Origin of the sequence: Klebsiella sp. GB_Kp047, from assembly GCF_040065235.1 — a bacterium.
Taxonomy (GTDB): Bacteria; Pseudomonadota; Gammaproteobacteria; order Enterobacterales; family Enterobacteriaceae; genus Klebsiella; species Klebsiella quasipneumoniae.
This window is the reverse complement of record NZ_JBEAJG010000011.1, coordinates 1-56,573: the sequence shown is the minus strand read 5'-3', so window position 1 is coordinate 56,573 and position 56,573 is coordinate 1. Positions and strand designations below refer to the sequence as shown.

The following is a 56,573-nucleotide window of genomic DNA, read 5'->3' as shown; positions in this document are numbered from 1 at the left end:
ACAACATAATTTTTTTCATAAGTACCGCTCCTGATGAGGTTGGATGTGCGGACTATAGTCAAAATGGATGCATTACGGAAAGCGCTTTCCATTTATGGATTTATTTATTGTGACCATGATCACCTATGGCAGGCTTTCACTTTCCGGTGTTGTGGGCGATCATCCCGGCGAGACAATCATTCGCAAAGGTAGGAGTATGAACATTCAGTTAATGAATGTGGCCGTGGACATCATCGAGCAGCGGCTGGCGCCGTTGGCGAATGTTCTGACGCGCAACAACCACATTACGGCGATGCGCGATAGCTTTGCGCTGGCGATGCCATTTGTGATTGTTGGCAGCCTGTTGGTTCCCATTTTGTTTCCGCCCGTTTCCATCGACGGCGCCTCGCGTTTCGGCCAGGTCTATTTGCTGCTGCGGCCTATCCTGCTGCCGACCTTTCAGCTAACCATTGGCCTGGTGGCGCTGATCGTCGCTTTCGGTGCCAGCGCCAGTCTCGCCAAGCAGTACCGTCTGCCGGAACGGCTCTGTGGTTTAACCGGGTGTCTGGCTTTTCTGCTGTTTATTGGCTTTCGCGAGACTGCGGTGAGCAACGTTTATCTCGGCGGCATGGGGATATTTACCGCCCTGATATCCAGTACCTATTCCATTGAGATAATTCGTTTTTTCTACAAAAAAGGCTGGTGTATCCGCCTGCCTGATGAAGTACCGCTGATGACTCGCAATGGCTTTCAACTGCTGATCCCGCTGCTGGTGGTGATGCTGTCGATAAGCGTGATGAATGCCATACTGCTGCAGACCACCGGGCGCATCGTACCGGAGCTAATCAGCGAAGCGGTGCGGCCGCTGGTGCTGGCGTCCGACACGTTGATGGCGGTACTTATCTCTTTGTTTATCTGTAACTTACTCTGGTTTATCGGTATCCACGGCGCGCTGATTATCACCGGGATTATGAACCCCTTCTGGATGACCTATCTGTTTGAAAATCAGCAGGCTTTGGCGGCGGGTTCGCCAACGCTGCCGCATATTTATCTGCAGGGATTCTGGGATTTTTACCTGCTGATCGGCGGTATCGGCTCCACTCTGCCGCTGGTATTGATGGCGATGCGCAGCCGCTCACGGCAGCTGAAAAGCGTGGCCAAAATTGGCCTGCTGCCGTCGCTGTTTAATATCAACGAGCCGATACTGTTTGGTTTTCCGGTGATCATGAACCCGGTTTTTTTACTGCCGTTTCTCTTTGTTCCGCTGATAAATGCCTGTATTGCATGGTATTTGACTCAGCTGGGCATCCTCGATCGCGCGGTGGCGATGCTACCCTGGTCGATGCCTTCTCCGCTGGGGGCGGCATGGTCGGCGAACGGCAGCTGGAAAAATTTGTGCATGAGCCTGTTCGCGATGTTTAACGCCTGGATGCTTTATCGCCCCTTCTTCAAAGTTTACGAACGCCAGCTCGCGGAAACCGAGCGCTGATCCCCTCGCCGTCGGCGGCTTATCCCCCGACGGCACCTGTTCACTTTCTCTTTCTTCCGCTCTGCTGCCGGCTTCCGGCGGTATTCTTGTTATTTTATGTGATCAGTCTCACGAATATATTCGTCGCAGAGCGAATTTTGTGAACCAGACAGGCAATTATGGAAAGCGCTTTCCATTGGTGGATGTACATTTCCATTTTTGATCCGTAAATTTCCCCTCCGTTATCGGTTCGTGTTAACAAACATAACGTGGGAAAAAAATAATGATAAAGCTGAAACACTCAATACCTCTGGCTCTCCTCTCGCTGGCCGGGACCAGCAGCCTGGCCTGCGCCGATCCGAAGTATGATTTTGCGCTGCATGGCTATATTCGCTCCGGGATCCTTGCCAATTCTGATGGCAACCGCGCGGACTCCGTCGGCCTGATGCCGGACGGCAAGTGGCGACTGGGCAACGAAGAAGACACCAAGATCGAACTGATCCCCACCGTAACGCTGACGGCGGACAGCGGCGTGGTGGCGAAAGTGCAGGCCAACCTCACTCACCAGTCGAAATGCACCTCCGACTGGAACTGTCAGGATGACGATGGCCATGATGTGCAGTTTCGTGAAGGGTTCGCCGAGCTGAGCAATCTGGATTTTGCGCCGGAAATGACTTTCTGGGCCGGTAAGCGCTACAGCAGCTCCAACACTTCCAGCCATCAGTTTGACTGGGAGTACATTCAATACAATGGCACCGGCGGCGGCTTCGATAACATGGATCTGGGCTTCGCCCGCTTCGACGCCGGGGTCTACGCCTTTTCGCCCACCGATGAAACCAAAGCCTACCCGGTGGATAAGGGAGATCAGGGCTACCCGGATGATTACTCCCTCAACCTGTGGCTGAAAAAGATCGCCGGGACAGGCTTCGATCTGGAGCTGATCGGCCACCACATGAACCGTAACGAAAAACATCCGACTTCCGCCGAAAAGGGCTATGGCGTGACCGGTATTTATAACTTTGACGGTTTTTATGGCCTCACCGGGGGGTACTCCCGCCTCGCATTGCAGTATGGCAAAGGGCTGGCGGCGGGCGATTCGCTGGGTAAAAACGGCTGGGGCTGGGCCAATCTGGAAAACACCCAGTCCTGGCGGGTGGTGCTGGATAGCGTGGCCTCGATGGGCGATCTGGAAATCTCCACCTTCGCCTTCTGGCAGAAGGATAAAAACTACCGCTGGTGGACGGAAGATGACAATGGCTGGGGACGCTCGATGTGGGTCGCCGGTATCCGCCCCTATCATCAGATCACCCGCAACTTTGCCATGCAGTACGAGCTGGGCTACGAATACCTGGATGACAAAAACTACAAAGGGGTTAACGGCAAAGGCAAAGGCGGCCTGACCAAAGTCACCGTTGCGCCAACGCTGACCTTTGACTCCGGCTTCTGGGCGCGCCCGCAGCTGCGTTTCTTCGTCACCTACGCGAAGTGGGACAAAGGTGTCTCCGATGCGCTGGACGGCAACTACAACTGGGATACCAATACCATCACCGCCGGCGGTTATTCCCGCAGTGGCTCAACCGACACCGTTAACTTCGGCGTACAGGCCGAAGTCTGGTTCTAAGGAGAGACAGCGATGAAGCCGATGAAAAACCTGCTGCTAATGGGGCTGCTGTCCGCGCTGGGGGCCGGCGGGGCGCTGGCCGCCGAGCGCTCGCATTTTGAACACTTTATCACTCGCGACGGCGCCGCTCTCAAGGATGGCGATAAGGTGTTTCGCTTCGCCGGGATCCACGCGCCGGAGCTGCACCGCATTGAAGACGACGCCCGCGGCCCCTGCAGGGCAGACCCGCGCGGCTGGGGGCAATACTTTAAATGGCCGACGGCCCAGGAACAGCAAAACTGGATCCAGGCGATGGTGCAAACCGGGGCGAAAGCCCAGCGCGTCTACGTGCTGTCGGTGCAGCAGGAGTTTGACAAGGCCTGCGGCCGCGAGACCCATATTCTCGCGCCGGAAACGGCGGACGGCATGCCGCGGCTGAATGAGAAAGCCATGCGGGTGTATGACAACATGATTGCCGAAGCGGATAAACAGGGATTGCGACTGATCCTGCCCTTTATCGACCACTGGTGGTGGTGGGGCGGGCGCGAGCAGCTGGCGGCGTTCTACCACGAAAAAGCGGAAGACTTTTATCGTACCGATAGCAAGACCTTCAAAGCCTATCTGGATGTGATCCGTCAGGTCATCACCCGGACAAATACCGTCACCGGCCGCGCCTATTTTGATGAGAAGGCGATCATGGCCTGGGAGACCGGTAACGAGCTGGAGGATACCAATGCCGATTTTCTGCAGCAGACCGCGGCGTGGATTAAAAAGTGGGCTCCCAACCAGCTGGTGATGGATGGCACCTATAAGAAAATCAATTCTTTTGCGTTGACTGACCCCAATGTGGATATCGTCAGCAATCACTATTACACCAACGCCGATAATAACCATCCCGGGCAGGTGACGCAGGATCTACGCGCCGTCGGCGGGCAAAAAGTCTATCTCGTCGGCGAGTTTGGCTTGCTGCCGGCGGATCAGCTGAACGCCATTATGCAGTCGATTGTTCACAGCGAGGTCAACGGGGCGCAAGCCGCCGGGGGGCTTATCTGGGGCTTCCGCGGCCATCGTCACGACGGCGGCTTCTACTGGCATAAGGAGTCGACCGGACACTACAGCTACCACCTGCCGGGGTTTGCAAAAGAAGGCGAAGCGAACCAGGAGCAGGCGGTGGTCGATCTGGTGCGCACCGCCGCAGCGCAGATGGCCGGACAGCAGAGGATGGCGCCGCTGCCGAAGCCGGACGCGCCTCTGCTGCGCGAGACCACCTCGCCCTTCGCGATCAACTGGATGGGTGCCGCGGTAGGACGTAGCTACGATGTCGAACGCGCTGGCTCGCCGACCGGGCCGTGGACGGTGGTGGGCCGGGATATATCCGATGGCGTTAACGAATGGAACCCGGAAACCATGGTTCTGTTCCGCGACGATTATCGTCAGCTTCAGCTCGGGCGGACGTACTACTACCGGGTGACGGCGAAAAACGAGAGCGGTCGTTCTGCCCCTTCCAATGTGATTAGCGTGAAGCATAGTGAGGTGAATCAGCCGCCGGCTATCACGCTGGAACCCGCCTTAACTACCACTCAGGACCAGGGCGTCGAGCTTACGGCCAACTGGCAGGACGATGGCCTGCCGTCGCGAGAGGTGAAAGTGGGCTGGCAGCACGCCGGCGACGGACAGGTACATTTCTGCCATGCCGATCGGCCGCAAACCCGGGCCTGGTTCACGGCGCCAGGCACCTATGCGCTGACGTTCACTGCCGACGATGGGCTGCTGAAAAGCAGCAAAACCGTGACCGTGACGGTGGGCGAGGCGACGGGGAAGGCGCCGGCGGATTTCTGTCGTTATCACGGCAAAGTCTATGGCGTGGCTGAGGGGCGCCTGACGGTAATGAAGAGTGATAAAGACGCGCTGGCAGTTGGCGAGGACGGTTTTCTCGGCCCATTTGCCAGCGAGGGGGATAAGATCAGCTGGCAGGTGCAGGCGCCGTGGAGCGGTCAGTTCCAGCTCAACGTAACCTTCAACGGCAAATGGGGCGGCAAGCAGAACTCCTTTGTCGTCAACGGGGGCGCTCCGCAGGCCGTGGCCTTCCCGCAGACGGATGAGCAGGGCCAGCAGCTGCGGATACCCGTAACGCTGAAAGCGGGGAGCAATCAGGTTGACTTCGGCCGCTTCGCCGGCGACTGGGGCTATATGTTTATTAAATCGATCGAAGTGGTCGCGGAGTAGTACGCTCAGGCTGCGCCAGACGGGCGCAGCCTTTTTTCGAAAGGAGAGGTTATGCAGCAGTATCAGTTTCCGCAAGGGTTTCTGTGGGGGGCGGCGGCGTCCGGCCCGCAAACGGAAGGGGTCACCAATAAACGCCATCGTTCCATCTGGGACAGCTGGTTTGCTGAACAGCCGGAGCGATTTTATCAACAGGTAGGGCCGCAAACCGTGTGTGATACTTATCATCAGTATCCGCAGGACGTGGCGCTGATGAAACAGACCGGCTTCAACTCGTTTCGAACCTCGATTCAGTGGTCACGACTGATCGCGGATTTTGAAACCGGCGCGCCGGACCCGGACGCGGTGCGTTTTTATCACGCCTATCTTGATGAGATGATCGCCAACGGCATTGAGCCGATGATCAATCTCTACCATTTTGATATGCCGGAGGTGCTGCAGAAACAGTACGGTGGCTTTGAATCGGCGCACGTAGCAGAGCTGTTTGCCCGCTTTGCCCGCACCGCCTTTAACCTGTTTGGCCATAAGGTTAAATACTGGATAACCTTCAACGAGCCGATTGTACCGGTTGAGGGAGGCTACCTGTACGACTTCCACTATCCGTGTAAGAAAGATGGCCGGCTGGCGGCGCAGGTGGCGTTTAACATTATGCTGGCGCATGCCAAAGCGGTAACGGCTTATCGTGAACTGGCGCTGGCGGGCGAGATCGGCGTGGTGCTCAACCTGACTCCGAGCTATACGCTCACCGACAGCGACGCGGATAAAAAGGCCGCCTGGTATGCCGACCTGTTTTTTAACCGCAGCTTCCTTGACCCGCTGGTAAAACATGAATTCCCTAAAGCGCTGTGCGAGATCCTCGCCGCCCACGACTGCCTGCCGACGACCAGCAAAGACGACGTGGCGTTGATCCTCAGCGCGGAGATCGATTTTCTTGGGGTGAACTATTACGTGCCGCGGCGGGTAAAAGCGCGTGAGAGCGAATATAACCTCGATTATTTCACCCCGGAATACTATTTCGAAAACGCGGTGAACCCGCAGGGCCGCTTTAACCCCTATCGTGATAACAACGAGATCCTGCCGCAGGCTATTTACGACATTGCCGCCAATATTCGTGAAAACTACGGCAATATTAAGTGGTATCTCGCGGAAATCGGTATCGCGATGGATCGACAATCAGAGGGAGAGCCCGGGGCGGACGGGGTCATAGACGATACTTTCCGCATTCAACTGATGGAAGAGCATCTGGTGCAGCTGCACCGCGCTATTGCCGACGGCGCGAACTGCTTTGGCGTGCATCAGTGGACGTTTATCGACAACTGGTCGTGGATCAATGCCTTCAAACGGCGCTACGGCTTTTGGCGACTGGATCTGGAGACTGGCGAGCGACAGATAAAACGCAATGCGCTGTGGTTTGCCGAACTGGCGACCAGCAACGGTTTTACCCGCGACAAATAGCGCGCTGCGCCAGCGCTCCCTCCTGGCGGCGCGCAAAGAGGGAGCGTGCGAGGCTACACCAGTTCGTCTTTATTAATGCCCAGCCGCTTCATGCGCGACAGGAGCGTGGTGCGCTTCAGCCCCAGCCGCTGGGCGGCGCCCTTCGGCCCGGCCACCACGCCGTTGCTCTCCTTCAGCACCCGGACGATCAGTTGATATTCATCTTCGCCTTCCTCAGGCAGGACCTCTGGCGACCGCGGAGGCTCGACGATATCCCGCTCCGGCAGGGAGAGCTGCAGCACGTTGCCGCGGGTCAGCAGGACCGCCCGTTCGATGACGTTTTCCAGTTCGCGCACGTTGCCCGGCCACTCCATGCGCGTCAGGGTGCGCAGGGTTTCCGCCGGGATGCTGTCGATATTGCGTCCCATGCGGCGGGCGATTTTGAAGGTAAACGCCTTCACCAGCAGCGGGATGTCGTCGGGACGCTCGCGCAGCGGCGGCAGGTGGATCGGGAACACGTTGAGCCGGTAGTAGAGATCGCTGCGGAATTCCCTGTCGATAACCATTTGCTTGAGATCGCGGTTGGTGGCGGCGATCAGTCGGACGTCGGTCTGGATCAGCTTGTTGCTCCCCAGGCGTTCGAACTCCTGCTCCTGGAGGACGCGCAGCAGCTTGGGCTGCAGCTCCAGCGGCATATCGCCCACTTCATCAAGGAACAGGGAGCTTTTGTCCGCCAGTTCGAAGCGGCCGATACGCTGGGCGCTGGCCCCGGTAAACGCGCCGCGTTCGTGGCCGAACAGATCGCTCTCCAGCAGCCCGGCGGGCATCGCGGCGCAGTTCATCTTCACCATCCGCCGACTGTTTCGTCCGCTGAGGTTATGAATGGCGCGGGCGATAAGCTCTTTACCGGTGCCGGTTTCGCCGAGGATCAGCACGGTGCTGTCGCTGTGGGCCACCATCTCGACCTGCTTGAGCACATTGTTCATCGCCTCGCTGCGGCCGATGATCTCCCCGAATTCGCTCTCGACATTGTTGAGCTGCTCGGTGAGGGCGAGGTTCTCATCCACCAGTCGCTCTTTCAGGCGCTGAATTTCGCGGTAGGCGAGGGCGTTATCGATAGCGATCGACACCCGCTCGGCGATCTGCCGCAGCAGCTTGAGATTGGTGGTGGTAAACACCTGTTCGTCGCACTGCGCCAGCTTCAGCACGCCGAGCAGGGTGTTGCCGGACATCAGCGGCAGCAGGCACAGGGTCTGGATCTTGTTGCCCCACATCTCGAAGAGCATTTTCTCGTACGGCGCGAGAGTGTCATGCTCGTGCAGGTTAAGCAGCAGCATCTCTTTGCTTTTGAACACCCGCTCGGTGAGGGTGCCGGCTTCATCCACCTCGCTCTGGTCGTGAACCGGATGGCTGGCGTCAAGATAGTGGGTGGAATAGATGTTGAGCTTCCCTTTGCGGTTGCTGCGCAGCACTACGCTGATGGCATCGATCCGGAAGTAGCGATGGATCTCTTTCGCCACCTCGCTGACCAGCTCGTCGATATCCAGACGCGAGAGGACCGCGTTGGTGATCGCCACCAGGATGCGAAAGTTGTCGCGCTCGTGGCACAGCAGATCGTAATCGACGTTGTTGCTGACCCGGTTCTGAATCTGCTCGGTGACCACGGCGACGATCTGCGCAAAGGTATGCAGCCGCTGGAACTCTTTCTCGCTCCATGGCCGGTTGTCACGACGCAGAAATTCGCAACCGCCGAAGATCCGCCCGTCGGCCGCCAGCGGCAGCAGCGAGTAGTACCCGAACGGGCGATAGATCCCGCTGCGGATAAGCTGCGGCCAGGTGTCGGCAAAGGTCTCATGATCGCAATGCAGGGCATCCGGCCGGGAGAGTAAGCGGCGCACCGGACCGTGGGCGAGCACGGTTTCATCTTCGTAGCTCACCGGCTGGCCTGCCTCATCGCAGGCGTATCTGGCCGCGCGGTGGTTGCCTGCGTTCCACAGGATAATGGCCGCTTCGTCGGCCAGCGCGGACTGTTGCACCAGGCGGGTCAGGGTTTCGCTCAGCGCAGCCAGATCGGGCTGCTGTAATAAAAGCCGGGTGATATCAAACAGACCCTGCTGGCCGAGATCGCTCATCGGTGTATACGACATGGCTTACATCCAAAACGCGCCGGCAACGCGGCGCATAAGAAAATGATGGTACAAATAATAGTATGTTAATAAGGCGGTTGTGACCGCCGTTAACCCATCCGTGGGCGCCCGCTGGTTTGGGCTTGATACTCATGCTGGCTTTTCCCGGCTTACGCTGCGCTTAGCCGGGCTACAAGTGCGCGGAGTTTTGTAGCCGGATAAGGCGCCAGCCGCTAACCGGGCCCCGACGCCGTCGTTAACAAATTCTCGGCAGCGGCTCGGCGTGGGGAAGATCGAGCGTCCGCTTCACGCCGTACAGCCCGACGGAACGCACCCCCGGGCGGGCGACCACCTCGCCGATTATCGCCGCCTCGCATCCCAGGGCGTGAGACCGTAGATGCGTCAGCACATTTTCCGCTTCTTCGCGGGCGACGGCGATCACCAGCTTGCCTTCATTGGCGAAGTTCAGGGCGTCCAGTCCGAGTAGCTCGCAGACCCCGCGCACGGTGTCGTTGACCGGCAGCTTTGCCTCGTGCAGTTCAATGCCGCAGCCGCTGGCGACGGCGAACTCATGGGCGACGGCGTTGACGCCGCCGCGGGTGGCGTCGCGCAGGGCTTTTACGCCGCGCAGCGGCCGCAGGGTTTGGATCAGCGGCGTCAGCACCGCGCAGTCGCTGGACAGCGCGCCGTCGAGCCCCATCTGCTCACGCAGATTAAGGATGGTGGCGCCATGATCCCCCAGCGTGCCGCTGACCAGCAGCACATCGCCGGCGCTGATCTGCTGCGTCCCCCAGCGAACGTCCGCCGGGATGGCGCCGATGCCGGCGGTGTTGATAAACAGCTTATCCGCCGCGCCGCGCGGCACCACTTTGGTATCGCCGGTGACGATGGCGATCCCTGCCGCCCGAGCGGTATCGGCCATGCTGGCGACCACCGCTTCCAGGGTAGTGATCTCCAGCCCCTCTTCGAGAATAAACCCGCAGGAGAGATAGCGCGGGATGGCGCCGCTGACCGCCACGTCGTTGGCGGTACCGCAGACGGCCAGCTTGCCGATATTGCCGCCGGGAAAGAACAGCGGGTCAATCACATAGCTGTCGGTGGAGAAGGCGAGGCGATCCCCCTGAGCGGCAAGCGCCGCCAGATCGAGGCGCGCCTGATCCTCCTGCTCCGCCAGCCAGGGGTTGGCGAAAGCCTGCATAAACAGGTCGCCGATCAGCTGCTGCATTGCCTGACCGCCGCTACCGTGGGCTAACTGGACGCTTTTCATGCTTCATATTCCTGACTGCGATATTGATACCAGGCGGCGCAGGCCCCTTCCGAGGAGACCATCAGCGCGCCAAAGGCGCTTTGCGGATTGCAGGTGCTGGCGAAGAGCGGGCACTGGTGCGGTTTACAGCGACCGGTCAACACCTCGCCGCAGCGGGCGCGCGGGTCGTCGCACACGCGCTGCGGCGCCGGGCGGAAATGGGCCTCGGCATCGAAGCGCTGATAGGCCGGCGTGAGGTGCACGCCGGAGTCGCTGATGACCCCCAGACCGCGCCATTCGCTGTCGCCATCAAGGCAAAACACGTCGGCCATCGCCGCCTGCGCCAGCGGGTTGCCGGCATCCGGCACCACGCGACGGTACTGATTTTCCACTTCGCTACGCTGCGCTATTGTCTGCTCAACCAGCATCACCGCGCCTTGCAGTAGATCAAGCGGTTCGAAACCGGCGACCACTAACGGGCGATGATAGTTGCTGGCGATAAAGCCGTAGGCTTCGGTGCCGATCACCATACTGACGTGGCCGGGGGCGAGAAAGGCGTCGATACCGTTGTCCGGCTGATCCAGCAGACTGCGCAGGGTCGGCAGCAGGGTGATGTGCTGACAGAAAAAGAAGAAGTTTTCGACGTTGCGCTCCCGCGCCTGACGCAGGGTGAGGGCGGTGGCGGGCATGGTGGTTTCGAAACCGAGACCGAAAAAGACCACCTCACGCTGCGGGTTTTGCTGCGCCAGCCGCAGGGCGTCCATCGGCGAGTAAACGATGCGAACATCGGCGCCGCTGGCTTTCGCCTGCAGCAGTGAGCCGTTTTTGCCCGGCACGCGCATGGCGTCGCCGAAGGTACAGAAGATCACCCCCGGGCGGCTGGCAATCTCAATGCAGGCGTCGATGCGCCCCATCGGCAGGACGCACACTGGGCAGCCGGGCCCATGAATAAATTCAATATTCTCCGGCAACAGCTGGTCGAGACCGAACTTAAATATGGCATGGGTATGGCCGCCGCAGACCTCCATAATGCGCAGCGGACGCTGCGCGGTGTGCGGCAGCAGATGGGCACGCTGCTGAAGATGGGCCACCAGCTGCATGACCTGCTCGGGGGCGCGGTATTCGTCAACGTAACGCATTATCGCTCCTCGCCGTACAGCAGGGCGCCGACGTCCGGCTCCACGTCAAACATATTTTGCAGCGCCTCGAGAGTATCGCGCGCTTCGTCTTCATTAATCACGCTCATGGCGAACCCGACGTGCACCAGCACCCACTGGCCGAGACGCGGCTGACCCTGGTCGTCAACGGCGCCCACCAGCGTCAGGTCAACGTCGCGCTGAATGCCACAGACTTCCACCTTCGCCAGCACGCCGTCGATGGCGCAAATTTGTCCCGGAATGCCTATGCACATCGTTGCGTCTCCAGCCAGGTGAGCCACTGGTCCATGCCTTCGCCGCTGGTGGCGGAGAGGAGGATAATTTCAATATGCGGATTGACCTCGCGGGCGCAGGCCAGGCATTTATCCACGTCAAAGTTGAGATACGGCAGCAGGTCGACTTTGTTGAGCAGCATCAGGCTGGCGGCGGCGAACATATGCGGATACTTCAGTGGCTTGTCTTCGCCTTCGGTGACCGACAGTACCGCCACCTTATGGCGTTCGCCGAGATCAAAGCTCGCCGGGCAGACCAGGTTGCCGACGTTTTCAATAAACAGAATGCCGTGGTCAGCCAGCGGCAGTCGCGGGGCGGCATCGGCGATCATCTGGGCGTCGAGATGGCAGCCTTTCCCGGTGTTGACCTGGATCGCTGGAGTGCCGGTGGCGCGAATGCGGGCGGCGTCATTGACCGTTTGCTGGTCGCCTTCGATCACCGCGCAGTCGGCACGCCCTTTCAGCCGGGTGAGGGTTTCGGTGAGCAGGGTGGTTTTGCCGGAGCCGGGGCTGGAAACCAGATTCAGCACCAGCTGCTGCTTTGCCGCAAAGCGCGCGCGGTTGCGCGCCGCCAGGCGGTTGTTTTTATCCAGCACGTCGATTTCCACTTCCAGCATCCGCCGCTGGCTCTGGCCCGGGGCGTGAGTCCCCGCTTCGCCATGGCCGTAATGCAGATCGCCCTCTGTCGTGCGGGTGGGGGCGAAGTGGTCAGTTTTGACGCCGGTGATGGTCATCGTCTGGCGTGGGGCGGGCGCGAAGGGGGCGCTGCGGAACGCGGAATGCGGGTTTCGTTCGTCTCCTTCAATATAGAGGTTGCCTTCGCCACAGCCGCATGTCGTACACATAATTTACTCCAATTCTAAACGCTGAATCTGTAAGCCGTCATCCGCCACGATCTGTAGCTGGTCGTTATTGCAGTGCGGGCAGCGGCGGACGTGCTGCGAGACAAGATGGACGTACTGCTGACAGCGTTCGCACCAGCATTCAGCCTGTTGTTCGGCGATATGCAGTTCACACCCCTCCGCCAGCGTGCCGCGGCAGACCAGCTCAAAGCAGAAGGTCAGGGCGCTGGCTTCGACGCAGGAAAATGCCCCGACCTTAAGCCACACGCCGGTCACCCGTCGCGCGCCGGCCTGCTGCGCCTGTTGTTCAATAATTTCCAGCGCCCGCTGGCTGAGGGTGATTTCGTGCATAGTCGCCTCCGTATCGCGATGCGCCTTTTATGCAATAACGATGCCAGAACAGACTCATGGCGGTGGGAAATGTCGATGACGACGCGCCGGGGCTGTCATCGACATGTCGCGTCGGCAGGAGATAAATATAAAAACATAATTAAATCAAATAAATAAAATGTGGCACGGAAAATGCTTAAACGGTGCATCTCATGCTACGGAGAAACCGATATGACTATTTGGGAAATAAGTGAAAAGGCGGATTACATCGCCGACCGTCACCGGCAGCAGCAGGAGCAGTGGCATATCTACTGTAACTCGCTGGTTCAGGGGATCACCCTGTCGAAAGCCCGCCTGCATCACGCGATGAGCTGCGCGCCGGACAAAGAGCTGTGCTTCGTGCTGTTCGGCCATTTTCAGGTGTTCGTCGCCCTGGCGGAAGGCTTCAACAGCCACACCATCGAATACTACGTCGAAAACAAAGGCGGCGGTGATAAGTATCTGATTGCTCAGGCCACGCTCGCCGCGGATGGCACGGTGGACGGGCGGATCAGCAACCGCTCCCGCGATCAGGTGCTGGAGCACTATCTGGCGATTATCGCCACCGTCTATGACCGTCTGTACGACGCCATGGAGCAAGACCAACCGGTGGACTTAAGCCATCTGGCCCTGACCCACTGATCGCAAGGTGTCGACATGTGTCGAAAATGACACCTGCGCAACCTGATTTCGTCAAAAGTGACTTTCACCCGAGGATGACCCGGTGAACCGTTTTGTAATTGCTGACTCCACTGTCTGTATCGGCTGCCGCACCTGCGAAGCCGCCTGCTCTGAAACGCATCGCCAGCATGGCCTGCAGGCGATGCCGCGGCTGCAGGTGATGCGTAATGAAAAAGAATCGGCACCGCAGATGTGCCACCACTGCGAAGACGCCCCCTGCGCCGCTGTCTGTCCGGTTAACGCCATCCAGCGCGTCGATGGCGCTGTCCAGCTCAACGAGAGCCTGTGCGTAAGCTGCAAACTGTGCGGCATCGCCTGCCCGTTTGGCGCGATCGAATTTTCCGGCAGCCGTCCGCTGGATATTCCGGCCAATGCCAATACCCGACTGGCGCCCCCCGCGCCGCCGGCGCCGGCCCGCGTTAGCTCGCTGCTCGACTGGGTGCCTGGGGTGCGCGCCATTGCCGTGAAATGCGACCTCTGCCACTTCGATGACCAGGGCCCGGCCTGCGTGCGGACCTGTCCGACCAAAGCGCTGATGCTGGTGGATAGCCGTGATATCGCCCTGGCCAGCAAGCGTAAACGCCAGCTGACCTTTAATACCGACCTTGGCGACTTGTCGCTGTTCCAGGCGCAACAGGGGGAGAGGGAATGAGTTTAATTGGATTAGTCAATCAGGCGGTGACCTGGTACGCCGCCAGCGCCGTGCTGGCCTTCGTGTTTGCCATGCGTAAACCGCTCAGCGGCGCCATTGCCGGGATCGGCGGCGCGGTGGCCAGCGCCATGCTGGTGGTTGCCGGCGGCGCCGCGCTGTTGATGCCGGATCGGATCCACGGCGGCATGCTGCAGTTTCTCCATCTGACGATGCGGGTGGGCGGCGTGAACGCCCTGTGGCTGCTGGCCATTGGCCTGTCGGCGCTGCCGGTGTCGCTGTTTAACATTAGCTGGCATCGCCATCCGCAGGTGAAGGCCAACGGCCTGCTGGTCAACCTGCTGCTGGCCGCCGCGACCTGCGCGGTGGTGGTGACCAATATCGGCTCGCTGGTGGTGATGGCGGAGATCATGGCGCTCTGCGCGGCGTTTCTCACCGGCTGCGCCGCCTCCGGCAAGCTGTGGTTTGCCCTGGGTCGTCTCGGCACGTTGCTGATGGCCTGGACCTGCTGGCTGGTGTGGTCGACCTACGGCACCCTCGAGCTGGCGCAGATCAATCTTCAGGCGGTGGATATGATGCAGAACCCGCTGCTCTGGCTGCCGGGGCTGGTGGGGTTCGGCCTGCTGGCGGGGGCTATCCCGCTGCACGGCTGGGCGCCGCAGGCGCACGCCGGGGCCAGCGCGCCGGCCGCCGCGCTGTTTTCCACTGTGGTCATGAAGGTCGGTCTGTACGGCATGTTAACCGTTTCGCTGGCCGGCGGCGTGCCGCCGCTGTGGTGGGGCGTGATGCTGCTGGTGCTGGGGATGATCACCGCCTTTATCGGCGGGCTGTATGCGTTGATGGAACATAACATTCAGCGCCTGCTGGCCTATCACACCCTGGAGAACATCGGCATTATCCTGCTGGGGCTGGGCGCCTTCGTCACCGGCGTGGCCACCCGCAACAGCACGCTGATGGTGCTGGGTTTCATCGGTGGCATGTATCACCTGATTAACCACAGCCTGTTCAAAACTACGTTGTTCCTCGGCGCCGGGGCGGTGTGGTTCCGCACCGGCCATCGCGATATCGAGAAGCTGGGCGGCATCGGTAAAAAAATGCCGCTGATCTCCCTCGCCATGCTGGTGGGGCTGATGGCGATGGCGGCCCTGCCACCGCTGAACGGCTTCGCCGGCGAGTGGGTTATCTACCAGTCCTTCATCAAAATGAGCACCAGCGACCTGTTTATTGGCCGTCTGCTGGGGCCGCTGCTGGCGGTCGGTCTGGCGATCACCGGCGCGCTGGCGGTGATGTGTATGGCCAAAGTCTATGGCGTCACCTTCCTCGGCGCGCCGCGGAGCAAAGAAGCGGAAAACGCCACCTGCGCCCCCTGGCTGATGACCCTGAGCGTGGTCATGGCGGCGGTCTTCTGCCTCGTTGGCGGCATCGCCGCGCCGTGGCTGCTGCCGCTGGTTAGCGGTGCCTTCCCGCTGCAGGCCCAGGTGTCGAGCGTGGTGTCGCAGCCGATGATCGCGCTGCTGCTTATCGCCTGCCCGCTGCTGCCGTTCTTGCTGATGATCTTCTTTAAAGGCGATCGCCTGGCGGCGCGCTCGCGCGGCGCGGCCTGGGTCTGCGGCTACGATCACGAACAGTCGATGGTGGTCACTGCCCACGGTTTCGCCATGCCGGTGAAAGAGGCCTTTGCGCCGCTGCTGAAGCTGCGTCACTGGCTGAATCCGGTGCGTCTGGTGCCGGGCTGGCAATCGGCCTCGGCGCCAGCGCTGCTGCGCGGAATGGCGCTGGTTGAGCTGGCGGTGCTGGTGGTGATTGTCATTTCGCGAGGAGCCTGAGAATGAGTTTGTTAATTGCATTGCTACAGGCGCTGGCGCTGTTTGCCGTCGCGCCGCTGTTATCCGGGATCGTTCGCGTCGCCCGCGCGCGGCTGCATAACCGCCGCGGTCCGGGCGTGCTGCAGGAGTATCGGGATATCCTGAAACTGCTGGGCCGCCAGAGCGTTGGTCCCGACGCCTCGGGCTGGGTGTTCCGCCTGACGCCGTACGTCATGGTGGGCGTGATGCTGACCATCGCCACCGCCTTGCCGGTGGTGACGGTGGACTCTCCGCTGCCGGTGCTTGGGGATTTCATCACCTTGATCTACCTGTTCGCCATCGCCCGTTTCTTCTTCGCGATTTCCGGTCTGGACACCGGCAGCCCATTTACCGCGCTGGGCAGCAGCCGCGAAGCGATGCTCGGCGTGCTGGTGGAGCCGATCCTGCTGCTGGGCCTGTGGGTCGCCGCGCAGGTCGCCGGCTCGACGCACATCAGCACCATTACCGATACCCTTTATCACTGGTCGGCAGCGCGCAGCATTCCCTTGATTCTGGCGCTGTGCGCCTGCGCCTTCGCCACCTTTATCGAGATGGGCAAACTGCCGTTCGATCTGGCGGAAGCGGAGCAGGAGCTGCAGGAGGGGCCGCTTTCCGAGTACAGCGGTAGCGGCTTTGGCATCCTGAAGTGGGGCATCAGTCTCAAACAGCTGGTGGTGCTGCAGATGTTTGTCGGGGTCTTTTTCCCGTGGGGCCAGATGACCAGCTTCAGCGTCGGCGGCCTGCTGCTGGCGCTGGTGGTGGCCGTCGTCAAGCTGGTGGTGGGCGTGCTGATCATCGCGCTGTTCGAGAACAGCATGGCGCGTCTGCGTTTTTGTGCCACCTCCCGCGTCACCTGGGCCGGGTTTGGTTTTGCCTTTTTAGCCTTCGTCTCCTTGCTGGTGGCGTGATTTAAGAGAGTTTGAGCATGTCTGAAGAAAAAATCGGTCAACACTATCTTGCGGCGCTGCACCAGGCCTTTCCGGGCGTGGTGCTGGACGAAGCCTGGCAGACCAAAGACCAGTTAACCATCACCGTGAAGGTCAATTACCTGCCGGAAGTGGTGGAGTTTCTCTACTACCAGCAGGGCGGCTGGCTGTCGGTGCTGTTCGGCAACGATGAACGTAAGCTGAACGGCCACTACGCGGTCTATTACGTACTGTCGATGGAGCAGGGCACCAAATGCTGGATCACCGTGCGCGTGGAAGTGGACGCCAACAAACCGGAATACCCGTCGGTGACGCCGCGCGTGCCGGCGGCGGTGTGGGGCGAGCGCGAAGTACGCGACATGTACGGCCTGGTGCCGGTCGGCCTGCCGGACGAACGCCGGCTGGTGCTGCCGGATGACTGGCCGGACGAACTCTATCCGCTGCGTAAAGACAGCATGGACTACCGCCAGCGTCCGGCGCCGACCACCGACGCCGAAACCTACGAGTTCATCAACGAGCTCGGCAGCAAGAAAAACAACGTGGTGCCGATCGGTCCGCTGCACGTCACTTCCGATGAGCCCGGCCACTTCCGCCTGTTCGTTGACGGTGAGAACATTATCGATGCCGATTACCGTCTGTTCTATGTCCACCGCGGCATGGAGAAACTGGCGGAAACCCGCATGGGTTATAACGAAGTGACTTTCCTGTCTGACCGCGTGTGCGGCATCTGCGGCTTCGCCCACAGTACCGCTTATACCACCTCGGTGGAGAATGCGATGGGCATCGTGGTGCCGGAGCGGGCGCAGATGATCCGCGCCATTCTGCTGGAGGTGGAACGCCTGCATTCGCACCTCCTGAACCTTGGTCTGGCCTGCCACTTCACCGGCTTCGACTCCGGCTTTATGCAGTTCTTCCGCGTGCGCGAAACCTCGATGAAGATGGCGGAGATCCTCACCGGCGCGCGTAAAACCTACGGTCTGAACCTGATCGGCGGGATCCGCCGCGACCTGCTGAAAGAGGACATGATCCAGACCCGTCAGCTTGCGCAGCAGATGCGTCGCGATGTGCAGGAGCTGGTGGATATGCTGCTCAGCACCCCGAACATGGAGCAGCGCACCGTCGGCATTGGCCGGCTGGACCCGGAAATCGCCCGCGACTTCAGTAACGTTGGCCCGATGGTGCGCGCCAGCGGCCACGCCCGTGATACCCGCGCCGACCATCCGTTCGTCGGTTACGGCCTGCTGCCGATGGAGGTTCACAGCGAGCAGGGCTGCGACGTGATATCCCGCCTCAAGGTGCGGATCAACGAGGTTTATACCGCGCTGAACATGATTGATTACGGTCTCGATAACCTGCCCGGCGGTCCGCTGATGGTGGAAGGGTTCACCTATATCCCGCACCGCTTCGCGCTGGGCTTCTCCGAGGCGCCGCGCGGCGACGATATCCACTGGAGCATGACCGGCGACAACCAAAAACTGTACCGCTGGCGCTGCCGGGCGGCGACCTACGCCAACTGGCCGACCCTCCGCTACATGCTGCGCGGCAACACCGTTTCCGATGCGCCGCTGATCATCGGCAGCCTCGACCCGTGCTACTCCTGTACCGACCGCATGACCGTGGTCGATGTACGCAAGAAGAAGAGCAAAGTGGTGCCGTACAAAGAGCTGGAGCGCTATAGCATCGAGCGTAAAAACTCGCCGCTGAAATAGAAATAATTGAGCCATTGCGTGGGGCCCCTCATCCCGACCCTCTCCCCACAGGGGAGAGGGGGAAGGGCAGACGAGTGCGAATTCACTGACCGTGCAGAACTGTCCCCTCTCCCTTTCAGGGAGAGGGCTAGGGTGAGGGTAAAAGGCCGTACACAACCTGGGAGCAACAATGTTTACCTTTATTAAAAAAGTCATTAAGACCGGCACCGCGACGCACGCCTACCCGCTGGAGCCGATGCCGGTAGATAAAAACTTCCGCGGCAAGCCGGAGCATAACCCGCAGCAGTGTATCGGCTGCGCGGCCTGCGTGAATGCCTGCCCATCGAACGCCCTGATGGTCGAGACCGATCTGGCCACTAACCAGCTGGCGTGGCAGTTCAACCTCGGGCGCTGCATCTTCTGCGGCCGCTGCGAAGAGGTCTGCCCGACGGCGGCGATTAAGCTGTCGCCGGAGTATGAGCTGGCGGTGTGGAAGAAAGAGGATTTCCTTCAGCAGTCGCGCTTCGCTATCTGCCACTGCCGGGAGTGCCAGCGGCCGTTCGCGGTGCAAAAGGAGATCGACTACGCCATCGCGCTGCTCAAGCATAACGGCGATACCCGCGCCGAGCTGCACCGCGAAAGCTTCGAAACCTGCCCGGAATGCAAGCGCCAGAAATGTCTGGTGCCGTCCGATCGTATTGAACTGACCCGCCACATAAGGGAGGCCAGCTGATGAGCACTTTACTTGGCCCGCGCGATGAAAACGGCATTCCGGTGCCGATGACGGTGGATGAATCCATCGCCAGCATGAAGGCCTCGCTGCTGAAGAAAATCAAACGTTCCGCCTACGTTTATCGCGTCGACTGCGGCGGCTGTAACGGCTGCGAAATCGAAATCTTCGCCACCCTTTCGCCGCTGTTCGACGCTGAACGCTTCGGGATTAAGGTTGTGCCTTCGCCGCGCCATGCCGATATCCTGCTGTTTACCGGGGCGGTGACCCGCGCGATGCGCTCCCCGGCGCTGCGCGCCTGGCAGTCGGCGCCGGATCCGAAGATCTGTATCTCCTACGGCGCCTGCGGCAACAGCGGCGGCATCTTCCACGACCTGTACTGCGTCTGGGGCGGTACCGATAAAATCGTACCGGTCGATGTCTATATTCCGGGCTGCCCGCCGACGCCCGCCGCCACCCTGTACGGCTTCGCCATGGCCCTCGGCCTGCTGGAGCAGAAAATTCACGCCCGCCTGCCGGGCGAGCTTGACGAACAGCCGACCGAGCTGCTGCACGCCGATATGGTGCAACCCCTGCGGGTGCGCATCGACCGCGAAGCGCGGCGTCTGGCGGGCTATCGCTATGGCCGGCAGATTGCTGACGACTATATGCGTCTGCTCGGCCAGGGCGACAGCCAGGTGCTGCGCTGGCTGGAAGCGGAGAAAGATCCGCGTCTGACCGAGATCGTCACCCATCTCAACCAGGTGGTCGAGGGGGCGCGTATCCGATGAGCGAGACGGTGGTGTTCAGTCAGCTGAGCCGTAAATTTATTGATGAGAACGACGCCACGCCGGATCAGGCGCAGCAGGTGGTCTATTACAGCCTGGCGATTGGCCACCACCTCGGCGTTATCGACTGTCTTGAGGCGGCGCTGAGCTGCCCGTGGGAGGCGTATCTGGCGTGGATCGCCACCCTTGAGGCCGGGAGCGTCGCGCGGCGCAAAATGGAGGGCGTGCCGAAGTATGGCGAAATCGTCATCGACAGCAGCCATGTGGCGATGCTGGCCAACGCCTTTGATAAAGCGCAGTCCGCGCAGACCCCGCAGCAGCAGGCGTGGAGCAAAGCGATGCTCAGCATGCTGCATGATATTCACCAGGAGAGCGCCATCTATCTGATGGTGAGGAGATTACGTGACTGACGTTTTACTCTGTGTTGGCAACAGCATGATGGGCGACGACGGCGCCGGCCCGCTGCTGGCGGAGATGTGCGCGGCGAACCCGGCCGGCCAGTGGGTGGTCATCGACGGCGGCAGCGCGCCGGAAAACGACATCGTGGCGATCCGTGAATTACGCCCCGAACGCCTGCTGATTGTTGATGCCACCGACATGGGCCTTAACCCCGGCGACATTCGCGTCATCGACCCCGACGACATCGCCGAGATGTTTATGATGACCACCCATAACATGCCGCTCAACTATCTGGTCGATCAGCTGAAAGAGGACGTCGGCGAGGTGATCTTCCTCGGCATTCAGCCGGATATCGTCGGTTTTTATTATCCGATGACCCAGCCGGTGAAAGAGGCCGTTGCCCGGGTATACCAGCAGCTGGCAGGCTGGCAGGACCACGGCGGCTTTGCCCGGCTGGAGGCCGCAGACGATTAACCCTGCGGCGATCAGGGCTCCCCGACGGCGCACGACTGGCCTGCCGGGAGCCCCGTTACCGGCGGCGCCAGCTCAAGATTCTCTATCACTAATTTACCGGGCGACACCGAGACTCTGACCTGCGTGCCGACCGGAAATCCCGCCTGCTCCAGCCAGTCGCCGTTCAGGCTCAGGGCCGCGTGGCGGGTGTAGCGCCGCGTCTCCCGCGTTTTGCGGTTCTCATGGCGTTTTCTGACATAACCCACGGTTAACTGGCGAATGGCCCTGACGATCCCTCTGGCTGCGGGGGGATGCTGTGCGTTCATGATTTGCTCCTTGCTGAAGATACCCCTGAAAATATACTGGATAAAATACCAGTTGTTGTGAACGGGAGGCAAACCAGAAACTGGAATCAGGCTCGAGAAAAAAACATGTAATGGATGCAACAGAAAGCAGACGCCCGTCCCCCGGCCCCCGGCCAGCGCAGGGAGACGGGCGAGCGCCGGAGACGCGCTTAGTCGAGGTCGGCGCCGTTGCTGGCTATTACCTTCTGGTACCAGAAGAACGACTTTTTACGCTTGCGCGCCAGCGTGCCGTTGCCGGCGTCGTCGCGATCGACATAGACAAAGCCGTAGCGTTTGCTCATCTCGCCGGTTGACGCCGAGACCAGATCGATACAGCCCCAGCTGGTGTAACCCAGCACCGGAATACCGTCGCCGATGGCGTCGCGCATCGCCTTGATGTGCTCGCGCAGGTAGCTGATACGATAGTCGTCATTGATCTCGCCCCTGGCGTCGATCTCGTCCCGGGCGCCGAGCCCGTTTTCCACCAGGAACAGCGGCTTCTGATAGCGGTCGTACATCATGTTCATGGTGATGCGCAGACCCAGCGGGTCGATGCCCCAGCCCCATTCGCTGGCCGGAATGTGCGGGTTCTTCAGCGACTTGACGATATTGGCGGCATTGGTGTTGCTGGCGTTCATCTCCGCCGAGGCGCAGCGTGAGGCGTAGTAGCTAAAGGAGACGAAATCGACGGTGTTTTTGAGGATCTCGTCATCGCCCGGCTGCTTCGCAATGGTGACCCCCTTTTCCCGGAACACCCGCGCGGCCCACACCGGGTAGGCGCCGCGCGCCTGGACGTCAATAAAGAACAGATTTTCGCGGTCCTTCTCCAGCGCCATCCAGACATCTTCCGGCTTGCAGGAGTAAGGGTAGAAATTACCGCCCGCCAGCATGCAGCCGACCTGATTTTGCGGGTTTATCTCGTGGGCGATTTTTGTCGCCAGCGCGCTGGCCACCAGCTCGTGATGCGCGGCCTGATACTTCACCTGCTCCTGGTTTTCTCCCTCTTCAAACACCAGACCGGCGCCGGAGTAGGGGCTGTGCAGCATGATGTTGATTTCATTGAAGGTGAGCCAGTATTTCACCAGACCGTCAAAAGCTTCAAAGCAGGTGCGGGCGTAGTGGCTGAAGAAATCGACCATTTTGCGGTTGCGCCAGGAGCCGTACTCCATTACCAGGTGCATCGGCACGTCAAAATGGCACAGCGTGACCAGCGGCTCGATACCGTGCTTTTTGCACTCTTCGAACAGCGAGCGATAGAAGGCGATGCCCTGCGGATTCGGCTGCTGCTCGTCGCCGCGCGGGAACAGGCGGCTCCAGGCGATGGAGGTGCGAAAGACGCTGAACCCCATCTCCGCCATCAGGGCGATATCTTCCTTGTAGCGGTGGTAGAAATCGATCGCCTCGTGGCTGGGGTAGAATTCGTCTTCGCGAAGCGTGAAGCGCTTCTCCAGGCCTAATTTTACCGGCAGACGGTGGGCGCCGTGGGGGAGGGTATCCACGGTGGCCATCCCTTTCCCCCCTTCGCGCCATGCGCCTTCAGACTGGTTGGCGGCCAGTGCGCCGCCCCATAAAAATCCCTGTGGGAAACTCGCCATGCGTTACCTCGTTATCAATGATGTGTTCAGGCGTGGGTTGCCTGGGCCTGGGCCTGGCGCGCTCGGGCGTCGGCGGCGGCCTGTTCAACGGGAATATCTTCAAAGCCGAGGATCAGCGTCAGGGCAAACGACAGCACTACCGACAGCGCCATCACGCCAAACACCCAGACGATGGTCATTGGATTGGCTGGATCGAAAAACTGCACGCTGGTGAACAGCCCCGGCGCCGCCATCGAGTGGCTGGCCAGTCCGGCGATACCCGCCACCGCGCCGCAGATAAAGCCGCTGATCAAGCTGGCGATCAGCGGGCGTTTCAGGCGCACCGCCACGCCGTACAGCGCCGGTTCGGAAATCCCGGCCAGAATCGCCGATGCCGCGGCGGCCAGCGCCGTCTGGCGCAGTTCCGGGTTTTTGGTTTTCCACGCCACCGCCAGCGAAGAGCCGCCGAGCGACAGGTTAGCGCCGATCTCCGACGGCATTACCATGCCCTCTTTGCCGGTTTCGGCGATGGTCTGAATGATGGTCGGCGTAAAGACCCGGTGCATGCCGGTCATCACCAGCAGCGGCCACAGCCCGCCCATGATCGCCACCGACAGCCAGCCGAGATAGCTGTGGATCGTATAGACCAGCGCGGAAATGGCGCTGCCGATCCAGATGCCGAGCGGGCCAATCAGCAGGATCGCCAGCGGGGCGGCGATCAGCACGATCAGCATTGGCTTAAGGAAGTTTTTCGTCACCGCCGGGGTAATGCGATCCACCCAGCGTTCGATATACGACAGGCACCAGGTCATCACCAGCGCCGGGATCACCGTGTAGGTGTATTTCACCGCGGTCACCGGGATAAAGGCAAATTCAACGTGTTCGCCCTGAGCGGCTTTGGCCATTAATTCGATAAACCCGGGATGCACCAGCACCCCGGCGATAGCGATGGCCAGCGACATATTGGTTTTGAATTTCACCGCCGCGGAGGCGGCCACCATCAGCGGCAGGAAGAAAAATGCGCCGTCGCCGATAAGCGTCAGGAGGGTCAGCGTCGGCGAGCCTTTCGGCAACGCGCCGCTCATCTCAAGGATCATCGCCAGCAGCTTGACCATCGATCCGCCGATAATCGCCGGGATCAGCGGCGACATGGTGCCGATCAGCGCGTCAAGGATCCCGGCGCCGATGCGTTTCAGGGTGACCGGCGCTTTGCCCTGCGGCTCGACCGGGCGCAGGTCGCCGGGCAGCAGATTCACCACCTCGCGATAGGCCTGTGAGACCGTGTTGCCGATGATCACCTGGCACTGGTTATCGCTGCGCACGACGCCGAGCACCCCGGTCAGGCCTTTCAGTGTAGGGCTATCGACCTGTTCGTTGTCTTTGACCACGAAACGCAGACGAGTCATGCAGTGGGTCACGGCGACGACGTTATCGACTCCGCCTAATGCCGCGACTATCTGTTGCGCCAGGGCTGCATAATTTTTCGACATCGGATTTTATCCTGTTTATCAATAGGGTACTGATCTGTTACCGCGCCGCATCGCCGGGCGATACCATGCTTTATAGGAAACCGGTTCCACAAAATCATGGTGAGTTTCATTTGATTGCACAAGAAATAAAAAAATATGATCTCAGTTTTGTGATTTTGATCGCTAATCGTCGCGGTGAGCAGGGGAGTGCTGTAAAAGCGGGAAACGTGCAGTACACTGCCTGCAACTTTTGCAACAGGAAGAATCACATGGCAACGATGCTGGAGGTCGCTAAGCGCGCGGGGGTATCGAAGGCGACCGTGTCGCGGGTGCTGTCGGGCAACGGCTATGTCAGCCAGGAGACCAAAGACCGGGTGTTTAAGGCGGTGGCGGAGAGCGGCTACCGACCGAATCTGCTGGCGCGCAACCTGGCGACCAAAACCACGCAAACCCTCGGCCTGGTGGTGACCAATACCCTGTACCACGGCGTCTATTTCAGCGAGCTGCTGTATCAGGTGGCGCGGATGACCGAGGACCAGGGGCGGCAGCTGATCCTCGCGGATGGCAAGCACAGCGCGCAAGAGGAGCGGGAGGCGATCCAGTACCTGCTGGATCTGCGCTGCGATGCGATCATCATCTACCCGCGTTTTCTCACTGTCGACGAGATGGATGAGATCGTTGAGAACCACTCGCAGCCGATCATGGTGCTTAACCGCCGCCTGCGCCGCCACGCCAGCCACTGCGTCTGGTCCGATCAAAAAGCGTCGGCGATGCGGGTGGTGGAGCGGCTGATTGCCCTGGGCCACCGCGATATCGCTTTTATTACCGGCTCCCTTGACTCGCCCACCGGCGTTGAGCGTCTTGCCGGCTACAAAGACGCGCTGGCTGGCCACGGCATTACCCTGAACGAGGCGCTCATCGCCGAAGGGCGCTGGACGCCGGAAACCGGCGCGGCGGCAGTGGAGAGCCTGCGTCAGCGCGGGGTGACCTACAGCGCGCTGGTGGCAAGCAATGACGATATGGCCATCGGGGCGATGAAGCAGCTTCACCAGCTGGGCATTAAGGTGCCGGAGCAGGTCTCGGTGGTGGGGTTTGACGATATTGTGCTGGCGCCGTACATGGTGCCGTCGCTCGCCAGCGTCCGGGTGCCGGTGACGGAGATGATTAAAGAGAGCATTAATCGCCTGATATTTATGCTCGATGGCGGGGAATTCAATGTTCAGCAGAGCTTCCCAGGGGCGCTGATCGAGCGTGAGTCGCTGGTGGCGGGTCCCTGCGCCTGACGTCGTCAGCTGTCATCGTCACTACTGACGATGACAGCGCATCACCGATTAAAATCTATTTATTATCAATAATATAAGAATTGGAACGTATTATGCATACTCCGGCGCCTAACCCTCTTACTGCTGGAGAAATGGATGAACCGTTTCATTATCGCCGATGCGAGCAAATGCATCGGCTGTCGCACTTGCGAAGTGGCCTGCGTGGTGTCCCATCAGGAACATCAGGACTGCGCCTCCCTGACGCCGCACACCTTTCAGCCGCGTATTCATGTGATAAAAGGGGTCAATGTCTCCACGGCCACCGCCTGCCGTCAGTGTGAGGACGCCCCCTGCGCCAACGTCTGCCCGAACGGCGCTATCAGTCGCGATAAAGGCTTTGTTCACGTGATGCAGGAGCGCTGCATCGGCTGCAAAACCTGTGTCGTCGCCTGCCCGTACGGGGCGATGGAGGTAGTGGTGCGGCCGGTGATCCGCCATAGCGGCGCCGGACTGAACGTCGTGGCGGAAAAAGCCGAAGCCAACAAGTGCGATCTCTGCTTCCACCGCGACAGCGGCCCGGCCTGCATGGAGGTCTGCCCGACGCACGCCCTGGTCTGCGTAGACCGCAACAAGCTGGAGCAGATGAACCAAGAGAAACGTCGCCGCACGGCGCTGGCCTGGTAACCTTTGGCATGAACGGGGTGCAAATCCGCATTCGCGGTAAGGTGCAGGGGGTGGGGTTCCGCCCCTTTGTCTGGCAGCTGGCTCAGAGGCAGGCTCGCTGCGGCGATGTCTGTAACGACGGCGAGGGCGTTCTGGTGCGGCTGGCCGGAGGCGATGACGGTTTTACTGCCGCCCTCGCTGCCCACTGCCCGCCGCTGGCGCGAGTCGACAGCGCCGACTGCGCCCCTTATTGCTGGGCGGCTCCGCCGCAGGGCTTCACCATCCGCGAGAGCGGGGCGGGGCGGATGCGCACCCAGATCGTGCCCGATGCCGCGACCTGCCCGGCGTGCCTCGCGGAGATGAATGATCCCCGGGCGCGCCGCTATCGCTACCCCTTTATCAACTGCACCCACTGCGGGCCGCGGTTGACCATCATTCGTGCCATGCCTTACGACCGGCCTTTTACCGCGATGGCGCCGTTTCCGCTCTGTCCGCCCTGCGAGGCGGAATACCGCGATCCCGCCGATCGCCGCTTTCACGCCCAGCCGGTGGCCTGCCCCGACTGCGGGCCGCGGCTGGAGTGGCGGGCCCAGGGTGAAGTGCGGCGCGGCGAGGCGGCGCTGCAGGCGGCTATCGCCCGGCTGGCGGCGGGCGACATCGTGGCGATAAAAGGCGTCGGCGGCTTTCATCTGGCCTGCGACGCCGGCAACCCCGCTGCTGTTGCCACGCTGCGGGCGAGGAAACACCGTCCGGCGAAACCGCTGGCGGTGATGCTGCCCTCTGCGGCGGGGTTACCTGCCGACGCCGTGGCGCTGATGGACTCCCCGGCGGCGCCCATCGTACTTATTAGCAAAGCGCAGGTCTCCGGCCTGTGCGACGAGATTGCGCCAGGGCTTGCGGAAGTTGGGGTGATGCTGCCGTCTAATCCGCTGCAGCATTTGCTTCTGCAGGCGCTGGCGCGCCCTATCGTGATGACCTCCGGCAACCTTAGCGGCCGCCCGCCGGCGTTAAGTAATACTGAAGCACTCAACGACTTAGCCGACATCGCCGACGGCTTTTTGCTGCATAACCGCGACATCGTGCAGCGGCTGGATGATTCTCTGGTGCGCTCGAGCGGAGAAATGCTGCGCCGCGCCCGGGGCTATGTCCCGGATGCGCTGCCGCTGCCGCCGGGTCTGGACAAGGTGCCGCCGCTGCTGGCGCTGGGCGCGGACATGAAAAACACCTTCTGCCTGGCGCGCGGGGGCGAAGCGGTTCTCAGCCAGCACTTCGGCGATCTTGGCGAGGAGGGCGTCGAGCAGCAGTGGCGCAGCGCGCTGCAGCTGATGCAGAACATCTTCGCCTTTGCGCCGCAGCGGGTGGTGGTTGACGCCCATCCTGGCTATCGATCGACGCAGTGGGGAGCGGCTCTGCCGCTGCCGGTGGAGACCGTGCTGCATCACCATGCTCACGCTGCGGCGTGCCTGGCAGAGCACCGCTGGCCGCTCGACGGCGGAGACGTTATCGCCCTGATCCTCGACGGAATCGGCATGGGGGAGAACGGCGCGCTATGGGGAGGGGAGTGCCTGCGGGTTAACTATCGCCAGTGCGAACATCTCGGCGGGCTGCCGGCTGTCGCCCTGCCGGGCGGCGACCTGGCGGCGCGTCAGCCGTGGCGTAATCTGCTGGCTCAGTGCCTGGCTTTTGTCCCTGACTGGCAGGATTACCCGCAGACCGGCACGCTGCGCCAGCGCAACTGGCCGCTGCTGGCGCAGGCCATCGACCGCGGTATTAACGCGCCGCGCGCCTCGTCCTGCGGACGGCTGTTTGATGCCGTCGCCTGCGCGCTGGACTGCGCCCCGGAGAGCCTGAGCTATGAGGGGGAGGCGGCCTGTCGGCTGGAGGCGCTGGCCGCCAGCTGCCCCGGCGTCAGCCATCCGGTCACGCTGCCGTGGCGCGGCAATGCGCTGGACCTGGCCACCTTCTGGCGACAGTGGCTGCGCTGGCAGGCGAGCCCGGCGCAAAAAGCCTGGGCATTTCATGACGCCCTGGCCTGCGGACTGGCGGCGATGGCCCGCGACTGTGCGACTGCCCGCGGCATCGACACGATTGTCTGCAGCGGTGGGGTGCTGCATAACCGTCTGCTGGCGGCGCGATTGACCTTTTATCTGGCGGATTTTACTCTGCTGTTTGCGCAGCAGTTGCCGGCCGGCGACGGCGCAATCGCCTATGGTCAGGCGGTGATCGCCGCCGCTCGCGTTCAGGCTCAAGGAACACAACAATGATAATGACAGTTTTACGCCAGCAGCCGCGCGCCGCGGGCCTGGTGTTGGGGTTGATCGCGGCGAACTTACTGGCCTGGTGCTGGGCGCTGCAGGCCTTTGGCGACAGCGGCGCGCTAATGGCCGCCAGCCTGCTGGCCTGGGGCTACGGCCTGCGCCACGCAGTGGACGCCGATCATATCGCGGCGATTGATAACGTCACCCGCAAGATGATGCAGCAGGGGCGGCGGCCCTTCGCCGTCGGGGCCTGGTTCTCGCTGGGCCACTCGTCGATTGTGGTGCTGGCCTCGGCAGCGATTGCCGCTACCGCCACGGCCTTCAGCGCGCAGATGAACTGGCTGCACGACACCGGTAGCGTCATCGGCACCGCTGTGTCGGCGCTGTTTCTGCTGGCGATGGCCTTTATCAACCTGGTGATATTGCGCAGCGTCTGGCGTAGCTTTCGGGCGTGGAAGCGGGGTGAGCCGTTGAGCGACGAGATCGTCAGCGGCGGGGTGATGAGCTGGCTGTTTGGCAAAACCTTTCGTCTGGTCAGCCGTAGCTGGCAGATGTACCTGGTCGGTTTCCTGTTCGGCCTCGGGTTTGATACCGCCACCGAAATCGGCGTGCTGGGCATCTCCGCCGCCGGCGCGTCGAGCGGGATTTCCGTCTGGTCGATTATGGTCTTCCCGGCGCTGTTCGCCAGCGGCATGGCGCTGGTGGACACCCTCGATAACGTGCTGATGGTCGGCGCCTACGGCTGGGCGTTCAGCAAGCCGCAGCGCAAGCTTTACTACAACATGACCATCACCGGCACTTCGGTGGTGGTGGCGCTGTTTATCGGCGGCCTGGAAGCGCTGGGTCTGCTGATGGATAAGTTTGCTCTCAGCGGCGGAATATGGCGCTGGGTAGGGGCGTTAAACGACAACCTCGGCGACGCCGGGTTTGTGGTGGTCGGGCTGTTTGTCGCCTGTTGGGCGCTGTCGGTGCTCAATTATCGCTGGCGCGGCTACGATAATCTGGCGCGTTAGGTTCAGCATTTTCCCGGCTTGCGCTGCGCTAAGCCGGGCGATCATCACTCTCTGGCGGCGCTTCTCTGCGCAGGTTCCCACCGGTCGTCACGAACCATCGCTCTACGTTAATCAGCTCACTTATTTAACTCATTGAAAAATTATTATTTTTATCAAATCTTCATTTCTCTTCGTTTTAACGACCCGCAGCATCTGTGATTCACCTCTTATTTACATCATTTAAACCATTCGTTAACTGGATAAAAACACGGCAGCCTCGTTATAGTAGTTTTGTAAAATAAAACACTGTTGTACAGGGTAAAACAAAACGAGGTATTCATGGAGATCGTTACCGCGCCGCACCTTGCGGTCAGAAACGAGTGGCTTGCGTTACATCGTGAAGCGCCATTACAACCCGAGCTGCCCATCATTGATGCGCATCATCATCTTTGGGATCGGCAAACCGGCCGCTATCTCACCCATGAGTTCAGCGACGATATCCAGACCTCAGGGCATCGCGTTGTCTCATCGGTCTACGTGCAATGCCGCTCCATGTTGCGTCGCGACGGGCCGGAGACGCTTAAACCGCTTGGTGAAATCGAGTTTGCCAGCGGTATCGCCGCGATGTTCGCCAGCGGACATTATGCAAACGCGCTCGGATGCGAAGCCGTCATCGGCGGCCTTAGCTTGCTGGCGGGCGATGCGATGCAGCCTGCCATCGAGAGCGCGATAGCGTTATCCGGCGGGCGGCTGCGTGGGATGCGCAATCCGTTGGCCTGGCATCCCGATCCGCGGGTCACGTCCAGCCCGGTTACGCCACCGCCAGGACTGGCGCTGAGCGATCCGTTCCATCGGGGCGCTCTCTGCCTTGCGAAAAATGGATTGTCGCTTGATGTGTGGGTTTACCACACGCAACTGGATGAAATTGCCGAGCTGGCGCGGTACATACCAACGCTTCAGATTGTGCTCGATCACTGTGGCGGGCCAGTCGGCGTTGGACCCTATTCAGAACGGGATCCAGACATGTTTCAGCAGTGGCGAAACAGTATGCGACATCTGGCGGAACTGCCGAACGTATGCGTAAAAATTAGCGGATTTGGTATGACGGTCAGGGGATTTCCCTTCGCAGCGGCAGAAACACCGCCGGATTCGCAAATGCTGGCACAGGCCTGGCAACCGTGGTTTGAGACCATCGTTTCGCTTTTCGGTGCGGAACGCTGCATGTTCGCCAGCAACTTTCCGGTCGATAAAGGCATGTTCAGCTACGGCGTTTTCTGGAACGCCTGCAAACGCCTGGCGCAACAGATGTCCCCTGGCGAACAGGCGCAGTTGTTCTGGCGCACTGCCGCAACCTGTTATCGGTTAACCTCTGTGGAGAAGATCAATGACCAGTAAAAGCGAGCTGAATCAATTTACTGCGACTAAAGCGACGCCTGACACATTGCCACAGCGCGTTGCTGAGAGGCGGACGCTGGCGCTGGGCGGCCTTGGCTGGACATTTGAAAGCTATGACTCCTTTCTGCTTTCATTGCTGTTGCCAGTACTGGGCGTGGTGTTCGGTATTAATAAAACCGAGCTTGGGCTGTTTATCAGCGTCACGGCCGGGGGGCAGATTATTGGCGGGATCCTGTTTGGTTTTATCGCCGACAAAATTGGCCGTGTAAAAACGGCGCTGACCTGTATCGCCATCTATTCACTCTTTTCCGGCCTGCTAGCCTTTACGCACGATCAACAACATTTCGCGCTGTTACGTTTTTGCGGCGCGCTGGGTATGGGCGGAATGTGGACATCGGGCGCGGCGCTGATTGCGGAAACCTGGCGGCCAGAGCGGCGCGCGCGCGGCGGCGCGCTGATGCAAATGGGGTTGCCCGTTGGCGCGATTCTGGCCATCAGCCTGACGGCAATCGTCAGCTCGGTTAATGGCGGCCTGGAGCAGGGGGCATGGCGCTATCTGTTTATGATCGGCGCGCTGCCGGTGTTCATTATGAGCGTGGTGGCCTGGTTCACACCGGAATCGCAGGTTTGGCTTGCTCGTCAACAGGCGAAGGCGACGAGTAGTCAACCTGCCGCGAAGCTGGGGAAACACAATCTGCGAGGTCTGCTGCTGGCCTTTGTCTTTATCTTTTTTATTCAGTATCTGTTCTGGGGCGTATTTACCTGGACACCCACCTATCTGCGAGAAGTCAAACACCTGGATTTTCTGCACAGTCTGAAATTTGTACTTGCGCTGCAGGCTGGGGCCATCGCGGGGTTTCTGGTGTTTTCGGTGCTGGCGGATAAGTGGGGACGCCGTCCAATGTTCCTGATTTATCTGTTAACGGGCGCGATTGCCGTCGCGCTTTACCTTGTGACCACTCAACCCATCATTCTGATGGTGGCGATTTTCATGGCCGGTTTCGGGGTTAACGGTATTTTTGCGGGCTCCGGACCCTTCCTGGCGGAAATCATCGGGGACACCTCTTCCCGGGGCTTCCTGATGGGGCTCGCCTATAACGGAGGCCGTCTGGGCGGATTTATTGCGCCGCTACTGATTGGCGCTGTCGCCAATGCCGGCGGTTTCACCGCGGGACTGGCGACGACCGTGGTTGCTTTCCTTGCGGCGATGCTGGTGGTGTGGCGAGCGCCGGAAACCAGAGGCATCAAGCTGAAGTAACGTATTTCATCTCTACATCGTTTTCCTGATAAACATAATGAAACCCTGCGAGGAAACCATGACCGATCAATTACCGAACCGCGCGACCGATAACGACGCGCTGGAAAAAGAGACCATGCGGCGGGTTATCTGGCGCATCCTTCCGTTCCTGGTGGTGAGCTACCTGGTGTCGATTATTGACCGGGGCAATATAGGTATGGCTGCGCTGCAGATGAATGAGGATCTGGGGCTAAGTAAGGCGGCTTTTGGTTTCGCCAGCAGTTTGTATTTTGTCGCCTACTTTATTTTTGAAGTACCCAGCAATCTGGCGATGCAGAAGGTGGGGGCACGCTTGTGGCTGCCGCGCATTATGATTAGCTGGGGCGTGGTATCGATGTGTATGGCGCTGGTGCAAAATACCACCTCACTGTATATCGTCCGTTTTTTACTGGGCGCCGCCGAAGCGGGCTTCTTTCCGGGCGTGGTGCTCTATCTTACCTGGTGGATCCCGTCGCGCTACCGTGCGCGTATCATTGCCTCTTTTATGGTGGCCATTCCGCTGGCTAACTTTATCGGTTCACCGCTTTCAGGGTTGATCCTGACCCTGGATGGCTGGTTAGGGCTGCGTGGCTGGCATCTGTTATTCATTATTGAAGGGCTGCCGGCGGTACTGCTGGGAATAGCCGCGTTTTTTATTCTGCGCGACCGCCCTCACCAGGCTGGCTGGTTAACCGAGCGGCAAAAAACGTGGCTGGAAAACACCCTTCAGGCAGAGCGGCAACAGCAGACACAGATCGGCCACACCACGACATGGCAACTGTTGAAGCATCGCCAGATCTGGCTTATGGCGCTGATTTACGCTGGCGCTTCTTCTGCCGGCACCACGCTAAGCGTCTGGTCTCCACAGCTGCTGAAGTCGTTCCATCTTGATAACCTGACCACCGGGCTGCTGAATGCCATCCCCTATGGCCTGGCCTCGGTGCTGATGATTGTATGGGGACGCAGTTCGGACCGGAATAATGAACGCCGCTGGCACACGGCCCTTGCCCTCTTTATGATTGCGGCTGGCGTGTTCGCGGCATTTATCAATCTATCGCTGCCGGCCACCATTATGATCCTCAGTACCATACTGATTGGCGCATATGCGGCGAAGGGCCCCTTCTGGGCGCTGGCATCGGGCTGGATGAGCAGCACGTCAGCTGCCGCCGGGCTGGCGGCCATCGGCGCGATCGCCAACCTGATTGGCGGCGCGGTGATGGTGAATGCCTATGGCATTATTAGCGAACGGACAGGAAGCTATACGCTGGCGATGCTGCCGCTGGCCGTCTTGTGTCTGGCAGGCGGCATTGCGGTGCTGGCGATGGGGCGCCGTTACTCGCAGTCTGCCAGGCAGGAAAAACAGGTGACCCATTAATAAGCAAAGGCGGGATTTTTCCCGCCTTCTCAGCAAAGCTACTCTTTCACACCGTAAAACGTTTCGCAGAAAGGCTTGCTGGCCCCTAGCTTGAGCGACAGGCGGTTGGCCGTCTCCTGCATGAGCTGGCTGATGCCGCTCGTTTTACGATCTTCCGTCAGACGCGATGCCGGCCCGGTCAGGGCCAGCGCCGCGATCAGTTTATCGTGGACGCCAAAAACAGGCATTGCGAAGGCCGCAGTGTGCGGGTCGCGCGCGCCGGAGGTATAGAACGGCAGCGTCGACTCGTCTTCCGGCAACGATTCACCCAATCCCCAGTGGCGTAAAACCTTGCTGATAGCGGAACCATCCAGCGGGAACTGGCTGCCGGGCAGGTTGCTGTGGCGTAATCCCTGGGAGGCTTCGGCGCGGAACAGGCACAGGCGTTGCCCACCCTCAATCACATACCAGCTTGCGCTTTCGCTGGAGGCCTGCGACAGCGCCTGCAATTCCGGCTGTACGACTCTGGCAAGTTCAAATGATTGCTCATAGAGCTTGCCGAGATAGAGCAAACGGTGGCCGAGCGTATAGGTGCCATCGTCGTGCCGGATGATGTAGTTCATTCGCTCAAGCGAATTCATCAGGCGATAAACGGTTGTTTTGTGATATCCCGAAAGCTGGGCCAGCTCGGTTAACGTCAGACTGTCATTACCGGGACGGAAGCAGTCAAGTAAAGCCAGCGCCTTTTCAACGGCAATTACGCCTTCATTCCCCATCATGTTCTCCTTTTTGCCGACCAAAATTGTACCTGAATTTTGTGAGTAACTTCGTGTTTACATCACAAACAACTTCGCAACACTGGCGAAAAGCGACGCAATGCTCGTATAGTTGTTTTATATAGTACACACAAGTTGTACCTAGTAAAACAAATGGAGAGTCACCATGCCTGCTTCACAACAGAAACTCATCAATCTTGATATTGCGCGTGTTGACGCGGAAGAGGTCCGTCAGGCTGCCGAATTTCAGGCCGCCATCCTGGCTGACGTAGCCGGACGCCGTGGCACATTACATGGCCGCATCAAGCCGCTGGCGCCGCATATGACGGTTGCCGGGCCGGCGATTACCGTAGAGGTACGCCCAGGGGATAATCTGGCTATTCACGCCGCAATGGCCGTCGCCAAACCTGGCGACGTGCTGGTCATCGACGGGAAGGGCGATCTCTCCTGCGCGCTGCTGGGAGAGATCATGGCAACGCAGGCGCAGGCCAGCGGTATCGCCGGGATCGTCATCGATGGCGCTGTTCGTGATGCGGAAACCTTAAGTAAACAACGCTTTCCGGTTTTCGCAGCCGGCCTGAATCCGTGCGGCCCCACCAAGTTCATTCCTGGCCGGGTCAATCATGCCATTTCGGTCGGTGGCGCCGCGGTGCAGGCAGGTGACTTAGTGGTAGGGGATATTGACGGCGTGGTTGTTATCCCGCGCGATGAAGTCCGCACTATCATCGAGCTGGCGAAAGGTAAACTGGAAATGGAATCAAAACGTCTGGTTGCTATCCGCGACGGCGACCTTCGTCCGCACTGGCTGGAGAGCGCTCTGCGTCAGGCGGGGATGCTGAGCGAAGGGGAGACACTGCCATGAGCGCTAAAAATGTCATACTGATTACCGGCAGCGATTTGGCTGACGCGGCGCTGGGGATGCTGGAAGATTACGAACTTGTCTTTGCCGGCCGCCAGCCTACAGAGGCCCAGCTGATCGCGCTGTGCCAGCAGCACAATCCCGTCGCCATCCTGGTGCGCTATGGCCACATCACTGCCGCCGTTATGGATGCCGCCCCTGCATTGAAGGTGATTGCCAAACATGGCAGCGGCATCGATGTCATTGACGTTGAGGCGGCTGCCGCACGCGGCATTCTGGTTCGCGCGGCGACCGGGGCGAATGCCGCCGCGGTTTCCGAACACACCTGGGCGTTAATTCTGGCCTGTGCTAAGTCGGTCATTCCGCTTGATCGCCGCCTGCGCGAAGGGCACTGGGATAAATCAACGCATAAATCGCTTGAGCTTGAGGGCAGAACGCTGGGACTCATCGGCCTCGGCGCCATTGGCAGCCGGGTGGCGAAGATTGCCTGTGCCTTTGGCATGAAGGTTCTGGCTTACGATCCCTATGCGAAAGCGGTTCCGCCGGAATGTGAACGTGTTGCTGAACTTAGCGAGCTGCTCATGCAGGCCGATGTGCTGTCGCTTCATTGCCCTTTGACGCAACAAAACAGGGGAATGATCAATGCCGCCACGCTGGCGCAGTGTAAGCCGGGCGCCATCCTCGTGAATACCGCGCGCGGCGGGTTGATTGACGATGCGGCGCTGGCCGCGGCATTAAAAGCGGGGACCTTGCGCTGGGCGGCGCTTGACAGCTTTAATAGTGAACCATTAACCACGCCGCATATCTGGCAGGCGATCGATAATGTCATTCTCTCTCCGCATGTGGGCGGCGTTAGCGATGCCTCTTACGTGAAAATGGGGACCGCCGCCGCGGCCAACATTCTGCAGGTGCTGCAGGAGTTGGCTCAGACAGAAACAACGTATTAAGTGTTAACCGAACCTGCGCTCCCGGTTAATTATTCTGCCCTTATGCACTTACGGGCGGCGTCCGCAGGCCGGGTAAGCGTAGCGCCAGCCGGCGAAATTAACGCGCAACAGGCTGCGTGGGAGGTAATCAACGCTTGCCCGGCGGCGCTGCGCTTGCGCGGGCCTACAATGTTTGAGCTTACGGGTTACATCCGTAGGCCGGGTAAGCGTAGCGCCACCCGGCAAAATAACCGCGCAACAGGGCTGCGTGGGAGGTAATCAATGCTTGCCCGGCGGCGCTGCGTGTATTGCAGATACGGTTATCGGAATGCCACTTTGTCACTCCGGCAACAGCGTCTGTCGCCTGTAACTTCAGCGTACATTGCGCTCCCGGTTAATCTTCTGCGTTATGTCTTTCATGGCGCAGGGAGCGCACAGGGGGCGGCCAGTCGCCGCCGCCCCCTGTACCCCCGGGCTCCGGCCAGCAAAATCGCCGCTGCGCGGTCCCTTCGACTTATCCCTGCAGGCTTCGGGTCGGGCCGAGGCAGCGTCCGTGCAAAACACGGCCCTCAGCCCGCATCCATGCGGGCTGCCCCGGCCTTCCGGGAACGTCTCAGCGATTTTGAGGCCGTCAGCACCGGCAGTTTCAGCGACCCCAGCGCCAGCGGTGATTTGGGGCTGTAGGCCGGGTAAGGTGCAGCCGCCACCCGGCGAAATCAAGGATACCGTGCCTGATATCTTGCCCGGCGGCGCTGCGCTTGCACGGGCCTACGGGGTGTGAGCCTGTGAGTGGATCCTGTAGGCCGGGTAAGCGTAGCGCCACCCGGCAAACTAACGGCGCAACAGGGCTGCCTGGAAGGTCATCAACTCACCAGCTGTTTGAGCAGGGCAAAGGCGTCTTTCATCTTGTCTTCGCTGACCACAAAGGCGCGCAGCTGCTTCTCACCATCCAGCCCTTTCGCCACCAGCCCCTCTTTGGCGGCCACGATGTTCCACGTCAGATCCTCGCGACGGGTATCGCCGGCCAGATGCAGCGGCAGATCCGGGGTCTTCACCTTCACCAGCATCGGCGGCAGTTTCAGTTCTCCCGTCTGCGCCAGCAGGTTTTTACTCAGGCACATGGCGCTGAGTAAAATCGGCTGCAGGAACGGCATTACCGTACCGTTGATTTCCGCACAGTCGCCGAGGGCGTAAATCGCCGGGTCGCTGGTTTGCAGCTGGCTATTGACCACCACGCCGCGGTTAATCTGCAATCCGGCGTGGCGCGCCAGCGAGGTTTCCGGGCGCAGGCCGGCGGCGGCCACCACTGCATCGACGGTTATCACGCGCTGGCGATCGAGGCTAACGCGGATGCCGTCGGCGGTATGCTCAAGCCCTTCCAGCTGCGTTTTTAACATCAGATGGACGCCCATCCCGGTGAGGCGATGCTGCAGACGGCTGCTGACCTCCGGCGGCATCAGCGCCGCCAGTACGCTGGCGGCGTTATCAACCACCGTTACCGCTTTACCGGCGCGACAGAAATCCATTGCCAGCTCGCAGCCAATCAGGCCGCCGCCGACGATCAGCACCCGCCTGGCGTCGCGGAGCTGGCTCTGCGCGGCGCCATATTCGCGCTGGCTGTTCAGCGTCAGCATCAGCTCGCGGCCCGGCACCGGGGGGATAAACGGCGTGGCGCCGGTGGCCAGCACCAGTTTGTCGTAGCGCCACTGCTTATCCAGGCTTTTCACCCGATGGTTTTCAGCGTCGACATCGTTCACCCAGGTATGGGGAAACAGGCGCAGATTGTACTGCTCGGCGAACTCGCTGGCGCTTTGCAGGGTGAGATCGTCGGCGTGCTGTCCGCGGCTGATGACGTGGCTGAGATCGGGCTTGTTGTACTCATCCATGCTATCGGCGGCGATGAGGGTCAGCGGGATTTCGGCATCCTGCTTACGAATATTTTTCACCAGCTGGCGGGCTGCGAAGCCCGAGCCGATGATGACGATACCATCACTCATTTTGCCTCCATCGCCAGGACGTCAAAGACATCTTTGCCAAGAGAACACTCAGGACAAAGGAAATTGTCCGGCACTTCACTCCAGGGCGTACCCGGCTGGACATCCTGGTTAGGTTCGCCTTTCGCCGGGTCATACACCCACTGGCAGACGCTGCACTGCATCATGGGACCGAGATCGGCGGCCGTGGCGGCGGCACAGGCGCAGTCCTGTTGTTCCGGCGTGACTGTCGCTTCAGCAACCGGCAGCGGGGAGAGGGCCCACTGGCGGGCGATGTCGCGACCGTGTTGGCGGCACAGTTCGAGCGCGTCGATATCCGGGCGCCATTTGGCTTTCAGGCTCAGGGACATCTCAAAGCCGGCATCCTGCAGGCGGGTGGACAGGCGGTCTACCGCGCCGCCGCTCCAGCCGTGGGAGCCAAAGGCGCTGGCGCGTTTGTTGCGAAAACGCAGCCCGGTCATCTCTTCCACCAGCCCGGCGATTTTCGGCATCATCACGTTGTTCATGGTGGAGGTGCCCACCAGCACGCCCTTCGAGCGGAAAACATTGGTGAGGATGTCGTTTTTGTCGCTGCGGGCGACGTTAAAGATTTTCACCGCCACCCGTGGGTCGACCTCAGTGATCCCCTGGGCAATGGCGTCCGCCATCATGCGGGTGTTGTTGGACATGGTGTCGTAGAAAATCGTGATGCGATCTTCCTGATAATCCGCCGCCCATTCGAGGTATTTCTCGACGATTTGCGTCGGGTTATCGCGCCAGACCACGCCGTGGGAGGTGGCAATCATCGCTACCGGCAGATTGAAGCCGAGGATTTCGTTAATTTTCGGCGTCACCAGGCGGCTGAAGGGCGTCAGGATGTTGGCGTAGTAGCGCTGGCACTGTTCGTACAGTTCACTTTGGTCCACTTCATCGTTGAACAGATGTTCGTCGCAGTAGTGCTGCCCGAAGGCGTCATTGCTGAACAGCACCGCGTCGCCGGTCAGGTAGGTCATCATGCTGTCCGGCCAGTGCAGCATCGGCGTTTCGACGAAGATCAGCTGCTTACCGTTGCCGATATCGAGAGTGTCGCCAGTTTTCACCACGTGGAAGTTCCACTCCGGATGGTGGTGATGACCGTTGATGGAGTCGATGGCGTTGGCGGTGCAGTAGATCGGCGTATCCGGGATCTGCATCATCAGCTCAGTCAACGCGCCGGCGTGGTCCTCTTCGGCGTGGTTAATAACGATGTAGTCGAGGTCGGCGAGGTCGATTTCGCGGCGCAGGTTCTGGACGAACTCGCGGCTGAATTTGTGATCGACGGTATCGATCAGCACGTTTTTCTCTTCGCGGATGAGATAGCTGTTATAGCTGCTGCCGCGCAGCGTTTTATATTCGGTGCCGTGGAAATCACGCACTTCCCAGTCACGTTGGCCAACCCAAAGAATGTTATTTTTCACCACAATAGACATAGCAACCTCAATCAATACAGTGTGTTTAAACTCAGTTGCCTGGTGTATTACAAGTTGCGTGCCAGTTTTTTAATTAATTGATAATTATCAGTTTTTTAATTTTTTATGGTTTTGGTTGCTGTCAAAATGACAATGATTAAAATAGTCGATATGACTATGATGATTGTCAAAATGACAATGGAGCGATGATGAGTTTTTCCGTCGAGGCGCTGGCGAGAATCGCCATTGATTTACAAAGCGATATCGGTCACGTCGACCGCTTTTCGCGCCTGATCGCCACCCTGCGGCAGATCCTGGGCTGCGACGCCTCGGCGCTGCTGCGCTATGAGGCCCATCAGTTTGTGCCGCTGGCGATCGATGGCCTGGCGCAGGATGTGCTTGGCCGGCGCTTTGCGCTGGATGGGCATCCGCGGCTGGAGGCGATCGCCCGCGCCGGCGATGTGGTGCGCTTCCCGGCGGACAGCGACCTGCCGGACCCCTATGACGGCCTGATCCCCGGCCAGGAGAGCCTCAAGGTTCACGCCTGCGTGGGGCTGCCGCTGTTTGCCGGGCAAACGCTGATCGGTGCACTGACCCTTGACGGTATGGATGCCGACCGCTTCGACAGCTTCAGCGATGAAGAGCTGCGGCTGATCGCCGCCCTGGTGGCCGGGGCGCTGAATAACGCGCTGCTTATCGCCCGCCTTGAAGCGCAAAACGTCCTGCCGCCGCAGGTGGTGAATTACCCGCAGCCGGAGCGCCAGGAGCTCATCGGCCTGTCGGCGCCGATGCTGCAGCTGAAAAAAGAGATCGAGATTGTCGCTGCCTCGGATTTAAACGTGCTGATCAGCGGCGAAACGGGGACCGGCAAAGAGCTGGTGGCGAAGGCGGTGCATCAGGGTTCGCCGCGGGCGGCTAACCCGCTGGTGTACCTCAACTGCGCGGCGCTGCCGGAGAGCGTGGCGGAGAGCGAGCTGTTCGGTCACGTGAAAGGGGCATTTACCGGGGCTATCAGCAACCGCAGCGGCAAATTTGAGATGGCCGATAACGGCACGCTGTTCCTCGACGAAATCGGCGAACTGTCGCTGGCGCTGCAGGCGAAGCTGCTGCGCGTCCTGCAGTATGGCGATATTCAGCGTGTCGGCGATGACCGCAGCCTGCGGGTCGATGTGCGGGTGCTGGCGGCGACCAACCGCGATCTGCGCCAGGAGGTGGTGGAAGGGCGCTTTCGCGCCGATCTCTATCACCGGCTGAGCGTTTTCCCGCTGTCGGTTCCGGCGCTGCGCGAGCGGGAAAATGACGTGGTGCTGCTGGCAGGCTATTTTTGCGAGCAGTGCCGCCTGCGGATGGGGCTGGCGCGGGTAATTTTAAGTGAGGCAACGCGTAACAGGCTGCAGCAGTGGTCGTGGCCGGGCAACGTGCGCGAACTGGAGCATGCCATTCACCGGGCGGTGGTGCTGGCGCGGGCTACCCAGGCTGGCGATGACGTAGTACTGGAGCCGCAGCATTTCCAGTTTACAGCGGCTGCGCCGACGTTGCCGACCGAGGAGATGGCAGCGGCGCCGGCGATGGGCAACGTGAATCTGCGCGAAGCCACGGATAACTTCCAGCGCGAGGCGATTTCCCGCACGCTGGCGGCGCATCAGGGCAACTGGGCGGCGACCGCCCGCGCGCTGGAACTGGACGTCGCCAACCTGCACCGGCTGGCGAAACGTCTGGGGCTTAAAGGATCCCGGCCTGGTAAAAGTTCTGCAGGTTGATGGCGCCGACCAGCAGGCCGTTTTCATCCACTACCGGCGCGGCGCTGATTTTATGTTTCATCAGCCGCTCTTTGGCTTCCACCGCGCGGCTCTCCGCCTGCAGCGTCACGCCGTTGCGGGTCATCGCCTGCGTGACGCCGTCGTTTAAGGTGCCGCCGCCCACCAGCCAGCGGCGCAGGTCGCCGTCGGTGAAGACGCCCTGCACGCGGTTGGCCTCATCGCAGACCGCCACCAGGCCGAGCCCGGTGCGGCTCAGCTCGAGCATCGCGTCCATGACGTTGGCGTCTGTACCGACGCGCGGCACTTCGTCGTCGCGGCGCATCAGATGATGCACTTTGTTCAGCAGACGCGCGCCGAGCGCCCCCGCCGGATGGGAGCGAGCGAAATCCTCTTCACTGAAGCCGCGGGCCTGCATCACCGCCATCGCCAGCGCGTCGCCGAGCATCAGGGTGTTGACGGTGCTGGAGGTCGGCGCCAGATGCATCGGACAGGCTTCGCGCTCCACGGCGATATCCAGCACTGCTTTCGCCGCCAGCGCCAGCGGCGAGGTGGATTTGCCGGTCATCGCCAGCAGGGGTATCCCTTTTTCCTCCAGCCGCGGCACGATCAGATCCAGCTCTTTCGCGCTGCCGGAGTAGGAGATAAACAGCATCACATCGCGACCGTCGAGCATGCCGAGATCGCCGTGCAGGGCTTCCGCCGGGTGGACGAAAAAGGCCGGAGTGCCGGTGCTGGCGAAGGTCGCCGCCAGCTTTTTGCCGATATGACCGGATTTCCCGATACCGGAGACAATCAGTTTGCCCTCGCAGTGGATGATGGTCTCCGCCGCGCGGATGAAGTCATCGCCCAGGCGTTCCGGCAGGCGGCTCGCCTCCTGTAGCTCCAGCATCAGGGTCTGGCGTCCGGCCTCTAACAAAAAGTTACTCATGATGTTCTCCAGTAATGATGACTTCTATGCCTTTGGCTTCCAGCGCCCGCTGGAATGCAGGGTCAATATCGGCATCGGTAATCAGTTTATCCACGCGCTCCAGGCCGCAGACAATATTGGGGCTTTTACGGCCAAACTTTGACGAGTCGGCCATCAGGATCACTTCGCGGGCGGCGTTGCACATCGCCTTGCTGACGGTATACACCTCATTGAAGGTGGTGACGCCGGCGTTCAGATCGATGCCGTCGGTGCCCATAAACAGCTTGTCGAAACTGAACTGTTCGAAAGCGTTTTCCGCCAGCTGGCCGTGAAAGGAGGCCGATTTTTTGCGGAAGGTGCCGCCGGGCATCAGGATAGTCTGTTCATTATCCAGTTCGGCAAGGGCATTGACGATATGCAGGCTGTTGGTCATCACCGTGATGTTATTGAAGCGGCTGAGCAGTGGGACCATCTGCAGCACCGTGCTGCCGGCATCGAGGATGAGGGAGTCGCCATCATGAATAAAACGCACCGCCGCTTCGGCGATGCGCGCTTTCTTATGGGTGTTGATCAACGTCTTATGATCGATCGGCGGATCGGCTTCATCCTTGTTGAGTACCACGCCACCGTAGGTGCGAATGACGGTGCCGGCGTTTTCCAGCGTGACCAGATCCTTACGGATGGTGGTGCCGGTCGTATCGAAATGTTGCGCCAGCTCTTCGACCGAGCATTTTCCCTGCGACTGCAGGAACTCGAGAATGGCTGCCTGGCGCTGACGTGGTTTCATAGGCGTCTATCCTGCGTTTAAGTTTCGAAGTGATAATTTCGCAAGATATTTACTTTTACAACGAAATTATCCATGTTTCGGATTAAGCGCTAATGATAGTGCATTCTGACAGCGCGGATCATGGGGAAAGATCACATCAGGCTGCAATTCCGCGATATGTTTGCCGTCCAGCGCGGGGATTTTTTGCGGACGGGCGAAAATGGTGAAGCCTTTCATCAGCAGCGTGTCGCAAATGCGGTTGTCATCATCAACGGCGATAGCGACGATGGCGCGCGGTTGAAAGCGTCCGGCGGAGCGGCCGACCCCCACCCGACCCTGCTGGCACAGGCTGTCGAAAGCGCGATTGAAACGGCGGATCTGCCAGCCGCCAAAGGCCATTTGGGTAAGCCAGGCGATGGCGGCGACGGTGATTAATGCGGTAACCATAGGTATCTCCTTAAGGGGGGCGGGAACAACCCGGGTCGTGGCGCGAGCGCCTAACCCGAGCGATCCGCGGTGCCTTTTCGTCGGGTAGCGGCTAACGCCTTACCCGACCTACAGTTTTGTAGCCCGGATAAGCGCGGCGCCATCCGGGATCCCTTTAAAACATCACCTGACCGCCGGTAACGTTGATTGACTGCCCGGTGCAGTACGACGCCTGCGGGCTGGCGTAAAACATTAATACGTTCAGCACATCCTGATATTCGCAACCGCGCTTCAGGGGCACCTTGTCGATGTAATACTGCTCGACCTCGCTCTCATCGATACCGAGCTTGGTGGCGTACTGCGGCAGCAGCGACTGGAACATCGGCGACTTCAGCAGATTGCCGAGCATCAGTGAGTGTACGGTAATGCCGTATTCCGCCAGATCCAGCGCCAGCGACTGGGTCAGTCCGACGCCGCCGAACTTCGCCGCGCTGTAGCCGGAGTTGTGCTTGCTGCCGACTTTGCCGGATTTCGAGTTGATCTGAATGATGCGTCCCTTAATGCCGTCGCGGATCATCAGCCGGGAGAATTCGCGGGCGCAGAGGAAGTAGCCCACCAGATTGACCTGTAGCGAGCGGTCGAAATCCCCCAGCGCAAAGTCGCTAATAAACGCCGCTTTGGCGATGCCGGCGCTGTACACCAGCAAGTCGACGCGCGAGAAAATCTCATCCACCCCATGGGCCAGCGCGGTGACGCTGGCCTCGCTGGTGGCGTCGGCGCCGAAGCCATACGCCATGCCTTCGCCATATTCAGCGTTAATCTCCTGGGCGACGCGGCTGGCTTTTTCGCTCTGAATATCGACCACCGCCACGCGGTAGCCCTCGGCGGCCAGCCCGCGGCACAGAAACTCTCCTAAGGTTTGTCCACCGCCAATGACAACAGCAACCTGATTCATCTTTCTCTCCTGTTAAGCAACAAATTTCAGTACGCAGCCGGGCGCAATGGCGTCCGGCACCGGGCCCGCCACGTGGACGGTCCCCGGAAACTCCGCGTCGCGATGGCCGTCAAAGCGCAGGGTAATATGGCCCAGCTCGCGCAGATTTTGCTCGGCAACGTCGCCGACGGCGGTCACCGGGTAGCGCAGCTCGCCAAGCTGCAGCTCTGCACCCGGCTGCAGCGAACCGGCAAGCTCGCCGTGGTTGTGAATAAAGCAATACGCTTCGATATCCGCCGGGGCGCCCTCGCGGAAGGTGATCAGCATTTGTTCTTCCAGCGCCATCGCCGCGCAGGCGCCGATGTGCGTAATAGTGGTCTGGTAAATCACGGTCATGTTCTGGCCCCTCTTACTGGTAAATAAATCCGGAAACGAACCACGCGATCAGCACCGTTGGCGCGCCGGTCAAAAAGCGGCTGACCAGCACCGACGGCACGCCGACGCGCACGGTATCCTGGCGAGCTTCGGCCAGCGACAGGCCAACCGGGATAAAATCGCAGGCGGCCTGGGCGTTAATGGCGAACAGCGCCGGCAGGGCGAGGTGCGGCGGAATATTGCCGAGGCCGATCTGCACGCCGATCAGTACGCCAATCACCTGGGCGATAACCGCGCCGGGGCCGAGAAACGGCGACAGCAGCGGGAAGGAGCAGATCAGCGCCAGGGTCACCAGACCCAGCGGATGGCTGGCGAGCGGCGCCAGGCCATGGGCGATCCAGTCGCCGATGCCGGAGGCCATGATGATGCCGATCAGCGCCGAGACGAAGGCCATAAACGGCAGGATGGTTTTCAGCACCGTATCGATGGTGTCGCGTCCGGCCTGGAACAGCACCGCCACCACCGAGCCCATCCCCATCCCGACCTTCGCAAGTAGGCCATCGCTCTGTTCAGTGATCTTTTTGCTGGCGTCGTAGTCGCGACCCGCGCGGTTGTTCTCCGCCGGTGGCTCGGGAGCTATCGTGCCGCCGGTCGCGATGCGCTGAATGTTCTCCTCCTTGACGCCGGAGACGTAGATATCTTCTGTGATGTACTGGGCCAGCGGCCCCGATTTGCCGGTGGCATGGATATTCACCGTCGGGATGCGGCGCTTGGGATAGAGCCCGCAGCGCAGGGTGCCTCCGCAGTCGATAATCGCCACGCCGATGTCGCTTTCCGCCGGTTCGCCCTCTTTAAAACCGTCCACCGCCTGCCAGCCGGTCAGGCTGGCGATGCGGTCAACGATCGCCGGGCGGGTGCCGGCGGTGATATAGACGATCTTTTTGCCCTCGACGACGTCGAGTTCAAGGGGGCCGCCCCAGCCGCCGGTGCCTTTCTCAATACGAATCCGGGTCATGATGTCGCTCCTGACAGATGCACTTTCTGAGCCAGCTGAATCGCCATTTTTCGCTCGAAAATCGAGGTGGTCAGGTCGGTAACCCAGCCGCGGAAGAAGTTGGTCACCAGCCCGACCAGCAGATAGCTCACCGCCAGCGGACCGAGCGGCAGGCCGAGGGTGGTGAGGCCGTTGGCGATGCCGAGATAGACGAACAGTTCGCCGGGGTTGATATGCGGAAACAGACCGTTCATTGAGTGGCAGCTATAGGACGCCGCCGCGTAATAGCTGGGCTTGTACTTCTCTGGCATAAAGCGGCCCAGGCTCAGGGTCATCGGGTTACAAAACACAAAGGTACCGATGCAGGGCAACAGCAGGTAGCGGGAGATCGGGTTCCCGGCGCAGCGCTGCGCCAGTTTTTCGATCCGCTGCTGGCCAATAAAGTTGATCAGCGCGTTCATGATCACCAGCAGACTGATCAGCAAGGGGAGGATCCCGGTCACCATGCCGGTAAACACCTCGCCGCCTTTCTGAAACAGGCCGATAAACCACTCCGCGCCGTGGGTCACGACGTCAATCATTGTTCTCTCCTTCAGCATGTTATTTTTCTTGCTAACTGCAGGCTGATTTTAATCATTTTGAAAGGTTTTAAAGTGTTAAATGGATCGCAAAATGAAAGATAAATATTTTATTTTGAAAGATTGGCGCTGAGAGGATGAAATAACGAGGGGCATGACAGCATGCAGGGAAGGGGTCGGTGAAGGACTATTTTGTCTACAAACGGATTGTCGCTTTCTTGTTGGTCGTCGCATGCTTTACCATAATTATCCCTTGCTGAATTTGTTAAACGGAATTCCCATGTTGAAGCGTCGCTCTCTGGCTTTACTTCCCCTTTGTGTGCTCCTCGCTGCCTGCAGCAGCAAACCCAAGACTCCCGCGGAAACGGAGATGGCGAGTGGAACCGGCGGCTTTTTGCTGGAACCGCAGCATAACGTGATGCAGATGGGCGGCGACTTCGCCAACAACCCGGCGGCGGCGCAGTTCATCGATAAGATGGTGGCGAAGCACGGCTTCGACAGGCAGCAGCTGCAGGAGATCCTGTCGCAGGCGAAGCGTCTGGACTACGTTCTGCGGCTGATGGATCGTCAGGCGCCGACCGGCTTGCCGCCGACCGGGCCAACCGGCGCCTGGCTGCGCTACAAGAAACAGTTTATTACCCCGGATAACGTGCAGAACGGCGTGGTGTTCTGGAATCAATATCAGGACGCGCTCAACCGCGCTTATCAGGTCTACGGCGTGCCGCCGGAAATCATTGTCGGTATTATCGGCGTGGAGACCCGTTGGGGACGGGTGATGGGCAAAACCCGCATCCTCGACGCGCTGGCGACCCTGTCGTTTAGCTATCCGCGCCGCGCCGAATACTTCTCCTCCGAGCTGGAAACCTTCCTGCTGATGGCGCGCAGCGAAAGCGACGACCCGCTGGATCTGAAAGGCTCTTTCGCCGGGGCGATGGGGTACGGCCAGTTTATGCCGTCGTCCTATAAGCAATACGCGGTGGACTTTAACGGCGACGGCCATATCAACCTGTGGGACCCGGTGGATGCTATCGGCAGCGTGGCCAACTACTTCAAACAGCACGGCTGGGTGAGCGGCGATCTGGTGGCGGTGCAGGCGCTGGGCCAGGCGCCGGGGCTGGAGAATGGTTTCAAAACCAAATACAGCGTGTCGCAGCTGGCGGCGGCGGGGCTAACCCCAACCCAGCCGCTGGGTAACCATCAGCAGGCCAGTCTGCTGCGCCTGGACGTCGGGACCGGCTATGAGTACTGGTACGGGCTGCCGAACTTCTACACCATCACCCGCTATAACCACAGCACCCACTACGCGATGGCCGTCTGGCAGCTTGGCCTGGCGGTTTCGCAGGCCCGCGGCGGTTATTAATACTGTCATCCGGCTGACAGTATCCGAGCCTCCCCGGATAACGGCGCGTAGCGCCTTATCCGGGCGACGGTCTGTTATCTGGTTGGTGGCCCCGTAAGCGCAGCGCGACCGGGGGATTTCCCGGAAAGGCCGCGCTTATCCTGCTGTTTCTTCCCGTCGGCATGCTTCCTGTCTACCTTTGTTACATTTCCGCTCACCGACGCTGATTTACAATCTAATTTCGCCTCTGTATTGTTATGTTATAACATTTAATAAGGGGGTAAGGATATGTTCGCATCGGTTTTTATGGCATCCGGCGCGGCGCGCCTGGCCATCGCTGGAACGCTGCTGGCGGCGCTATGGCTGGCGACCTGGTGGGCGGTGACGCTGCCATGATTGAACTGGAACAACTGGTAACCGGCTATGGCGGGGCGGCGATCACCCCTCCGCTGAGCGGGATGATATGTCCCGGCAGCCTGACGGCAATCGTTGGTCTCAATGGCTGCGGAAAATCGACCCTGCTGAAAACCCTCGCCGGGTTTCTTCCGCCGGTCAGCGGCCGCCTGCGCTGGCAGGGAAAGCGGCCGGTGATTGGCTGGCTGGCACAGCGCCATGCCCTCGAGTCACAGTTTCCTCTCAACGTGCAGGATGTGGTGAGTCAGGGCGCATGGCCCGGCGTGTCGCTGCTGCGCGGTCTGAGCGGCGATACCCGGCGACGCATCGGCGCGGTGCTGGAGCGGGTCGGGCTGGCGAGCCTGGCGAAAACCCCGATCGAAGCGCTCTCCGGCGGCCAGTTTCAGCGCATGCTGTTTGCCCGGGTGATGGTGCAGCGGGCGCCGCTGGTGATGCTCGACGAGCCCTTCACGGGTATCGATGAAGCGACCAGTCGCGAACTGATGGAGCTGATCCTCGACATGCACCGGCAGGGGCAAACCATCCTGGCGGTGCTGCATGATAACCAGCGGGTAGCCGACTTTTTTCCGGAGACGCTGCTTTTAACCCGCCAGCGCGCCTGCTGGGGTGCCACCCGGGCGGTTCTCCCGGCCTTCAGCCAGGCGAGGTCAGCATGATCTGGCACACCTTCTTTCAACCTTTTATTGAATTCGGCTTTATGCGCCGGGCGCTGGTGGTCTGCCTGGCGTTGTCGCTAAGCACCACCATGCTGGGCGTCTTCCTGTTGCTGCGGCGCATGAGCTTGATGGGCGACGCGCTGTCGCACGCCATTCTCCCCGGCGTGGCGGTGGGCTATCTGCTGAGCGGCATGTCGCTGCTGGCCATGACCGTGGGCGGCTTTGTCGCCGGCATCGCGGTCGCGCTGGTGGCGGGATGGGTGAGCCGGCGGACGCCGTTAAAAGAGGACGCCAGCTTTGCTGGATTTTATCTGGGATCGCTGGCGCTGGGCGTCACTCTGGTGTCGCTGCGCGGCTCCAGCGTCGACCTGCTGCATCTGCTGTTTGGCTCCATTCTGGCGGTGGATCGTGACGCGGCGCTGTTTGTCAGCGGCGTCGCCAGCCTGACTCTGTTGTGCATCGCGCTGTGCTACCGCGGTCTGGTCAGCGAGGCGTTCGACAGTGCCTGGCTGCAGGTGAATAACCGCCGGCTGCCCGCGGTGCTGCATGGGCTTTTTCTGGCGCTGCTGGTGCTTAACCTGGTGGCGGGATTTCAGGTGCTCGGCACGCTGATGGCGGTAGGGGTGATGATGCTTCCGGCGGTTGCCGCGCGCTGCTGGGCGCGAACGCTGCCGGGCATCCTGCTGCTGGCGGCGCTCTCCGGCGCGCTCTGCGCCTGGCTGGGTTTGAGTCTCTCCTGGGCGGCCAGTCTTCCCGCCGGGCCCGCCATCGTGCTGACCGCCAGCGCGCTGTTTTTTATTTCGCTGTTTTTTGGCACGCGCAGCCGACTGCTGGTCGGCTGGCGCAAATTGATGGGGTAAGGAAATGATGAAACGTAGTGCAATAGTGGTCGCGCTGGCCTTCGGCCTGATGGCGCAGGGGGCGATGGCGAAAACGCTGAATGTGGTAAGCAGTTTTTCAGTGCTGGGTGATATGGTGCAGCAGGTTGGCGGGGAGCATGTCCATGTGGATACCCTGGTCGGCCCGGATGGCGATCCGCACACCTTCGAGCCGTCGCCGAAGGATAGCGCGCTGCTCAGCAAGGCCGACGTGGTGGTGGTTAACGGCCTGGGACTGGAAGGCTGGCTGGATCGCCTGATTAAGGCCTCTGGTTTTAAGGGCGAGCTGGTGGTGGCGTCGAAGGGCGTCAAGACCCATACCCTCGATGAAGACGGCAAAACGGTGACCGATCCCCACGCCTGGAACAGCGCAGCGAACGGCGCATTGTATGCGCAGAATATCCTCGATGGTCTGGTGAAAGCCGACCCGGAAGATAAAGCGGCGTTGACCAGCAGCGGCAAGCGCTATATCGACCAGCTGACGGCCCTCGACGGCTGGGCGAAAGGGCAGTTCAGCGCCATTCCGCTGGACAAGCGCAAGGTCCTGACCAGCCATGACGCTTTCGGCTATTTTGGCCGCGCTTATCACGTAACCTTCCTCGCGCCGCAGGGGCTCTCTTCAGAGAGCGAGGCCAGCGCGGCGCAGGTGGCGGCGCTGATTAAGCAAATCAACGCGGACGGCGTCCATACCTGGTTTATGGAGAACCAGCTTGACCCGCGGCTGGTGAAGCAGATTGCCAGCGCCACCGGCGCGCAGCCCGGCGGAGAACTCTATCCTGAGGCGCTCTCCGCCCCGGGGGGCGTCGCGGATAGCTATGTCAAAATGATGCGTCATAACGTGGCGCTGATCGCCGCCAGCATGAAGTAAGCGTGCGATTTCTCATCCCGGCGCCGCCGGGATGATTCATTTTGGATGTCCCCTCGTAAATTCCACACCTCGTCCCCATATCTCTGTGGAAAGTGCTATCTTTGATGGCCTCTTTATCCGGAGCAAAGCGGGGCGATAATGACCGATTCAGAATTAATGCAGCTAAGCGAGAAGGTCGGCCGGGCGCTGCAGGCGCAGGGCGCGACGGTGACCACGGCGGAATCCTGCACCGGTGGCTGGATAGCGAAAGCCATCACCGATATTGCCGGCAGCTCAGCGTGGTTTGAACGCGGTTTTGTGACTTACAGCAACGAGGCCAAATCGCAAATGATCGGCGTCAGCGAAGCGACGCTGCGGGACAACGGCGCGGTGAGCGAACCGGTGGTGGTGGAGATGGCGATCGGCGCGTTGCGCGCCGCGCGCGCGGACTATGCCATCTCGGTTAGCGGCGTCGCCGGGCCGGATGGCGGCAGCGACGAAAAGCCGGTCGGGACGGTGTGGTTTGGCGTCGCCAGCGTTAGCGGGCAAGGGGTGACGCGGCGGGAATGCTTTGCCGGAGACCGCGAAGCGGTACGTCGTCAGGCGACGGCCTACGCGCTCAATCTGCTCTGGCAACAATTTCTACAAAAGACTTGATACTGTATGACTATACAGTATAATTGCCTCAACTGAACAAATATTAACGGCGAAGCGAACACGCTTCACCCTGCATGATTAGGAGTAACAATGGCGATCGACGAAAACAAACAGAAAGCGTTGGCGGCTGCACTGGGCCAGATCGAAAAGCAATTCGGTAAAGGCTCCATCATGCGCCTGGGTGAAGACCGTTCTATGGACGTAGAAACCATCTCCACCGGCTCGCTTTCTCTGGATATCGCGCTGGGCGCCGGCGGTCTGCCAATGGGCCGTATCGTCGAGATCTACGGGCCGGAATCCTCCGGTAAAACCACCCTGACGCTGCAGGTTATCGCCGCAGCGCAGCGCGAAGGTAAAACCTGTGCGTTCATCGATGCGGAACACGCGCTGGATCCGGTCTATGCGCGCAAGCTGGGCGTGGATATCGACAACCTGCTGTGTTCTCAGCCGGATACCGGCGAGCAGGCGCTGGAAATCTGTGACGCGCTGGCGCGCTCCGGCGCGGTTGACGTTATCGTCGTCGACTCCGTCGCGGCGCTGACGCCGAAAGCGGAAATCGAAGGCGAAATCGGCGACTCTCACATGGGCCTCGCGGCGCGTATGATGAGCCAGGCGATGCGTAAACTGGCGGGTAACCTGAAGCAGTCCAACACGCTGCTGATCTTTATCAACCAGATCCGTATGAAAATCGGCGTGATGTTCGGTAACCCGGAAACCACCACCGGCGGTAATGCGCTGAAGTTCTACGCCTCCGTGCGTCTGGATATCCGTCGCATCGGCGCGGTGAAAGAGGGCGACAACGTCGTCGGTAGCGAAACCCGCGTCAAAGTGGTGAAGAACAAGATTGCGGCGCCGTTCAAACAGGCTGAATTCCAGATCCTCTACGGCGAAGGCATCAACTTCTTCGGCGAGCTGGTTGACCTCGGCGTGAAAGAGAAGCTGATTGAGAAAGCGGGCGCCTGGTACAGCTACAACGGCGACAAAATTGGTCAGGGCAAAGCGAACGCTATCACCTGGCTGAAAGAGAACCCGGCGGCGGCGAAAGAGATTGAGAAGAAAGTGCGCGAACTGCTGCTCAACAACCAGGACTCTACGCCGGACTTCGCCGTTGACGGCAACGATGCAGAAGAAACGGAACAAGATTTCTGATATCGTCTAACAGAGTGATAAAGGGCTGCTTATGCGGCCCTTTTGCTTTTCTTAGATTATTGAGGTGCCTGTGACTGAACCTTCATCACGCCGCTCCGGCTACGCCCGCCTGCTGGACCGCGCTATCCGCATTCTGGCGATGCGCGACCACAGCGAACAGGAGCTGCGGCGCAAACTGGCTGCTCCGGTAATGAGCAAAAACGGCCCCGAGGCGCTGGACGTCACCCCTGAAGAGCTGGAGCAGGTGGTTGCCTGGTGTATCGAAAACCGTTATCTCGACGATAATCGTTTTGTCGGCCAGTTCATCGCCAGCCGGAGCCGCAAAGGCTATGGCCCCGCGCGCATTCGTCAGGAGCTCAGCCAGAAAGGCATTGCGCGCCAGGCCGTGGAACAGGCGATGCGCGAATGCGATATCGACTGGGTGAGCCTTGCCAGGGCGCAGGCGCAGCGTAAATACGGTGAACCGTTACCCTCCGCCTTTGCTGAAAAAGTGAAAATCCAGAGATTCCTGCTGTACCGTGGCTACCTGATGGAAGATATCCAGGAAATCTGGCGAAATTTTGCAGATTGACCCATCCGGGATTTTACTTCGCCGTAAAGAAAACTTATCTTATTCCCACTTTATTCCGTCGGGCCGCTGGTTGTGACAGTGCAGGCAGCGTCCTGGGCGATTATTCCTTTACACAAAATCATTCAAGCTGCATCAGGGCGGCAAGAGAGACTATCTTCCGCAACGCACGTCAGTTCGGTGCCGGAAGAGCAAGCGCAGCCAGGACAGAGGCGACTTGAAGGATGACGTGTAGCTTGATTTCAGGATAATTATGAGCAAGAGCACCGCTGAGATCCGTCAGGCGTTTCTCGACTTTTTCCATAGCAAGGGACATCAGGTAGTTGCCAGCAGCTCCCTGGTGCCGCACAACGATCCGACCCTGCTGTTTACGAACGCAGGGATGAACCAGTTCAAGGATGTCTTCCTTGGTCTCGACAAACGTAATTATTCGCGTGCGACCACCGCGCAGCGTTGCGTGCGTGCGGGTGGTAAACACAACGATCTGGAAAACGTCGGTTACACCGCGCGTCACCACACCTTCTTTGAAATGCTGGGCAACTTTAGCTTCGGCGACTACTTCAAGCAGGATGCCATCAAATACGCGTGGGAGCTGCTGACCGGTGAGAACTGGTTCGCGCTGCCGAAAGAGAAGCTGTGGGTCACCGTTTACGAGACCGATGACGAAGCATTCGACATCTGGGCCAATGAAGTAGGCGTCCCGCGCGAGCGAATCATCCGCATCGGCGACAACAAAGGCGCGCCGTTTGCTTCAGACAACTTCTGGCAGATGGGCGACACCGGTCCGTGCGGTCCGTGCACCGAGATTTTCTTCGACCATGGCGATCACATCTGGGGCGGCCCTCCGGGAAGCCCGGAAGAAGACGGCGACCGCTACATTGAGATCTGGAACATCGTCTTCATGCAGTTCAACCGTCAGGCTGACGGTACCATGGAGCCGCTGCCGAAGCCGTCCGTCGACACCGGTATGGGCCTGGAGCGTATTGCCGCGGTGCTGCAGCACGTTAACTCAAACTATGACATCGACCTGTTCCGCGATCTGATCGCCAGCGTGGCGAAAGTCACCGGCGCCACCGATCTGACGAACAAGTCGCTGCGCGTTATTGCCGACCACATTCGCTCCTGCGCCTTCCTGATCGCTGACGGCGTAATCCCGTCGAATGAAAACCGCGGCTATGTGCTGCGCCGCATCATTCGCCGCGCGATCCGTCACGGCAACATGCTGGGCGCGAAGGATACCTTCTTCTGGAAACTGGTTGCCCCGCTGATCGCCGTGATGGGCTCCGCCGGCGAAGAACTGAAGCAGCAGCAGGCTCAGGTTGAGCAGGTGCTGAAAACCGAAGAAGAGCAGTTCGCCCGTACTCTGGAGCGCGGACTGGCGCTGCTGGATGAAGAGCTGTCGAAGCTGAAAGGCGACACCCTGGATGGCGAAACCGCCTTCCGTCTGTACGACACCTACGGCTTCCCGGTCGACCTGACCGCGGACGTCTGCCGCGAGCGCAACATCAAGGTTGACGAAGCCGGCTTTGAGGCCGCCATGGAAGAGCAGCGCCGTCGCGCGCGCGAGTCCAGCGGTTTCGGCGCTGACTATAACGCGATGATCCGCGTTGACGGCGCCTCTGAATTTAAAGGTTACGATCATCTGGAGCTGAACGGCAAAGTGACTGCGCTGTTCATCGATGGCAAAGCGGTGGATAGCGTCAGCGCGGGTCAGGAAGCGGTAGTGATCCTCGACCAGACCCCGTTCTATGCGGAGTCCGGTGGCCAGGTGGGCGATAAAGGCGAACTGAAAGGCGCGGGCTTCTCCTTCGCGGTCAGCGACACGCAGAAGTACGGCCAGGCCATTGGTCATATCGGTAAAGTCGCCAGCGGCTCCCTGAAAGTGGGCGACGCGGTGCAGGCCGATGTGGACGAGGCCCGCCGTCAGCGTATCCGCCTGAACCACTCCGCGACGCACCTGATGCACGCGGCGCTGCGCCAGGTGCTCGGCACCCATGTGGCGCAGAAAGGCTCGCTGGTCAACGATAAAGCGCTGCGCTTTGACTTCTCGCATTTCGAAGCGATGAAGCCGGAAGAGATTCGTGCAGTGGAAGATCTGGTCAACGCGCAGATCCGTCGTAACCTGGCTATCGAAACCAACATTATGGATATCGATGCCGCGCGCGCATCCGGCGCGATGGCGCTGTTCGGCGAGAAATACGATGACCGCGTCCGCGTGCTGCGGATGGGCGACTTCTCCACCGAACTGTGCGGCGGGACTCACGCGGCGCGTACCGGTGATATCGGCCTGTTCCGTATCACGTCTGAGTCCGGTACCGCCGCTGGCGTGCGCCGTATCGAAGCGGTGACCGGTGAGGGCGCGATGGCCATGCTGCACGCGCAGAGCGATCAGCTCAGCGATATCGCACAGCTGCTGAAGGGCGACAGCCACAATCTCGGCGAGAAAGTTCGCGCCGCGCTGGAGCGTACCCGTCAGCTGGAAAAAGAGCTGCAGCAGCTGAAAGAGCAGGCTGCGGCGCAGGAGAGCGCAAACCTCTCCAGCAAAGCGGAAGAGATTAACGGCGTTAAGCTGCTGGTCAGCGAGCTGGCCGGCGTGGAGCCGAAGATGCTGCGCACCATGGTTGACGATCTGAAGAACCAGCTGGGTTCGACGGTTGTTGTGTTGGCTACGGTCGCAGACGGTAAAGTTTCCCTGATTGCCGGTGTGTCTAAGGATGTGACAGATCGCGTCAAGGCTGGGGAGCTGGTTGGTATGGTCGCTCAGCAGGTGGGCGGTAAAGGGGGCGGTCGTCCGGATATGGCGCAGGCCGGTGGTACCGATGCGTCTGCTCTCCCTGCAGCGTTAGCCAGTGTGAAAGGCTGGGTCAGCGCAAAACTGTAATAACTATAAACGCATATACCCTAAATAATTCGAGTTGCAGGAAGGCGGCGACACAGCGAATCCCCAGGAGCTTACTCAAGTAAGTGACTGGGGTGAGCGAGGAAAACCAACACACATGCAACTTGAAGTATGGCGGGTTTAGGTGCCGTAACCTCAGGGAAATGGCACCTTGCGCGAGAAACACCGATAACGATAAAGTCGGGTTGAAATTGTGTATATCGGCTAAACTTAGGTTTAACAGAATGTGATGCCATGACTGCTTATACCGTAAGGTATTTGTCATTGCTTACTTTTTGGCGTTATATGATGGATAATGCCGGGATACGAGAGACCCGACTCTTTTAATCTTTCAAGGAGCAAAGAATGCTGATTCTGACTCGTCGAGTTGGTGAGACCCTCATGATTGGAGATGAGGTCACTGTGACAGTTTTAGGGGTGAAGGGTAACCAGGTTCGTATTGGCGTAAACGCCCCTAAAGAAGTATCTGTACACCGTGAAGAGATCTACCAGCGTATTCAGGCTGAAAAATCCCAGCAGTCCAGTTACTAAGGTTTCCGCGCCTCGCTGTTCAGTGAGGCGCATCACTTATCGCCGCTTTTTCCCTTTTTCTGTTTCTTCCCCCTGCACCATACCGCTTTTCATTACCCTTTGCCGCTTTGGTTGTTTGGCGTTATGCCAGCGTCAGGGCTGATTTCCTGTTGATAAATTGCCCTTTTTGCCGTTTTTGCACGCGAATTGCGTGCGAAGTGTGCAAACGAAAAAAGGTCTCGAAAAAGTGTTTGACTTATAAGTACCAGAAAGTAATATGTGCGCCATCGCAGCGACGAAGAGCAGAAACAAGTTCTTCGAAGCACTCGAAAGAGGCGTGTGTGGTGAGGTGGCCGAGAGGCTGAAGGCGCTCCCCTGCTAAGGGAGTATGCGGTCAAAAGCTGCATCCGGGGTTCGAATCCCCGCCTCACCGCCATTTTGCATCCGTAGCTCAGCTGGATAGAGTACTCGGCTACGAACCGAGCGGTCGGAGG

The 56,573-nt window shown here is 60.0% G+C and carries 52 protein-coding genes and 1 tRNA gene (1 of these 53 running past the window's edge); 33 read left to right on the top strand and 20 right to left on the bottom strand.

Annotated elements, in window-relative coordinates; genetic code table 11:
* Nucleotides 1-19 carry the beginning of a PTS sugar transporter subunit IIB gene (locus ABLV76_RS07315; protein ID WP_002914979.1) on the bottom strand. 296 nt of this gene lie to the left of the window's left edge, so the window shows 19 of its 315 coding nt (coding positions 1-19); it begins with the start codon at nt 17-19; the stop codon falls past the left edge of the window.
* 177 nt (nt 20-196) lie between these two features.
* On the opposite strand from ABLV76_RS07315, the gene ABLV76_RS07310 reads away from it, so the two are divergent.
* The 4 genes from ABLV76_RS07310 to ABLV76_RS07295 all read left to right on the top strand — a co-directional run bounded on the left by ABLV76_RS07310 (nt 197) and on the right by ABLV76_RS07295 (nt 6,725).
* Nucleotides 197-1,468: a PTS transporter subunit EIIC gene (locus ABLV76_RS07310; RefSeq protein ID WP_004151052.1), complete on the top strand. Its 1,272-nt coding sequence runs from the start codon at nt 197-199 to the stop codon at nt 1,466-1,468.
* A 262-nt stretch (nt 1,469-1,730) separates the two neighbouring features.
* Nucleotides 1,731-3,068 (top strand): carbohydrate porin, encoded by a 1,338-nt coding sequence (locus ABLV76_RS07305; protein ID WP_004205637.1) that lies wholly within the window; start codon nt 1,731-1,733, stop codon nt 3,066-3,068.
* A gap of 12 nt (nt 3,069-3,080) precedes the next feature.
* A complete protein-coding gene (locus ABLV76_RS07300) occupies nt 3,081-5,273 on the top strand; it encodes a CBM35 domain-containing protein (RefSeq protein ID WP_043520719.1) in 2,193 nt (730 codons plus the stop codon).
* A gap of 51 nt (nt 5,274-5,324) precedes the next feature.
* Nucleotides 5,325-6,725, top strand: a complete 1,401-nt coding sequence (locus ABLV76_RS07295; RefSeq protein WP_062913542.1) for a glycoside hydrolase family 1 protein — start codon at nt 5,325-5,327, stop codon at nt 6,723-6,725.
* Nucleotides 6,726-6,778: 53 nt separating this feature from the next.
* Here the strand turns inward: ABLV76_RS07295 and flhA are convergent, their stop codons facing one another.
* The 6 genes from flhA to hypA form a co-directional block, all read right to left on the bottom strand.
* A complete protein-coding gene (gene flhA, locus ABLV76_RS07290; RefSeq protein ID WP_004205639.1) occupies nt 6,779-8,851 on the bottom strand; it encodes a formate hydrogenlyase transcriptional activator FlhA in 2,073 nt (690 codons plus the stop codon).
* 235 nt (nt 8,852-9,086) lie between these two features.
* Nucleotides 9,087-10,097: a hydrogenase expression/formation protein HypE gene (gene hypE / locus ABLV76_RS07285; RefSeq protein ID WP_004205640.1), complete on the bottom strand. Its 1,011-nt coding sequence runs from the start codon at nt 10,095-10,097 to the stop codon at nt 9,087-9,089.
* Nucleotides 10,094-11,215 (bottom strand): hydrogenase formation protein HypD, encoded by a 1,122-nt coding sequence (hypD, locus tag ABLV76_RS07280; protein ID WP_108433592.1) that lies wholly within the window; start codon nt 11,213-11,215, stop codon nt 10,094-10,096. Before hypD ends, hypE begins: the two co-directional genes overlap by 4 nt.
* Nucleotides 11,215-11,487: a HypC/HybG/HupF family hydrogenase formation chaperone gene (locus tag ABLV76_RS07275; RefSeq protein WP_043520714.1), complete on the bottom strand. Its 273-nt coding sequence runs from the start codon at nt 11,485-11,487 to the stop codon at nt 11,215-11,217. The genes hypD and ABLV76_RS07275 overlap by 1 nt, the downstream gene beginning before the upstream one ends.
* Entirely contained in the window at nt 11,478-12,350 is an 873-nt protein-coding gene (gene hypB, locus ABLV76_RS07270; protein WP_004205643.1) for a hydrogenase nickel incorporation protein HypB, read from the bottom strand. The genes ABLV76_RS07275 and hypB overlap by 10 nt, the downstream gene beginning before the upstream one ends.
* 3 nt (nt 12,351-12,353) lie before the next feature.
* Nucleotides 12,354-12,698, bottom strand: a complete 345-nt coding sequence (hypA, locus tag ABLV76_RS07265) for a hydrogenase maturation nickel metallochaperone HypA (RefSeq protein WP_004205644.1) — start codon at nt 12,696-12,698, stop codon at nt 12,354-12,356.
* A 210-nt stretch (nt 12,699-12,908) separates the two neighbouring features.
* Here hypA and hycA point away from each other — a divergent pair, with 210 nt between their 5' ends.
* From hycA to hycI, 9 genes are all read left to right on the top strand, one after another.
* Nucleotides 12,909-13,358 carry a formate hydrogenlyase regulator HycA gene (gene hycA, locus ABLV76_RS07260; protein WP_004205645.1) on the top strand — a complete coding sequence of 150 codons (450 nt, stop codon included), beginning with the start codon at nt 12,909-12,911 and terminating at the stop codon, nt 13,356-13,358.
* Between the two features lie 82 nt (nt 13,359-13,440).
* The gene (locus ABLV76_RS07255; RefSeq protein ID WP_004205646.1) at nt 13,441-14,049 is read left to right on the top strand and encodes a 4Fe-4S dicluster domain-containing protein; all 609 of its coding nucleotides are present in this window, start codon (nt 13,441-13,443) and stop codon (nt 14,047-14,049) included.
* Nucleotides 14,046-15,872 (top strand): formate hydrogenlyase subunit 3, encoded by a 1,827-nt coding sequence (gene hycC / locus ABLV76_RS07250; protein WP_348878244.1) that lies wholly within the window; start codon nt 14,046-14,048, stop codon nt 15,870-15,872. Before ABLV76_RS07255 ends, hycC begins: the two co-directional genes overlap by 4 nt.
* Nucleotides 15,873-15,874: 2 nt before the next feature.
* Complete coding sequence (locus ABLV76_RS07245) at nt 15,875-16,798, top strand: respiratory chain complex I subunit 1 family protein (protein WP_348878243.1); 924 nt, start codon at nt 15,875-15,877, stop codon at nt 16,796-16,798.
* Nucleotides 16,799-16,815: 17 nt separating this feature from the next.
* The gene (gene hycE, locus ABLV76_RS07240) at nt 16,816-18,525 is read left to right on the top strand and encodes a formate hydrogenlyase subunit HycE (protein ID WP_004205649.1); all 1,710 of its coding nucleotides are present in this window, start codon (nt 16,816-16,818) and stop codon (nt 18,523-18,525) included.
* 169 nt (nt 18,526-18,694) lie between these two features.
* Nucleotides 18,695-19,237, top strand: a complete 543-nt coding sequence (locus ABLV76_RS07235; RefSeq protein WP_048325491.1) for a formate hydrogenlyase complex iron-sulfur subunit — start codon at nt 18,695-18,697, stop codon at nt 19,235-19,237.
* On the top strand, nt 19,237-20,004 hold the full coding sequence (locus ABLV76_RS07230; protein ID WP_002914891.1) for an NADH-quinone oxidoreductase subunit B family protein: 768 nt from the start codon (nt 19,237-19,239) through the stop codon (nt 20,002-20,004). Before ABLV76_RS07235 ends, ABLV76_RS07230 begins: the two co-directional genes overlap by 1 nt.
* Nucleotides 20,001-20,411: a formate hydrogenlyase maturation HycH family protein gene (locus ABLV76_RS07225; RefSeq protein ID WP_043520704.1), complete on the top strand. Its 411-nt coding sequence runs from the start codon at nt 20,001-20,003 to the stop codon at nt 20,409-20,411. Before ABLV76_RS07230 ends, ABLV76_RS07225 begins: the two co-directional genes overlap by 4 nt.
* Nucleotides 20,404-20,874: a hydrogenase maturation peptidase HycI gene (gene hycI / locus ABLV76_RS07220; protein WP_064178261.1), complete on the top strand. Its 471-nt coding sequence runs from the start codon at nt 20,404-20,406 to the stop codon at nt 20,872-20,874. The genes ABLV76_RS07225 and hycI overlap by 8 nt, the downstream gene beginning before the upstream one ends.
* 11 nt (nt 20,875-20,885) lie before the next feature.
* Here hycI and ABLV76_RS07215 read toward each other — a convergent pair whose 3' ends face one another.
* From ABLV76_RS07215 to ascF, 3 genes are all read right to left on the bottom strand, one after another.
* A complete protein-coding gene (locus ABLV76_RS07215; protein WP_064178262.1) occupies nt 20,886-21,179 on the bottom strand; it encodes a SymE family type I addiction module toxin in 294 nt (97 codons plus the stop codon).
* 188 nt (nt 21,180-21,367) lie between these two features.
* Nucleotides 21,368-22,792, bottom strand: a complete 1,425-nt coding sequence (locus ABLV76_RS07210) for a 6-phospho-beta-glucosidase (RefSeq protein ID WP_023318986.1) — start codon at nt 22,790-22,792, stop codon at nt 21,368-21,370.
* 26 nt (nt 22,793-22,818) lie between these two features.
* A complete protein-coding gene (ascF, locus tag ABLV76_RS07205; protein ID WP_048295440.1) occupies nt 22,819-24,261 on the bottom strand; it encodes a PTS cellobiose/arbutin/salicin transporter subunit IIBC in 1,443 nt (480 codons plus the stop codon).
* Between the two features lie 248 nt (nt 24,262-24,509).
* On the opposite strand from ascF, the gene ABLV76_RS07200 reads away from it, so the two are divergent.
* The 7 genes from ABLV76_RS07200 to ABLV76_RS07170 all read left to right on the top strand — a co-directional run bounded on the left by ABLV76_RS07200 (nt 24,510) and on the right by ABLV76_RS07170 (nt 33,461).
* Nucleotides 24,510-25,523, top strand: a complete 1,014-nt coding sequence (locus tag ABLV76_RS07200) for a LacI family DNA-binding transcriptional regulator (RefSeq protein WP_004205657.1) — start codon at nt 24,510-24,512, stop codon at nt 25,521-25,523.
* A gap of 135 nt (nt 25,524-25,658) precedes the next feature.
* A complete protein-coding gene (hydN, locus tag ABLV76_RS07195) occupies nt 25,659-26,186 on the top strand; it encodes an electron transport protein HydN (RefSeq protein ID WP_004205658.1) in 528 nt (175 codons plus the stop codon).
* 8 nt (nt 26,187-26,194) lie between these two features.
* Nucleotides 26,195-28,429, top strand: coding sequence for a carbamoyltransferase HypF (hypF, locus tag ABLV76_RS07190; RefSeq protein ID WP_114508398.1), 2,235 nt, complete (start codon nt 26,195-26,197; stop codon nt 28,427-28,429).
* Nucleotides 28,426-29,436 carry a HoxN/HupN/NixA family nickel/cobalt transporter gene (locus ABLV76_RS07185; protein ID WP_348878242.1) on the top strand — a complete coding sequence of 337 codons (1,011 nt, stop codon included), beginning with the start codon at nt 28,426-28,428 and terminating at the stop codon, nt 29,434-29,436. Before hypF ends, ABLV76_RS07185 begins: the two co-directional genes overlap by 4 nt.
* 318 nt (nt 29,437-29,754) lie before the next feature.
* The gene (locus ABLV76_RS07180; protein ID WP_004205661.1) at nt 29,755-30,810 is read left to right on the top strand and encodes an amidohydrolase family protein; all 1,056 of its coding nucleotides are present in this window, start codon (nt 29,755-29,757) and stop codon (nt 30,808-30,810) included.
* Nucleotides 30,800-32,068 (top strand): MFS transporter, encoded by a 1,269-nt coding sequence (locus ABLV76_RS07175; RefSeq protein WP_043520692.1) that lies wholly within the window; start codon nt 30,800-30,802, stop codon nt 32,066-32,068. Before ABLV76_RS07180 ends, ABLV76_RS07175 begins: the two co-directional genes overlap by 11 nt.
* A 58-nt stretch (nt 32,069-32,126) precedes the next feature.
* Nucleotides 32,127-33,461 (top strand): MFS transporter, encoded by a 1,335-nt coding sequence (locus tag ABLV76_RS07170; RefSeq protein ID WP_017899642.1) that lies wholly within the window; start codon nt 32,127-32,129, stop codon nt 33,459-33,461.
* Nucleotides 33,462-33,499: 38 nt separating this feature from the next.
* Here ABLV76_RS07170 and ABLV76_RS07165 read toward each other — a convergent pair whose 3' ends face one another.
* Nucleotides 33,500-34,216 (bottom strand): IclR family transcriptional regulator, encoded by a 717-nt coding sequence (locus tag ABLV76_RS07165; RefSeq protein ID WP_048325482.1) that lies wholly within the window; start codon nt 34,214-34,216, stop codon nt 33,500-33,502.
* A gap of 166 nt (nt 34,217-34,382) precedes the next feature.
* Here ABLV76_RS07165 and ABLV76_RS07160 point away from each other — a divergent pair, with 166 nt between their 5' ends.
* Together ABLV76_RS07160 and ABLV76_RS07155 are read left to right on the top strand one after the other, a co-directional pair.
* Nucleotides 34,383-35,078, top strand: a complete 696-nt coding sequence (locus ABLV76_RS07160) for a hypothetical protein (protein ID WP_004205665.1) — start codon at nt 34,383-34,385, stop codon at nt 35,076-35,078.
* Nucleotides 35,075-36,022: a hydroxyacid dehydrogenase gene (locus tag ABLV76_RS07155; RefSeq protein ID WP_004205666.1), complete on the top strand. Its 948-nt coding sequence runs from the start codon at nt 35,075-35,077 to the stop codon at nt 36,020-36,022. The genes ABLV76_RS07160 and ABLV76_RS07155 overlap by 4 nt, the downstream gene beginning before the upstream one ends.
* 842 nt (nt 36,023-36,864) lie before the next feature.
* Here ABLV76_RS07155 and norW read toward each other — a convergent pair.
* Nucleotides 36,865-37,998 carry an NADH:flavorubredoxin reductase NorW gene (norW, locus tag ABLV76_RS07150; protein WP_049093761.1) on the bottom strand — a complete coding sequence of 378 codons (1,134 nt, stop codon included), beginning with the start codon at nt 37,996-37,998 and terminating at the stop codon, nt 36,865-36,867.
* A complete protein-coding gene (gene norV / locus ABLV76_RS07145; protein WP_017901376.1) occupies nt 37,995-39,443 on the bottom strand; it encodes an anaerobic nitric oxide reductase flavorubredoxin in 1,449 nt (482 codons plus the stop codon). The genes norW and norV overlap by 4 nt, the downstream gene beginning before the upstream one ends.
* A gap of 188 nt (nt 39,444-39,631) precedes the next feature.
* Between norV and norR the strand changes: the two genes are divergently transcribed.
* A complete protein-coding gene (norR, locus tag ABLV76_RS07140; RefSeq protein WP_043521289.1) occupies nt 39,632-41,182 on the top strand; it encodes a nitric oxide reductase transcriptional regulator NorR in 1,551 nt (516 codons plus the stop codon).
* On the opposite strand, the gene gutQ is transcribed toward norR, so the two are convergent.
* The 7 genes from gutQ to ABLV76_RS07105 all read right to left on the bottom strand — a co-directional run bounded on the left by gutQ (nt 41,145) and on the right by ABLV76_RS07105 (nt 46,165).
* A complete protein-coding gene (gutQ, locus tag ABLV76_RS07135; RefSeq protein WP_004205670.1) occupies nt 41,145-42,110 on the bottom strand; it encodes an arabinose-5-phosphate isomerase GutQ in 966 nt (321 codons plus the stop codon). The two genes, norR and gutQ, sit on opposite strands and share 38 nt — an antisense overlap.
* The gene (locus ABLV76_RS07130) at nt 42,103-42,876 is read right to left on the bottom strand and encodes a DNA-binding transcriptional repressor (RefSeq protein WP_004205671.1); all 774 of its coding nucleotides are present in this window, start codon (nt 42,874-42,876) and stop codon (nt 42,103-42,105) included. Before ABLV76_RS07130 ends, gutQ begins: the two co-directional genes overlap by 8 nt.
* A 66-nt stretch (nt 42,877-42,942) precedes the next feature.
* Nucleotides 42,943-43,302, bottom strand: a complete 360-nt coding sequence (gutM, locus tag ABLV76_RS07125) for a transcriptional regulator GutM (protein ID WP_048325461.1) — start codon at nt 43,300-43,302, stop codon at nt 42,943-42,945.
* Nucleotides 43,303-43,456: 154 nt separating this feature from the next.
* Nucleotides 43,457-44,236: a sorbitol-6-phosphate dehydrogenase gene (srlD, locus tag ABLV76_RS07120; protein WP_002914815.1), complete on the bottom strand. Its 780-nt coding sequence runs from the start codon at nt 44,234-44,236 to the stop codon at nt 43,457-43,459.
* Nucleotides 44,237-44,248: 12 nt separating this feature from the next.
* Nucleotides 44,249-44,611, bottom strand: a complete 363-nt coding sequence (gene srlB, locus ABLV76_RS07115) for a PTS glucitol/sorbitol transporter subunit IIA (protein ID WP_004205674.1) — start codon at nt 44,609-44,611, stop codon at nt 44,249-44,251.
* 13 nt (nt 44,612-44,624) lie between these two features.
* The gene (locus ABLV76_RS07110; RefSeq protein ID WP_004205675.1) at nt 44,625-45,605 is read right to left on the bottom strand and encodes a PTS glucitol/sorbitol transporter subunit IIB; all 981 of its coding nucleotides are present in this window, start codon (nt 45,603-45,605) and stop codon (nt 44,625-44,627) included.
* The gene (locus ABLV76_RS07105) at nt 45,602-46,165 is read right to left on the bottom strand and encodes a PTS glucitol/sorbitol transporter subunit IIC (RefSeq protein ID WP_004205677.1); all 564 of its coding nucleotides are present in this window, start codon (nt 46,163-46,165) and stop codon (nt 45,602-45,604) included. The genes ABLV76_RS07110 and ABLV76_RS07105 overlap by 4 nt, the downstream gene beginning before the upstream one ends.
* A gap of 277 nt (nt 46,166-46,442) precedes the next feature.
* On the opposite strand from ABLV76_RS07105, the gene mltB reads away from it, so the two are divergent.
* From mltB to ABLV76_RS07055, 10 genes are all read left to right on the top strand, one after another.
* On the top strand, nt 46,443-47,522 hold the full coding sequence (mltB, locus tag ABLV76_RS07100; RefSeq protein WP_043521292.1) for a lytic murein transglycosylase B: 1,080 nt from the start codon (nt 46,443-46,445) through the stop codon (nt 47,520-47,522).
* 338 nt (nt 47,523-47,860) lie between these two features.
* The gene (locus ABLV76_RS07095) at nt 47,861-48,571 is read left to right on the top strand and encodes an ATP-binding cassette domain-containing protein (RefSeq protein WP_072140381.1); all 711 of its coding nucleotides are present in this window, start codon (nt 47,861-47,863) and stop codon (nt 48,569-48,571) included.
* Nucleotides 48,568-49,431, top strand: coding sequence for a metal ABC transporter permease (locus ABLV76_RS07090; protein WP_004205682.1), 864 nt, complete (start codon nt 48,568-48,570; stop codon nt 49,429-49,431). The genes ABLV76_RS07095 and ABLV76_RS07090 overlap by 4 nt, the downstream gene beginning before the upstream one ends.
* A gap of 7 nt (nt 49,432-49,438) precedes the next feature.
* Nucleotides 49,439-50,317, top strand: coding sequence for a metal ABC transporter substrate-binding protein (locus ABLV76_RS07085; RefSeq protein ID WP_049093763.1), 879 nt, complete (start codon nt 49,439-49,441; stop codon nt 50,315-50,317).
* 138 nt (nt 50,318-50,455) lie between these two features.
* Nucleotides 50,456-50,953, top strand: a complete 498-nt coding sequence (pncC, locus tag ABLV76_RS07080) for a nicotinamide-nucleotide amidase (protein WP_004205685.1) — start codon at nt 50,456-50,458, stop codon at nt 50,951-50,953.
* A 90-nt stretch (nt 50,954-51,043) separates the two neighbouring features.
* A complete protein-coding gene (gene recA / locus ABLV76_RS07075; RefSeq protein WP_004205686.1) occupies nt 51,044-52,102 on the top strand; it encodes a recombinase RecA in 1,059 nt (352 codons plus the stop codon).
* Nucleotides 52,103-52,172: 70 nt separating this feature from the next.
* Nucleotides 52,173-52,673: a recombination regulator RecX gene (recX, locus tag ABLV76_RS07070; RefSeq protein WP_004205687.1), complete on the top strand. Its 501-nt coding sequence runs from the start codon at nt 52,173-52,175 to the stop codon at nt 52,671-52,673.
* A 250-nt stretch (nt 52,674-52,923) separates the two neighbouring features.
* Entirely contained in the window at nt 52,924-55,551 is a 2,628-nt protein-coding gene (alaS, locus tag ABLV76_RS07065) for an alanine--tRNA ligase (protein ID WP_017901380.1), read from the top strand.
* 363 nt (nt 55,552-55,914) lie between these two features.
* Nucleotides 55,915-56,100, top strand: coding sequence for a carbon storage regulator CsrA (gene csrA / locus ABLV76_RS07060; protein ID WP_000906486.1), 186 nt, complete (start codon nt 55,915-55,917; stop codon nt 56,098-56,100).
* Between the two features lie 322 nt (nt 56,101-56,422).
* Nucleotides 56,423-56,515 (top strand) — tRNA-Ser (locus ABLV76_RS07055).
* Nucleotides 56,516-56,573 lie beyond the last annotated feature (58 nt).

Excerpts from the sequence above, each read along its gene's own strand:
- ABLV76_RS07310 (WP_004151052.1), top strand. The coding sequence starts at position 197 with ATGAACATTCAGTTAATGAATGTGGCCGTGGACATCATCGAGCAGCGG.
- ABLV76_RS07305 (WP_004205637.1), top strand. The coding sequence starts at position 1,731 with ATGATAAAGCTGAAACACTCAATACCTCTGGCTCTCCTCTCGCTGGCC.
- ABLV76_RS07300 (WP_043520719.1), top strand. The coding sequence starts at position 3,081 with ATGAAGCCGATGAAAAACCTGCTGCTAATGGGGCTGCTGTCCGCGCTG.
- ABLV76_RS07295 (WP_062913542.1), top strand. The coding sequence starts at position 5,325 with ATGCAGCAGTATCAGTTTCCGCAAGGGTTTCTGTGGGGGGCGGCGGCG.
- flhA (WP_004205639.1), bottom strand. The coding sequence starts at position 8,851 with ATGTCGTATACACCGATGAGCGATCTCGGCCAGCAGGGTCTGTTTGAT.
- hypE (WP_004205640.1), bottom strand. The coding sequence starts at position 10,097 with ATGAAAAGCGTCCAGTTAGCCCACGGTAGCGGCGGTCAGGCAATGCAG.
- hypD (WP_108433592.1), bottom strand. The coding sequence starts at position 11,215 with ATGCGTTACGTTGACGAATACCGCGCCCCCGAGCAGGTCATGCAGCTG.
- ABLV76_RS07275 (WP_043520714.1), bottom strand. The coding sequence starts at position 11,487 with ATGTGCATAGGCATTCCGGGACAAATTTGCGCCATCGACGGCGTGCTG.
- hypB (WP_004205643.1), bottom strand. The coding sequence starts at position 12,350 with ATGTGTACGACATGCGGCTGTGGCGAAGGCAACCTCTATATTGAAGGA.
- hypA (WP_004205644.1), bottom strand. The coding sequence starts at position 12,698 with ATGCACGAAATCACCCTCAGCCAGCGGGCGCTGGAAATTATTGAACAA.
- hycA (WP_004205645.1), top strand. The coding sequence starts at position 12,909 with ATGACTATTTGGGAAATAAGTGAAAAGGCGGATTACATCGCCGACCGT.
- hycC (WP_348878244.1), top strand. The coding sequence starts at position 14,046 with ATGAGTTTAATTGGATTAGTCAATCAGGCGGTGACCTGGTACGCCGCC.
- ABLV76_RS07245 (WP_348878243.1), top strand. The coding sequence starts at position 15,875 with ATGAGTTTGTTAATTGCATTGCTACAGGCGCTGGCGCTGTTTGCCGTC.
- hycE (WP_004205649.1), top strand. The coding sequence starts at position 16,816 with ATGTCTGAAGAAAAAATCGGTCAACACTATCTTGCGGCGCTGCACCAG.
- ABLV76_RS07235 (WP_048325491.1), top strand. The coding sequence starts at position 18,695 with ATGTTTACCTTTATTAAAAAAGTCATTAAGACCGGCACCGCGACGCAC.
- ABLV76_RS07230 (WP_002914891.1), top strand. The coding sequence starts at position 19,237 with ATGAGCACTTTACTTGGCCCGCGCGATGAAAACGGCATTCCGGTGCCG.
- ABLV76_RS07225 (WP_043520704.1), top strand. The coding sequence starts at position 20,001 with ATGAGCGAGACGGTGGTGTTCAGTCAGCTGAGCCGTAAATTTATTGAT.
- ABLV76_RS07215 (WP_064178262.1), bottom strand. The coding sequence starts at position 21,179 with ATGAACGCACAGCATCCCCCCGCAGCCAGAGGGATCGTCAGGGCCATT.
- ABLV76_RS07210 (WP_023318986.1), bottom strand. The coding sequence starts at position 22,792 with ATGGCGAGTTTCCCACAGGGATTTTTATGGGGCGGCGCACTGGCCGCC.
- ascF (WP_048295440.1), bottom strand. The coding sequence starts at position 24,261 with ATGTCGAAAAATTATGCAGCCCTGGCGCAACAGATAGTCGCGGCATTA.
- ABLV76_RS07200 (WP_004205657.1), top strand. The coding sequence starts at position 24,510 with ATGGCAACGATGCTGGAGGTCGCTAAGCGCGCGGGGGTATCGAAGGCG.
- hydN (WP_004205658.1), top strand. The coding sequence starts at position 25,659 with ATGAACCGTTTCATTATCGCCGATGCGAGCAAATGCATCGGCTGTCGC.
- hypF (WP_114508398.1), top strand. The coding sequence starts at position 26,195 with ATGAACGGGGTGCAAATCCGCATTCGCGGTAAGGTGCAGGGGGTGGGG.
- ABLV76_RS07185 (WP_348878242.1), top strand. The coding sequence starts at position 28,426 with ATGATAATGACAGTTTTACGCCAGCAGCCGCGCGCCGCGGGCCTGGTG.
- ABLV76_RS07180 (WP_004205661.1), top strand. The coding sequence starts at position 29,755 with ATGGAGATCGTTACCGCGCCGCACCTTGCGGTCAGAAACGAGTGGCTT.
- ABLV76_RS07175 (WP_043520692.1), top strand. The coding sequence starts at position 30,800 with ATGACCAGTAAAAGCGAGCTGAATCAATTTACTGCGACTAAAGCGACG.
- ABLV76_RS07170 (WP_017899642.1), top strand. The coding sequence starts at position 32,127 with ATGACCGATCAATTACCGAACCGCGCGACCGATAACGACGCGCTGGAA.
- ABLV76_RS07165 (WP_048325482.1), bottom strand. The coding sequence starts at position 34,216 with ATGGGGAATGAAGGCGTAATTGCCGTTGAAAAGGCGCTGGCTTTACTT.
- ABLV76_RS07160 (WP_004205665.1), top strand. The coding sequence starts at position 34,383 with ATGCCTGCTTCACAACAGAAACTCATCAATCTTGATATTGCGCGTGTT.
- ABLV76_RS07155 (WP_004205666.1), top strand. The coding sequence starts at position 35,075 with ATGAGCGCTAAAAATGTCATACTGATTACCGGCAGCGATTTGGCTGAC.
- norW (WP_049093761.1), bottom strand. The coding sequence starts at position 37,998 with ATGAGTGATGGTATCGTCATCATCGGCTCGGGCTTCGCAGCCCGCCAG.
- norV (WP_017901376.1), bottom strand. The coding sequence starts at position 39,443 with ATGTCTATTGTGGTGAAAAATAACATTCTTTGGGTTGGCCAACGTGAC.
- norR (WP_043521289.1), top strand. The coding sequence starts at position 39,632 with ATGAGTTTTTCCGTCGAGGCGCTGGCGAGAATCGCCATTGATTTACAA.
- gutQ (WP_004205670.1), bottom strand. The coding sequence starts at position 42,110 with ATGAGTAACTTTTTGTTAGAGGCCGGACGCCAGACCCTGATGCTGGAG.
- ABLV76_RS07130 (WP_004205671.1), bottom strand. The coding sequence starts at position 42,876 with ATGAAACCACGTCAGCGCCAGGCAGCCATTCTCGAGTTCCTGCAGTCG.
- gutM (WP_048325461.1), bottom strand. The coding sequence starts at position 43,302 with ATGGTTACCGCATTAATCACCGTCGCCGCCATCGCCTGGCTTACCCAA.
- srlD (WP_002914815.1), bottom strand. The coding sequence starts at position 44,236 with ATGAATCAGGTTGCTGTTGTCATTGGCGGTGGACAAACCTTAGGAGAG.
- srlB (WP_004205674.1), bottom strand. The coding sequence starts at position 44,611 with ATGACCGTGATTTACCAGACCACTATTACGCACATCGGCGCCTGCGCG.
- ABLV76_RS07110 (WP_004205675.1), bottom strand. The coding sequence starts at position 45,605 with ATGACCCGGATTCGTATTGAGAAAGGCACCGGCGGCTGGGGCGGCCCC.
- ABLV76_RS07105 (WP_004205677.1), bottom strand. The coding sequence starts at position 46,165 with ATGATTGACGTCGTGACCCACGGCGCGGAGTGGTTTATCGGCCTGTTT.
- mltB (WP_043521292.1), top strand. The coding sequence starts at position 46,443 with ATGTTGAAGCGTCGCTCTCTGGCTTTACTTCCCCTTTGTGTGCTCCTC.
- ABLV76_RS07095 (WP_072140381.1), top strand. The coding sequence starts at position 47,861 with ATGGCTGGCGACCTGGTGGGCGGTGACGCTGCCATGATTGAACTGGAA.
- ABLV76_RS07090 (WP_004205682.1), top strand. The coding sequence starts at position 48,568 with ATGATCTGGCACACCTTCTTTCAACCTTTTATTGAATTCGGCTTTATG.
- ABLV76_RS07085 (WP_049093763.1), top strand. The coding sequence starts at position 49,439 with ATGAAACGTAGTGCAATAGTGGTCGCGCTGGCCTTCGGCCTGATGGCG.
- pncC (WP_004205685.1), top strand. The coding sequence starts at position 50,456 with ATGACCGATTCAGAATTAATGCAGCTAAGCGAGAAGGTCGGCCGGGCG.
- recA (WP_004205686.1), top strand. The coding sequence starts at position 51,044 with ATGGCGATCGACGAAAACAAACAGAAAGCGTTGGCGGCTGCACTGGGC.
- alaS (WP_017901380.1), top strand. The coding sequence starts at position 52,924 with ATGAGCAAGAGCACCGCTGAGATCCGTCAGGCGTTTCTCGACTTTTTC.
- csrA (WP_000906486.1), top strand. The coding sequence starts at position 55,915 with ATGCTGATTCTGACTCGTCGAGTTGGTGAGACCCTCATGATTGGAGAT.